Source organism: Marmoricola sp. URHA0025 HA25 (assembly GCF_054059435.1).
The window spans coordinates 3,425,120-3,481,295 of record NZ_JBSSCD010000001.1 but is presented as its reverse complement, the minus strand read 5'-3'; the positions used below and the strand labels follow the sequence as shown (position 1 = coordinate 3,481,295).

Annotated in this window: 54 protein-coding genes, 1 tRNA gene and 3 pseudogenes (2 of these 58 cut by a window edge); 34 read left to right on the top strand and 24 right to left on the bottom strand. The window is 69.6% G+C overall.

The window, feature by feature from the left end:
* The 3 genes in view from ACVW00_RS17175 to cysC are tightly spaced (at most 44 nt apart) and all read right to left on the bottom strand, a layout consistent with a single transcriptional unit that may run on beyond the window.
* Positions 1-529: the 5' portion of a histidine phosphatase family protein gene (locus ACVW00_RS17175; RefSeq protein WP_457112110.1), read on the bottom strand. 188 nt of this gene lie to the left of the window's left edge; 529 of the gene's 717 nt are visible here — the first part of the coding sequence; it begins with the start codon at positions 527-529; its stop codon lies off the left edge, out of view.
* 44 nt (positions 530-573) lie between these two features.
* Complete coding sequence (locus ACVW00_RS17170; RefSeq protein WP_457112109.1) at positions 574-1,566, bottom strand: sulfite exporter TauE/SafE family protein; 993 nt, start codon at positions 1,564-1,566, stop codon at positions 574-576.
* On the bottom strand, positions 1,566-2,735 hold the full coding sequence (gene cysC, locus ACVW00_RS17165; RefSeq protein WP_457112108.1) for an adenylyl-sulfate kinase: 1,170 nt from the start codon (positions 2,733-2,735) through the stop codon (positions 1,566-1,568). The genes ACVW00_RS17170 and cysC overlap by 1 nt, the downstream gene beginning before the upstream one ends.
* A 186-nt stretch (positions 2,736-2,921) precedes the next feature.
* Here cysC and ACVW00_RS17160 point away from each other — a divergent pair, with 186 nt between their 5' ends.
* The gene (locus ACVW00_RS17160) at positions 2,922-3,176 is read left to right on the top strand and encodes a PspC domain-containing protein (protein WP_457112107.1); all 255 of its coding nucleotides are present in this window, start codon (positions 2,922-2,924) and stop codon (positions 3,174-3,176) included.
* A 13-nt stretch (positions 3,177-3,189) separates the two neighbouring features.
* On the opposite strand, the gene ACVW00_RS17155 is transcribed toward ACVW00_RS17160, so the two are convergent.
* The gene (locus tag ACVW00_RS17155; protein ID WP_457112106.1) at positions 3,190-4,143 is read right to left on the bottom strand and encodes an asparaginase; all 954 of its coding nucleotides are present in this window, start codon (positions 4,141-4,143) and stop codon (positions 3,190-3,192) included.
* A 154-nt stretch (positions 4,144-4,297) separates the two neighbouring features.
* On the opposite strand from ACVW00_RS17155, the gene ACVW00_RS17150 reads away from it, so the two are divergent.
* The 5 genes from ACVW00_RS17150 (at position 4,298) to ACVW00_RS17130 (ending at position 8,322) form a co-directional block, all read left to right on the top strand.
* Entirely contained in the window at positions 4,298-4,768 is a 471-nt protein-coding gene (locus ACVW00_RS17150; RefSeq protein WP_457112105.1) for a helix-turn-helix domain-containing protein, read from the top strand.
* 1 nt (position 4,769) lies between these two features.
* A complete protein-coding gene (locus ACVW00_RS17145; RefSeq protein ID WP_457112104.1) occupies positions 4,770-5,348 on the top strand; it encodes a hypothetical protein in 579 nt (192 codons plus the stop codon).
* Positions 5,349-5,473: 125 nt separating this feature from the next.
* Positions 5,474-5,761, top strand: a complete 288-nt coding sequence (locus ACVW00_RS17140) for a DUF2516 family protein (protein WP_457112103.1) — start codon at positions 5,474-5,476, stop codon at positions 5,759-5,761.
* Positions 5,758-7,248, top strand: a complete 1,491-nt coding sequence (locus ACVW00_RS17135) for a sugar transferase (protein WP_457112102.1) — start codon at positions 5,758-5,760, stop codon at positions 7,246-7,248. Before ACVW00_RS17140 ends, ACVW00_RS17135 begins: the two co-directional genes overlap by 4 nt.
* 72 nt (positions 7,249-7,320) lie before the next feature.
* Positions 7,321-8,322: a hypothetical protein gene (locus ACVW00_RS17130; protein WP_457112101.1), complete on the top strand. Its 1,002-nt coding sequence runs from the start codon at positions 7,321-7,323 to the stop codon at positions 8,320-8,322.
* On the opposite strand, the pseudogene typA reads toward ACVW00_RS17130, so the two are convergent.
* A pseudogene (typA, locus tag ACVW00_RS17125) lies at positions 8,319-10,212 on the bottom strand (translational GTPase TypA). The gene ACVW00_RS17130 and the pseudogene typA overlap by 4 nt on opposite strands.
* Before the next feature lie 92 nt (positions 10,213-10,304).
* Between typA and ACVW00_RS17120 the strand changes: the two are divergent.
* Both ACVW00_RS17120 and ACVW00_RS17115 read left to right on the top strand, forming a co-directional pair.
* A complete protein-coding gene (locus ACVW00_RS17120) occupies positions 10,305-10,865 on the top strand; it encodes an arsenate reductase/protein-tyrosine-phosphatase family protein (RefSeq protein ID WP_457112100.1) in 561 nt (186 codons plus the stop codon).
* Positions 10,862-11,674 carry an N-acetylmuramoyl-L-alanine amidase gene (locus ACVW00_RS17115; protein WP_457112099.1) on the top strand — a complete coding sequence of 271 codons (813 nt, stop codon included), beginning with the start codon at positions 10,862-10,864 and terminating at the stop codon, positions 11,672-11,674. Before ACVW00_RS17120 ends, ACVW00_RS17115 begins: the two co-directional genes overlap by 4 nt.
* A 72-nt stretch (positions 11,675-11,746) precedes the next feature.
* Here the strand turns inward: ACVW00_RS17115 and ACVW00_RS17110 are convergent, their stop codons facing one another.
* Positions 11,747-12,553, bottom strand: a complete 807-nt coding sequence (locus ACVW00_RS17110) for an SDR family oxidoreductase (protein WP_457112098.1) — start codon at positions 12,551-12,553, stop codon at positions 11,747-11,749.
* 50 nt (positions 12,554-12,603) lie between these two features.
* On the opposite strand from ACVW00_RS17110, the gene ACVW00_RS17105 reads away from it, so the two are divergent.
* From ACVW00_RS17105 to ACVW00_RS17085, 5 genes are all read left to right on the top strand, one after another.
* On the top strand, positions 12,604-13,005 hold the full coding sequence (locus ACVW00_RS17105; protein ID WP_457112097.1) for a hypothetical protein: 402 nt from the start codon (positions 12,604-12,606) through the stop codon (positions 13,003-13,005).
* A gap of 71 nt (positions 13,006-13,076) precedes the next feature.
* Complete coding sequence (gene mshA / locus ACVW00_RS17100) at positions 13,077-14,432, top strand: D-inositol-3-phosphate glycosyltransferase (protein WP_457112096.1); 1,356 nt, start codon at positions 13,077-13,079, stop codon at positions 14,430-14,432.
* Between the two features lie 43 nt (positions 14,433-14,475).
* Positions 14,476-14,976, top strand: a complete 501-nt coding sequence (locus ACVW00_RS17095) for a YbjN domain-containing protein (RefSeq protein ID WP_457112095.1) — start codon at positions 14,476-14,478, stop codon at positions 14,974-14,976.
* Positions 14,977-15,060: 84 nt separating this feature from the next.
* Complete coding sequence (locus tag ACVW00_RS17090) at positions 15,061-16,008, top strand: DMT family transporter (protein WP_457112094.1); 948 nt, start codon at positions 15,061-15,063, stop codon at positions 16,006-16,008.
* A gap of 128 nt (positions 16,009-16,136) precedes the next feature.
* Positions 16,137-16,472 carry a hypothetical protein gene (locus ACVW00_RS17085; protein WP_457112093.1) on the top strand — a complete coding sequence of 112 codons (336 nt, stop codon included), beginning with the start codon at positions 16,137-16,139 and terminating at the stop codon, positions 16,470-16,472.
* A gap of 19 nt (positions 16,473-16,491) precedes the next feature.
* Here ACVW00_RS17085 and ACVW00_RS17080 read toward each other — a convergent pair whose 3' ends face one another.
* Positions 16,492-17,301, bottom strand: a complete 810-nt coding sequence (locus ACVW00_RS17080) for an NAD-dependent protein deacetylase (RefSeq protein ID WP_457112092.1) — start codon at positions 17,299-17,301, stop codon at positions 16,492-16,494.
* A 157-nt stretch (positions 17,302-17,458) separates the two neighbouring features.
* On the opposite strand from ACVW00_RS17080, the gene ACVW00_RS17075 reads away from it, so the two are divergent.
* Positions 17,459-20,197 (top strand): hypothetical protein, encoded by a 2,739-nt coding sequence (locus tag ACVW00_RS17075; protein WP_457112091.1) that lies wholly within the window; start codon positions 17,459-17,461, stop codon positions 20,195-20,197.
* A 53-nt stretch (positions 20,198-20,250) separates the two neighbouring features.
* Here the strand turns inward: ACVW00_RS17075 and ACVW00_RS17070 are convergent, their stop codons facing one another.
* From ACVW00_RS17070 to ACVW00_RS17060, 3 genes and pseudogenes are all read right to left on the bottom strand, one after another.
* Entirely contained in the window at positions 20,251-20,928 is a 678-nt protein-coding gene (locus ACVW00_RS17070; protein ID WP_457113133.1) for a response regulator, read from the bottom strand.
* Positions 20,925-21,251, bottom strand: a complete 327-nt coding sequence (locus ACVW00_RS17065; RefSeq protein WP_457113132.1) for a sensor histidine kinase — start codon at positions 21,249-21,251, stop codon at positions 20,925-20,927. The genes ACVW00_RS17070 and ACVW00_RS17065 overlap by 4 nt, the downstream gene beginning before the upstream one ends.
* Before the next feature lie 235 nt (positions 21,252-21,486).
* Positions 21,487-21,738, bottom strand: a pseudogene (locus tag ACVW00_RS17060) (histidine kinase dimerization/phospho-acceptor domain-containing protein); the annotation flags it as partial.
* A 450-nt stretch (positions 21,739-22,188) separates the two neighbouring features.
* Between ACVW00_RS17060 and phoU the strand changes: the two are divergent.
* The gene (gene phoU, locus ACVW00_RS17055; RefSeq protein ID WP_457112090.1) at positions 22,189-22,845 is read left to right on the top strand and encodes a phosphate signaling complex protein PhoU; all 657 of its coding nucleotides are present in this window, start codon (positions 22,189-22,191) and stop codon (positions 22,843-22,845) included.
* 110 nt (positions 22,846-22,955) lie between these two features.
* On the opposite strand, the gene ACVW00_RS17050 is transcribed toward phoU, so the two are convergent.
* The 3 genes from ACVW00_RS17050 to ACVW00_RS17040 all read right to left on the bottom strand — a co-directional run bounded on the left by ACVW00_RS17050 (position 22,956) and on the right by ACVW00_RS17040 (position 25,080).
* Positions 22,956-23,699, bottom strand: coding sequence for a phosphoglyceromutase (locus ACVW00_RS17050; protein ID WP_457113131.1), 744 nt, complete (start codon positions 23,697-23,699; stop codon positions 22,956-22,958).
* The gene (locus ACVW00_RS17045) at positions 23,696-24,262 is read right to left on the bottom strand and encodes a hypothetical protein (RefSeq protein WP_457112089.1); all 567 of its coding nucleotides are present in this window, start codon (positions 24,260-24,262) and stop codon (positions 23,696-23,698) included. Before ACVW00_RS17045 ends, ACVW00_RS17050 begins: the two co-directional genes overlap by 4 nt.
* A gap of 92 nt (positions 24,263-24,354) precedes the next feature.
* Complete coding sequence (locus tag ACVW00_RS17040) at positions 24,355-25,080, bottom strand: UbiA family prenyltransferase (protein ID WP_457112088.1); 726 nt, start codon at positions 25,078-25,080, stop codon at positions 24,355-24,357.
* A 203-nt stretch (positions 25,081-25,283) separates the two neighbouring features.
* On the opposite strand from ACVW00_RS17040, the gene ACVW00_RS17035 reads away from it, so the two are divergent.
* Both ACVW00_RS17035 and ACVW00_RS17030 read left to right on the top strand, forming a co-directional pair.
* Entirely contained in the window at positions 25,284-25,769 is a 486-nt protein-coding gene (locus ACVW00_RS17035; protein ID WP_457112087.1) for a CarD family transcriptional regulator, read from the top strand.
* A gap of 105 nt (positions 25,770-25,874) precedes the next feature.
* A complete protein-coding gene (locus tag ACVW00_RS17030) occupies positions 25,875-26,429 on the top strand; it encodes a 2-C-methyl-D-erythritol 4-phosphate cytidylyltransferase (protein ID WP_457112086.1) in 555 nt (184 codons plus the stop codon).
* On the opposite strand, the gene ACVW00_RS17025 is transcribed toward ACVW00_RS17030, so the two are convergent.
* From ACVW00_RS17025 to ispF, 3 genes are all read right to left on the bottom strand, one after another.
* Positions 26,418-27,119: an IspD/TarI family cytidylyltransferase gene (locus ACVW00_RS17025; protein ID WP_457112085.1), complete on the bottom strand. Its 702-nt coding sequence runs from the start codon at positions 27,117-27,119 to the stop codon at positions 26,418-26,420. The two genes, ACVW00_RS17030 and ACVW00_RS17025, sit on opposite strands and share 12 nt — an antisense overlap.
* Positions 27,120-27,133: 14 nt before the next feature.
* Positions 27,134-28,003 (bottom strand): alpha/beta fold hydrolase, encoded by an 870-nt coding sequence (locus ACVW00_RS17020; protein ID WP_457112084.1) that lies wholly within the window; start codon positions 28,001-28,003, stop codon positions 27,134-27,136.
* A 61-nt stretch (positions 28,004-28,064) separates the two neighbouring features.
* Positions 28,065-28,550 (bottom strand): 2-C-methyl-D-erythritol 2,4-cyclodiphosphate synthase, encoded by a 486-nt coding sequence (ispF, locus tag ACVW00_RS17015; protein ID WP_457112083.1) that lies wholly within the window; start codon positions 28,548-28,550, stop codon positions 28,065-28,067.
* A gap of 84 nt (positions 28,551-28,634) precedes the next feature.
* Here ispF and ACVW00_RS17010 point away from each other — a divergent pair, with 84 nt between their 5' ends.
* Positions 28,635-30,170, top strand: coding sequence for a molybdopterin-dependent oxidoreductase (locus ACVW00_RS17010; protein ID WP_457112082.1), 1,536 nt, complete (start codon positions 28,635-28,637; stop codon positions 30,168-30,170).
* 25 nt (positions 30,171-30,195) lie between these two features.
* Positions 30,196-30,969, top strand: a complete 774-nt coding sequence (locus ACVW00_RS17005) for an SDR family NAD(P)-dependent oxidoreductase (protein ID WP_457112081.1) — start codon at positions 30,196-30,198, stop codon at positions 30,967-30,969.
* A gap of 145 nt (positions 30,970-31,114) precedes the next feature.
* Here ACVW00_RS17005 and ACVW00_RS17000 read toward each other — a convergent pair whose 3' ends face one another.
* A complete protein-coding gene (locus tag ACVW00_RS17000; RefSeq protein ID WP_457112080.1) occupies positions 31,115-32,416 on the bottom strand; it encodes a peptidase C39 family protein in 1,302 nt (433 codons plus the stop codon).
* Positions 32,417-32,489: 73 nt separating this feature from the next.
* On the opposite strand from ACVW00_RS17000, the gene cysS reads away from it, so the two are divergent.
* The 3 genes from cysS to ACVW00_RS16985 all read left to right on the top strand — a co-directional run bounded on the left by cysS (position 32,490) and on the right by ACVW00_RS16985 (position 35,417).
* On the top strand, positions 32,490-33,911 hold the full coding sequence (gene cysS, locus ACVW00_RS16995; protein ID WP_457112079.1) for a cysteine--tRNA ligase: 1,422 nt from the start codon (positions 32,490-32,492) through the stop codon (positions 33,909-33,911).
* Positions 33,911-34,861: a 23S rRNA (guanosine(2251)-2'-O)-methyltransferase RlmB gene (gene rlmB, locus ACVW00_RS16990; RefSeq protein ID WP_457112078.1), complete on the top strand. Its 951-nt coding sequence runs from the start codon at positions 33,911-33,913 to the stop codon at positions 34,859-34,861. The genes cysS and rlmB overlap by 1 nt, the downstream gene beginning before the upstream one ends.
* Before the next feature lie 97 nt (positions 34,862-34,958).
* Positions 34,959-35,417 carry an RrF2 family transcriptional regulator gene (locus ACVW00_RS16985; protein ID WP_457112077.1) on the top strand — a complete coding sequence of 153 codons (459 nt, stop codon included), beginning with the start codon at positions 34,959-34,961 and terminating at the stop codon, positions 35,415-35,417.
* A 3-nt stretch (positions 35,418-35,420) separates the two neighbouring features.
* On the opposite strand, the gene ACVW00_RS16980 is transcribed toward ACVW00_RS16985, so the two are convergent.
* Positions 35,421-37,184, bottom strand: a complete 1,764-nt coding sequence (locus ACVW00_RS16980; protein WP_457112076.1) for a glycoside hydrolase family 13 protein — start codon at positions 37,182-37,184, stop codon at positions 35,421-35,423.
* A gap of 93 nt (positions 37,185-37,277) precedes the next feature.
* Between ACVW00_RS16980 and ACVW00_RS16975 the strand changes: the two genes are divergently transcribed.
* Positions 37,278-37,350: transfer RNA gene (locus ACVW00_RS16975), tRNA-Thr, on the top strand.
* A 157-nt stretch (positions 37,351-37,507) separates the two neighbouring features.
* On the opposite strand, the pseudogene ACVW00_RS16970 reads toward ACVW00_RS16975, so the two are convergent.
* The 3 genes and pseudogenes from ACVW00_RS16970 to ACVW00_RS16960 form a co-directional block, all read right to left on the bottom strand.
* Positions 37,508-38,530, bottom strand: a pseudogene (locus ACVW00_RS16970) (tyrosine-type recombinase/integrase); the annotation flags it as partial.
* Entirely contained in the window at positions 38,530-38,697 is a 168-nt protein-coding gene (locus ACVW00_RS16965) for a helix-turn-helix domain-containing protein (protein WP_457112075.1), read from the bottom strand. The pseudogene ACVW00_RS16970 and the gene ACVW00_RS16965, both read right to left, overlap by 1 nt.
* A 504-nt stretch (positions 38,698-39,201) precedes the next feature.
* On the bottom strand, positions 39,202-39,630 hold the full coding sequence (locus ACVW00_RS16960) for a hypothetical protein (protein WP_457112074.1): 429 nt from the start codon (positions 39,628-39,630) through the stop codon (positions 39,202-39,204).
* 339 nt (positions 39,631-39,969) lie between these two features.
* Between ACVW00_RS16960 and ACVW00_RS16955 the strand changes: the two genes are divergently transcribed.
* Positions 39,970-40,248, top strand: coding sequence for a hypothetical protein (locus ACVW00_RS16955; RefSeq protein ID WP_457112073.1), 279 nt, complete (start codon positions 39,970-39,972; stop codon positions 40,246-40,248).
* Between the two features lie 317 nt (positions 40,249-40,565).
* Here ACVW00_RS16955 and ACVW00_RS16950 read toward each other — a convergent pair whose 3' ends face one another.
* Genes ACVW00_RS16950 through ACVW00_RS16940 form a run of 3 tightly spaced genes read right to left on the bottom strand, consistent with a single transcriptional unit; the run spans position 40,566 to position 44,243 of the window.
* Positions 40,566-41,609, bottom strand: a complete 1,044-nt coding sequence (locus ACVW00_RS16950) for an ABC transporter permease (RefSeq protein WP_457112072.1) — start codon at positions 41,607-41,609, stop codon at positions 40,566-40,568.
* Between the two features lies 1 nt (position 41,610).
* A complete protein-coding gene (locus tag ACVW00_RS16945) occupies positions 41,611-43,116 on the bottom strand; it encodes a sugar ABC transporter ATP-binding protein (protein ID WP_457112071.1) in 1,506 nt (501 codons plus the stop codon).
* 35 nt (positions 43,117-43,151) lie between these two features.
* A complete protein-coding gene (locus ACVW00_RS16940) occupies positions 43,152-44,243 on the bottom strand; it encodes a sugar ABC transporter substrate-binding protein (protein WP_457112070.1) in 1,092 nt (363 codons plus the stop codon).
* 636 nt (positions 44,244-44,879) lie between these two features.
* Between ACVW00_RS16940 and ACVW00_RS16935 the strand changes: the two genes are divergently transcribed.
* The 10 genes from ACVW00_RS16935 to ACVW00_RS16890 form a co-directional block, all read left to right on the top strand.
* Positions 44,880-45,650, top strand: a complete 771-nt coding sequence (locus ACVW00_RS16935; RefSeq protein ID WP_457112069.1) for an SDR family oxidoreductase — start codon at positions 44,880-44,882, stop codon at positions 45,648-45,650.
* Entirely contained in the window at positions 45,647-46,255 is a 609-nt protein-coding gene (locus tag ACVW00_RS16930; protein WP_457112068.1) for a flavodoxin family protein, read from the top strand. Before ACVW00_RS16935 ends, ACVW00_RS16930 begins: the two co-directional genes overlap by 4 nt.
* The gene (locus ACVW00_RS16925; protein WP_457112067.1) at positions 46,252-47,382 is read left to right on the top strand and encodes an FAD-dependent monooxygenase; all 1,131 of its coding nucleotides are present in this window, start codon (positions 46,252-46,254) and stop codon (positions 47,380-47,382) included. Before ACVW00_RS16930 ends, ACVW00_RS16925 begins: the two co-directional genes overlap by 4 nt.
* A gap of 21 nt (positions 47,383-47,403) precedes the next feature.
* Positions 47,404-49,077, top strand: a complete 1,674-nt coding sequence (locus ACVW00_RS16920; RefSeq protein WP_457112066.1) for an AMP-binding protein — start codon at positions 47,404-47,406, stop codon at positions 49,075-49,077.
* A gap of 164 nt (positions 49,078-49,241) precedes the next feature.
* A complete protein-coding gene (locus tag ACVW00_RS16915; protein WP_457112065.1) occupies positions 49,242-49,961 on the top strand; it encodes a TetR/AcrR family transcriptional regulator in 720 nt (239 codons plus the stop codon).
* A 159-nt stretch (positions 49,962-50,120) separates the two neighbouring features.
* Complete coding sequence (locus tag ACVW00_RS16910) at positions 50,121-50,717, top strand: VOC family protein (RefSeq protein ID WP_457112064.1); 597 nt, start codon at positions 50,121-50,123, stop codon at positions 50,715-50,717.
* Positions 50,714-51,043, top strand: a complete 330-nt coding sequence (locus ACVW00_RS16905) for a hypothetical protein (protein WP_457112063.1) — start codon at positions 50,714-50,716, stop codon at positions 51,041-51,043. Before ACVW00_RS16910 ends, ACVW00_RS16905 begins: the two co-directional genes overlap by 4 nt.
* On the top strand, positions 51,040-52,296 hold the full coding sequence (locus ACVW00_RS16900) for an alpha/beta hydrolase (RefSeq protein WP_457112062.1): 1,257 nt from the start codon (positions 51,040-51,042) through the stop codon (positions 52,294-52,296). Before ACVW00_RS16905 ends, ACVW00_RS16900 begins: the two co-directional genes overlap by 4 nt.
* Before the next feature lie 227 nt (positions 52,297-52,523).
* Positions 52,524-54,638 (top strand): hydantoinase/oxoprolinase family protein, encoded by a 2,115-nt coding sequence (locus ACVW00_RS16895; protein ID WP_457112061.1) that lies wholly within the window; start codon positions 52,524-52,526, stop codon positions 54,636-54,638.
* Positions 54,635-56,176, top strand: partial view of a hydantoinase B/oxoprolinase family protein gene (locus ACVW00_RS16890; RefSeq protein ID WP_457112060.1) — the 5' portion only. 780 nt of this gene lie beyond the right edge of the window; only the first 1,542 of its 2,322 coding nucleotides appear in the window; its start codon is at positions 54,635-54,637; the stop codon falls past the right edge of the window. Before ACVW00_RS16895 ends, ACVW00_RS16890 begins: the two co-directional genes overlap by 4 nt.

Here is a 56,176-nt window from a genome sequence, read left to right as displayed (position 1 = left end):
GGTCGGTGGCCTTCGCGTGCGACTCGACGCCGGCCACGCGGGCGGAGAGCCAGGTGCGCATCGCGGCGCCATGGCTCACCAGCAGGGCGCGCTCTTCCCCGGCCGCCTCGAGGGCCGTGAAGATCTCCGCCACCGACTCGTCGTACCGGGTCAGGAACTCGTGGCCCGACTCACCGCCCGGCATGCGTACGTCGTACCGGCCCTCGATCCAGTCGGCCACCGTGCCGATGTAGCCGCCGATCGCCGCCTCGTCGTCGCCCATCTCGAAGTCTCCGGCCGAGATCTCGCGCAGCCCGGCCAGCACCCGGGGCTCGATGCCGAGCAGCGCGGCGAGCGGCGCCGCGGTCTGATGGGTGCGCCGGAGGGTCGAGACGAAGATCTGCTGGATCCCGCGTTCGGCGAGCGCGTGCGCCGCCGCCTCGGCCTGGCGCTGCCCGAGGTCGGTCAGGTCGAGACCGGGCTCTGCGGTGTCCAGGGCTCCGGCGGTGTTGCCGTGCGTCTGGCCGTGGCGGAGGAGCAGGAGACGCATGGCCCCGATGCTACGGAACCTCCGTGACGCGGAGATGAACGCCCTCAGGCGTCCTGCCTGGAGCCCTTCGCGTTGCCCTCGAGCTCGGCGACGGTCGGCGCGCCGAACATCGGCAGGCCCTGGCCCTTGCGCAGCACGCCCCAGACCAGCGGCACGACCACGAGCATGGCGACGCCGATCACCCCGATCAGCACCGGATGGGTGTCGTCGTCACCGGCGCCGAGCGGTGCCCAGCCGGCCTTGTCCAGCAGCGCGATGCCCGACATCGTCAGCACGATCACGATGGAGCGTCGGATCACCGACTGGGGGACCCGCGAGGCGAACCGGGCGCCGAGCAGCGTGCCGGGCACCGAGCCGACGATCAGCGGGAGGGTGAGGTCCCACTCCAGGCCGTTGACGCTGATGTTCGAGATCGCGGCCGCGAGGACGAGGGGGACCGCCTGGACCAGGTCGGTGCCGACCAGCCGCAGCGGGCCGAGGGTCGGGTACAGGATGAGCAGGATCACCATGATCACCGAGCCGGACCCGACACTGGTGACCCCCACGAGCAGGCCGCCGAGAGCGCCGGTGAGCAGCGTCGGGATCGGCCGGATCCGCGGGTCGCCCTCGACGTGCGGGTTGCCGTGCCGCACGCGGACCAGCTGGATGTAGAGCCGGATCGCGTAGGTGGACGCCGCGAGCAGCAGCGCGAACCCGATGCACTCCTTGAGCAGCTTCTCGACGTCGTCGGGATTGACGAACCACGCGACCAGGTGCGGCCCGAGCAGGGCCATCGGCACCGAGCCGGCGATCAGCCAGCCGGCCAGCCGGAAGTTCGGCGAGCCGTGCCGCGAGTGCACCAGCGCGCCGCCGGACTTGTAGACCGCAGCGGCGGTGAGGTCGGCGGTCACGATCGAGGAGGTGTTGCCCACGCCCAGGAAGATCAGGGCGGGTGTCATCAGTGCTCCGCCGCCCATCCCGGTGATGCCGACGGCGATGCCGACGAAGAACCCGGCCGCGATGATCTGCGCCGCGTCACTGGTGAAGAGATCGGGCATCAGCGGTCTCCGCTCTCGGGTGTCGCCGGAAGGTCGAAGGGCAGCACGCCGAGCACGTCGCCGAGTGCATCCTCGATGGTGCGTCCGGTGGTGTCCACCCGGACGGTCGCGTCGTCGGGCACCTCGTAGGGGCTGGAGATGCCGGTGAAGTCGGGGATCTCACCGGCGCGCGCCCTGGCGTAGAGCCCCTTGCGGTCGCGGCGCTCGCACTCCTCGAGGGGAGTGGCCACGTGGACCAGCACGAACTCGCCTCCGGCCGCCTCGACCATGGCGCGGACCTGCTTGCGGGTCTCGTCGAAGGGCGCGATGGGCGAGCAGATCGCGATGCCGCGGTGCCGGGCGATCTCGGCGGCGACCCAGCCGATCCGGCGGATGTTGGTCTCCCGGTCCTCGCGGGAGAAGCCGAGCCCGGCGCTCAGGTGGCGGCGCACGACGTCGCCGTCGAGGCTGGTCACGGTGCGCTCCCCGGACTCGAGGGCGAGGTCGTTCAGCGCCTGCGCCAGCGTCGACTTCCCGCTGCCCGACAGGCCGGTGAAGAACACCACGACGCCGCGTTCGGCGGGCTGGTCCTGCTCGACGACCGCCGCGACCGCGTCGGGCAGGTCGCCGGTGCCGGTCGGCGCGAGCACCTCTCCGGGCGCGTAGCCGGCCACCACCTCCTGGCCGAGCCGGTGGTCCGTCTCCGCATCGCCGTGGGACGGCAACGGCGCCGCGACGACGTGCGCGTCCCCGAGCAGGCCGGCTGCCGCCGACGTCGCCCGGATCAGGCCGACCCCGGTCAGGCCCTGCGGCGTGCCGGTGCCGCACAGCGCCAGCAGCACGACCGGTCGGGTCCCTCGCGCCCGGCGGATCGACTCGAGGTCGGACTCCGACAACGGGCCCGCGACGGGAACGGTCAGCGCGCCGGCGTACCGCTCGCGCACCTCGGTGGGCGTCAGGTGCAGGCGTCTGAAGGGACCGTGCGAGGGCTTGCTGAGCGCCGTGAGCGTCCCGTCGCTCGCGCGGTGCGCGAGCGGCAGCCCTTCGGGGTCGACCAGGTCCAGCTGGCCGGCGGGCGCGTCGAGGGTGACGAGGTCGTCGAACCGGTCGCGAGGTGCGTATGCCCCGCTCAGCAGCAGCTCGAGGTCGTCGAGCTCGCGCGGCGAGGGGCAGTGCTGCGGGGCTGGCACCGGGCAATCGTGCCAGAACGCCCGTCCGGGGCGGCGTGCCACCGGGATCCGGGCGACCCCGACGTCACGGAACCCGGAATCAGGGTCGAGGCAGGGCAACACCCGATGTGCGCGACGCGGTGGCGGCACAGACTGGGAATGCCGGGGAACGGCCCCGGCGCCGATCGAGAAGGACGTGCAGCCCACATGAACGACATCCAGCAGAGTCTCGCCAACCAGGGCCTGGTCCGGCCGCAGCGGGGACGCGTCCTCGGCGGTGTCTGCGCGGGCCTCGGCCGGCGGTTCGGCATCGCCCCGTGGACCGCGCGCCTGCTCTTCGTGCTGGTGCTGATGGTCCTGCCGGGCAGCCAGATCCTGATCTACCCGGTGCTGTGGATCCTGATGCCGTCGCAGGAGACGGTCGGCGTGCCCGGGTCGGCGTACACCGCGCAGCCACGCTGACCTGCGGCATCGCTCAGAGCACGGCGCGGATCTCGCCCACCTCGACGCCGCCACCGAGCAACGGCGCCACGCCGGTACGCCGGACCGCGGCGGTGTCCACCCCCGGCTCGGTGTCGACGCCGAGCCGGTTGAGGAGGGCGGCCATCACCACGCGGCGCGCACGCGAGGCGCCGTCGTCGGTCTTGAGCGCGAAGGCTCGTCCGTCGGCGAGCGCGACGACGTAGCACGACTCGGCGCCCGCCTTGGCGATCGCGCCGGGGATCGCCTGGAGCAGTGCGCGCTCGTCCCTGGCCGTGCCGGAGACGTACTCGGGATGGCTCCGGATCGACTCGGCCATCCGGTGCTCCTCGGGCCGGTCGCTGGTCGCCAGCACGGAGAACGCGCGCGCCAGTCCGCGCAACGACGTGCCCAGCAGGGGAGCGCCACACCCGTCGACGGCGACGTACGCGACCGGACCGCCGGTGAGCTCGGCGAAGGTCGCCTCGATCGCCTGCTGCAGCGGATGCGCGGGGTCGAGGTAGGACTCGGTCGACCAGCCGTTCGCCACGCAGGTCGCCAGCATCGCCGCGTGCTTGCCCGAGCAGTTCATCTGCAGCCGGGTCCTGGTGCCGCCGGCGCGCAGGACGTCCTCCTTGGCGTGGTCGTCCAGCGGCCAGTCGGGCGGGTTCTGCAGGGCGGACTCGTCGAGTCCGGCGCCGCTCAGGATGCGACGGACGCCGTCGAGGTGGAACGGCTCGCCGGAGTGCGACGCGCCGGCCAGAGCCAGCAGCTCCCCGTCGAAGTCCAGACCCGCGCGCAGCATGCCGACGGCCTGCAACGGCTTGTTGCACGAGCGCGGCAGCACCGGCGCGCCGACCTCACCGCGCTCGTAGACGACGTCGCCGGCGCTGTTGAGCGCGACGACCGACCCGTAGTGGTGGCCCTCGACAAACCCGGAACGGACGACCTCCGCGATCTCCGGCAACATGGCGACCAGCGTAGTGAGCGCCGTCTCGGTGGCGCGTCCGCGACTGCTGCTAGCAGGTCGATGTCGTTGAATACTGCAGTACTGCAAGGGTTTTGTGACTGTCGTCACCGCGGTAGGAGTTGCATCTGCTAGCAAGAGTTAGCAGGATGGAGACGTGCCCAGGAAGTCAAAGGTCGGGATGACCGTCGAGTCGCTCGGCAGCTACCTGCGAGAGCAGCGGGTCGCCGCCGAGCTGTCGCTGCGTCAGCTCGCCGAGCAGGCAGGGGTGTCCAACCCCTACCTGAGCCAGATCGAGCGTGGGCTGCGGCGTCCCTCGGCGGAGGTGCTCCAGGCGCTGGCCAAGGCGCTGCGGATCTCCGCCGAGCAGGTCTACGTCCAGGCCGGCATCCTCAGCCCGGACGACGACCAGGTCCGCTCGGTCGAGCTGGCGATCCTCGGAGACCCGGTGCTCTCCGAGCGGCAGAAGCAGGCACTGCTCGAGGTCTACGAGGCGTTCCGTGCCCTCAACGCGCCTGAGCCCGAGCTCGCCGAAGGAACGACCGCGTCCCTCACGGACGAGGAGCGCGCCACCACAGACGTCCGGACCGGGGACCCCGGCCAGGCGACCACAACAGAAGGAAACTGAGATGGCCAAGACCCAGTTCAATGTCGAGCAGTTCAAGACCGAGGCAGCCAAGCCGCTGTTCGCGGTCGCCGGCGCCACCGAGCTCGCGGTCGAGCTCGCCCGCGGCTACGCCACCGAGGCCCAGAAGGCGGCCCAGAAGGCCACCCAGGTGCGGCTCTCCGAGGTGCAGACCCGCGTCTCCGACCTGCAGGCGCGCGTCGCCAAGGCCGAGCGGCCGTCCGCCGAGGCGCTGCAGGCGCAGGCCCGCACCCGCGTCGAGGAGCTGAAGGGCGAGGCCAAGGAGGCGCAGGCGCGCTTCGAGGCCCGCATCGCGGAGCTGCAGAAGGACGCCCGGGAGTTCCCGGCCCGCTTCGAGGCGCTGCTCAACGAGGCGCTCGAGGAGCTGAACTCCACCTACGCCGAGCTCGCTGCCCGCGGTGAGAAGTTCGTCGCCGCCATCCGCAAGGACGGCGTCAAGGCCGTCACCGCGGTGAAGCCCGCCACGAAGGCTCCGGCCAAGAAGGCCACCGCCAAGAAGGCTCCGGCCAAGAAGGCGACCGCCAGGAAGGCTCCGGCCAAGAAGGCTGCCAACGCCTCCTGACCCACGCCTCTCGTCGACCCCCGGGCTCCGGCCCGGGGGTCTTCGCGTCCCCGCCCGCCTGACGGCGGAACCGGAACGTTCCGGTACGCCGGACGCGACGGCCGTCCGGGTCCTAGGGTTGGCCTGTGCATGCGTTCGCCTTCGAGTCCGGCGTCCTGGGCCTGCTGTACCTGGCCCTTGCCCTGATCAAGGGCTGGGCGCTGATCGATGCGCTCTTCCGGCCCGCGGAGGTCTTCAGCGCCGCCGACAAGCTCACCAAGCCGGCCTGGCTGTGGATCCTCGGTCTCGGCCTGGTCGCCCACATCGTGTTCGCGAGCCCGATCGGCGTGCTCTCGATCGCCGGCACCGTCGCTGCGTTCGTGTACCTCCTCGACGTCCGCCCGGCCGTCTCGTCGTACACGCGGCGCCGATGAGCGAAGCCCTGTCGAGCGACGAGAACCTGGCCGTGTCACCTCCCGAGGTCGAGTCCGGCGGGCACCTGCGCACGCGCCTGCAGCGCCGGATCCGGCAGATGCTCGTCGGCATCTTCCTCATGGACGCAGGCGTCCTCTTCGTCACCTCGTGCGTCGCCTGGCTCTACCAGAGGAGCATCGACGACCTCTGGTTCGAGCCGCCGTACCCCTACCACTGGCTGCCGCTGCTCGGCCCCGGGATGATCCTGCTCTGGCTCGCGATGCTGGTCGTCTTCGGCGCCTACCGGGTGCGCAACTACGGCGCCGGCTTCGAGGAGTTCCGGGCGATCGCGACCGCGTCGCTGGTGACCTTCGGCGTCGCGTGCGGGTTCGGCTTCGTGGCCGCCCACCACCCGACGCGTGGCTACCCGATCCTGTTCTTCCTGCTCGGGACGCCGCTGCTGCTGCTCGCCCGGTACGTCGACCGGCGGACGCTGCACATCGCCCGCCAGCAGGGCCGGCTGGCGATCCGGATGATCGCACTGGGCTCGCCGCAGGCGGTGCGCGAGCTCCTCGACGTCCTCGGACGAGCGCCGTGGATGGGCTACCGGGTCGTCGGGATGTGCGTGCCGCGCGGGCAGCAGGCCGAGGACGTCGGCGTACCGGTGCTCGGCGACATCGACGACGTCCGGCACCTGGCCGTCGAGCTCGGCGCCGACGGCGTCATCGTGGCCGGCGGGTCGTACTCGTCCGCGGCCGACCTGCGGCGGCTGGGCTGGGCGCTCCAGGGCCTCGAGCTCGACATGCTGGTGATCCCGTCGCTGACCGACATCGCCGGTCCGCGCGTGCACATGCGCCACGTGGCCGGGCTCCCGTTCGTCCAGGTCGAGGAGCCGCAGAGCGACCGGGCCGGCGGCTGGGCGAAGCGGACCTTCGACGTGGTCGTCTCGGCTGCTCTGGTCCTGGTGACCTCGCCGCTGTTGCTCGCCGTCGCATTGCTGATCTGGCTCCAGGACCGTGGGCCGGTGCTCTACCGCCAGCGCCGCGTCGGCGCCAACGGCGTCCAGTTCGACATGGTCAAGTTCCGCTCGATGGTCGTCGACGCCGAGGCACGGCTGGCCGAGGTCGCGCACGCCAACGAGCACGACGGAGTGCTGTTCAAGATCCGCGCGGACCCCCGGGTCACCCGGGTGGGCCGGTTCATCCGGAAGTTCTCGATCGACGAGATGCCGCAGCTGTTCAACGTGCTGCGCGGCGAGATGAGCCTGGTCGGCCCGCGACCGCCGCTGGTCGACGAGTACGAGCGCTACGAGCAGGACACCCACCGTCGCCTGCTGGTCCGGCCCGGCATGACCGGGCTGTGGCAGGTGTCCGGCCGGTCCGACCTGCCCTGGTCCGAGGCGGTCCGGCTCGACCTCTACTACGTCGACAACTGGTCGATGGTGATCGACCTGGTGATCATGGTGAAGACCGTGAAGGCCGTCCTGGTCTCTCGGGGCGCCTACTGACGCCTGCCGGGCCGGGCAGTGCGCCCGCCTACGATGACCCCACTCCACGCCGCGAACAGGAAGGGCCGTCGGATGCCGTGTCTGCGCCTCCTCGCGGCGCTCGCCTGCGTGCTGGGGCTCGGCGCCGGCTGCAACCAGGCGTCGCTCCCCGGCGTGGACGACAGCAGCAGCGGCGGCGGCGGCGGCGGCGAGCCCGGGACGGTCGCGGAAGGCACCTGCTGGACGGGCTCGCGGCTCGGGTCCGACCCGCAGGACGTCCTGAAGCTGTCGAGCCGGTTCGCGGTGCCCTACCTGGTCGCCGCCCGGGCCGTCGCGGACCGGCCGTCCTTCACGCAGCAGACCGACTGCGGGCACGACCACGCGGTCGAGGTCTACAAGGTGGTCCGGCTGCCCGCCCTCGACGAGCAGCTGACCGACTACGCGACGCTGCTGCGGATCCAGTCACCCCTGTACGCCGACGTCGCGCGCAGCGTCGCCACCGGCTGCATGACCGACGCTCTCTCGAAGGCGGTCGCACTGGCAGGAGTGCCGAACGCCGTGATGTCCCCGCAGCTGCCGGACGGTGCCACGCTCGGCTGGGCGCCGGCCGCACCCGACCAGTGGGTCGAGGGACAACGCGTGTTCGCCTGCACGCTGACCTGGGCGCAGCCGGACTCGGTCCGGTACGCGTCGGTGTTCACCGCGGCGATGCCGACGGGCAGGCGCACCTGCATCGACAACAAGGCGCTCGTGTTCGTCGACTGCGCGCGTCGCCACGAGCGCGAGCGGATCGCGGTGATCGACGTGCGCGAAGCCGTGGCCGCCGGGTCGTTCCCCGGGCCGGGAGCCATCCGCAACGGTCCGACCGGCCGCTACCTGTCCGTCGCCGACGCGCGGTGGACCAGGCTCGACGCGGCGTGCACGGCGTACCTGCGCGCGGTCTCGACGAAGAAGAAGCTGACCGGCGTCGCGAACGTCGACGTCGACGAGTGGCCGGCCGAGGACGGCTCGTACCCGGTCCACTGCGACGCGGACACCCCGCCGGACCAGGATCCCCTGGTCACGGAGGGGTCGGTCTACGACCGCCAGGGCTAGCCCTTGCGGGCTCGTGCGGCGGACTTCGCCCGGTCGTTCGCGTCCAGGTGGACCTTGCGGATCCGGACGGCGTCCGGGGTGACCTCGACGCACTCGTCCTCGCGGCAGAACTCCAGGCACTGCTCGAGGCTGAGCTTCTTCGGCGGGATCAGCTTCTCGAAGTTGTCCGAGGTGGAGGAGCGGACGTTGGTCTGCTTCTTCTCCTTGGTGATGTTGACGTCCATGTCGTCGGCGCGGGAGTTCTCCCCGACGATCATGCCCTCGTAGACCTCGGTCGCCGGATCGACGAAGAGCACGCCGCGCTCCTGCAGGTTGGTCATCGCGTACGCCGTCGCGGCACCGGACCGGTCGGCGACCAGGGAGCCCTGCGACCGCGACCTGATCTCGCCGGCCCACGGCTCGTAGCCCTCGAAGATGTGGTGCGCGATGCCGGTGCCGCGGGTGTCGGTGAGGAACTCGGTGCGGAAGCCGATCAGCCCGCGAGCGGGGACGAGGAACTCCATCCGCACCCACCCGGTGCCGTGGTTGGTCATCTGCTCCATCCGGCCCTTGCGCACCGCGAGCAGCTGCGTGATCGCGCCGAGGTACTCCTCCGGGGCGTCGATGGTCAGCCGCTCGACCGGCTCGTGGACCTTGCCGTCGATCTCCTTGGTGACGACCTGCGGCTTGCCGACGGTGAGCTCGAAGCCCTCGCGACGCATCTGCTCGACGAGGATGGCCAGCGCCAGCTCGCCGCGGCCCTGGACCTCCCAGGCGTCCGGGCGCTCGGTGGGGAGGATCTTCAGCGACACGTTGCCGACCAGCTCGCTGTCGAGGCGGTCCTTGACGAGCCGGGCGGTGACCTTGGTGTTCTTGCTCGGGCCCTTGCCGGCGAGCGGCGAGGTGTTGGTGCCGATCGTCATCGAGATCGCCGGCTCGTCGACGTGGATCAGCGGCAGCGCCACCGGGTTGTCCGGGTCGGCGAGGGTCTCGCCGATGGTGATGTCGGGGATGCCGGCGACGGCGACGATGTCCCCGGGGCCGGCTGCCTCGCCGGGCTTGCGCTCGAGGCCCTCGGTGACGAGGAGCTCGGTGATCTTGACGTTCTTGGTCGAGCCGTCGCGGCGCATCCAGGCGACGTTCTGGCCCTTGCGCAGGTTGCCCTCGTGCACCCGGACCAGCGCGAGGCGGCCGAGGAACGGGCTGGCGTCGAGGTTCGTGACGTGCGCCTGGAGCGGAGCGCCCTCGGTGTACTTCGGGGCGGGGATCGTCTCCAGGATCGTCCTGAACAGCGGCTCGAGGCTGTCGCCCTCGGGCATGGTGCCGTTGGCCGGCGCCTCCAGGCTGGCGATGCCGGCGCGGCCGGACGCGTAGACGACGGGGAAGTCGAGCGCGTCCTGGCTGTGCGACTCGTCGAGCAGGTCGAGGAACAGCTCGTAGGTCTCGTCGACGACCTCCGCGATCCGCGCGTCGCCCGCGGTCGGTCTTGTTGACGACGAGGATCACCGGCATGTCGGCGTTGAGCGCCTTGCGCAGCACGAACCGGGTCTGCGGCAGCGGACCCTCGGACGCGTCGACCAGCAGCACGATCCCGTCGACCATCGAGAGGCCGCGCTCGACCTCGCCACCGAAGTCGGCGTGGCCCGGGGTGTCGATGATGTTGATCGTCATCGGCTTGCCCTCGGCCGCCGGTCCGGCGTAGTGCACGGCGGTGTTCTTCGCGAGGATCGTGATCCCCTTCTCGCGCTCCAGCTCGCCGGAGTCCATCGCCCGCTCCGCGACGCCCTCCGCCTGGTGCGCGGAGAAGGCTCCTGCCTGCAGGAGCATGGCGTCGACGAGGGTGGTCTTGCCGTGGTCGACGTGCGCGACGATCGCGACGTTGCGCAGGTCGGTACGGGTGCTGAGGGACATCGGGTGCGGTGCCTTCCGGGCAGGGGTGAGACAGGTCTCGGTTTGTCGGGTGCGTGCGTCGAATGACGCCGGTCGAGTCTATCGTGAGTGTCGTGTCCCATTTGCCCGGCGATCCCGCCGCACGCCCCGCAGCCCCGTTCCGGGTGCTGTTCGTGTGCATCGGGAACGTCTGCCGCTCGCCGGTGGGCGAGCGGCTGCTGGCGGCCCGGCTGCCCGCGGAGCGCTTCGAGGTCTCCAGTGCAGGCGTGGGCGCGATGGTCGGGTACGCGATGAGCAAGTACGCCGCCGCGGAGCTACGCGCCTTCGGGGGTGACGCGACCGGGTTCGCGGCCCGCCAGCTCACCACCGAGATGGTCGAGCGCAGCGACCTGGTCCTCACCGCGACCCGCGAGCTGCGGTCACAGGTGCTCGCGGAGGTGCCGGGGGCGTTGCGGCGTACGTTCACGGTGCTGGAGTTCGCCGCCCTGACCGAGCACGCCGAGGCCAGCACGCCCGCCGACGTGGTGAAGTGGGCCGGCGCCCACCGCTCCTCGGTCGGCCGGCTCGAGCAGGACATCCCCGATCCCTACCGTCGTGGCGCCGAGGCGCACGCAGCCGCGGCCCAGGAGATCGACAACGCGGTCCAGCAGATCGCCAAGGCGCTCGACCGGTGACTCGGGCAGGTCGCTGGGCCGGCGCCGCACTCGCTGTCGTGGCCCTGACGGCCTCGCTCGCCGCGGCGCCGCCACTGGTCGACGGTGCGCCCCGCCGTCCGGGAGCTGCCACGACCGTCTCGGCCCCGGTGACCGTGGGCCTTCCCCTCTCGGGCGTCCGGATCGCGCTCGACGCGGGGCACCAGCTCGGCAACCACAACTTCCCCGCGCAGATCCGTCGCCTGGTCCCGGCCGGCGGCTTCGAGAAGCCGTGCAACACCACCGGCACCGCCACCAATGGCGGCTACCCCGAGGCGACGCTGAACTTCCGGATCGTGCGCAAGGTGCAGGCACGACTGCAGGCGCTCGGCGCAGAGGTGCTGCTCAGCCGCACCCGCAACAGCGAGTCGCTCTGGGGTCCGTGCGTCGACGTCCGCGGCGAGTTCGGGGCCCGCGTGCATGCGCAGCTGACCGTCAGCCTGCACGCGGACGGTGCCAGATCGGATGCCCATGGCTTCCACGTGATCGCGCCCGTCGCACGCAGCCCGTGGACCACCGACATCGCGGTGTCGTCCCGGGCGCTCGCCGAGGCGTTGCGCGCAGGGTTCGACGCCACCGGCATCCCGAGGTCGACGTACGTCGGCGGCGGCACCGCGCTCTCGATCCGCTCCGACCTGGCCACGCTGAACCTCTCCGACGTCCCCGTCGCGATGCTCGAGATCGGCAACATGCGCAACGCCTCCGACGCCCACCGGATGACCACGAGGAAGGGCCGGGCGCTGTACGCACGCGCCGTCGTACGGGGGATCCAGCTGTACCTGGACCGGTGAGGCAAATTCACTACTGGCGTAGTGGATTTGCGGCTTCCCGTATGCAATCGCGGTCGGGAAGCCCGGAATTCACTACGCCAGTAGTGAATTCCGGCCGCGGTCGAAGATCGGGCCACGATGCAGCAAGTGCTGGGACGCCTGGGCGACAGGCCGGATGACCAGCTCGTCTACGTTCACGTGCCTGGGCAGCGTCGCCACCCAGCGGATCGCCTCGGCGACGTCCTCGGCCACGAGGGGCTCGTCGACGTCGGCGTAGACGGCGTCGGCCCGGTCGCGGTCGCCGCCGAGCCGGTTGAGCGTGAACTCCTCGGTGCGGACCATGCCGGGGGCGATCTCGGTGACCCGGATCGGCTCCCCGTTGAGCTCGAGGCGCAGCGTCCCGCTCAGCGCGTGCAGCCCGTGCTTGGCGACCGTGTAGCCCCCGCCTCCGACGTACACGCCCTGGCCGGCGGTCGATCCCACGTTGACGACGATCGCGTCGGGCGCCGAGCGGAGTGCCGGCAGCAGGGCGCGGGTCACCCGCAGGACGCCGAGCACGTTGACGTCGTACATCTGCTGCCACACCTCGGGGGCGGCGTCCTCGACACGATCGACCCCGGCGGCTCCGCCGGCGTTGTTGACCAGGACGTCGACCCGCGGACCGGCTGCTCCCACCAGGGCCCGCACGTCGTCGTCGGAGGTGACGTCGCAGGTGATCGCGACGCCGTCGATCTCGTCGGCCAGCGCCTCGAGCCGGTCGGTACGTCGCGCCGCGCACACCACGCGGAATCCCTCGGCGGCGAGCGCACGGGCGGTCGCGGCGCCGATGCCGCTGCTCGCCCCGGTGACCACCGCGACGCGGCCCGCGAAGCCGGCCCCTGACGTCCTGGGAGCGGGCACGGCGAGGCCTCCTTGTGGCGGATGCGGGGCTGTCGGGCCATCATCCTGTCATGAGCCCCAGAGTCGTGGCCGCCCTGCTCGGTGCCCTTGCGGGCCTGCTCCTGTGCGCTGCCGGCGGGCTCTCCTTCCTGGCCCGCGAGTACTCGGACCTGCATCACACGCTCGCCGTCACGGGGTACGCCGTCACGCTCGCGGCCCTGCTCGTCACGGGCTACGCGCTGGTGGCGCACGCCCCGTTCTGGCTGCGGATCATCGTCTCGATCGCGTTCCCGCTGCTGATGGCCTCGGTGTGGCAGGTGGTCGACCAGGCCATCGACGACCGGGTGGACGGGTGGAGGGCCGCGGCGGCCACCCACCTCCTCGGCGGTGTGATCGTCCTCGTCGCCGCCCTCCTCGCGTTCCGCCGCGGTGCCGACCGCCACGCGGACCATTACGAGCCCACCCATCGCTGAGCAGCGCCGGGGTACAGGCCCGCGGGAATGGATGACGGGCGGCCACGGTTGTCGCCCACGGAGGTGTGCGCGTGAAACCACTGGAGACCGCCCGCGACAGCGCGGGCGAGCACCACGAGCCGACGCTCCCCGGGCGAGCGCACCCGCACGAAACGTTCCCGGCCACCTCGCGACCGAGTCGTCTCGCGATGATCTCCCTGCACACCTCGCCGCTCGACCAGCCCGGCACCGGCGACGCCGGGGGCATGAACGTCTACGTCACCGAGCTGGCGCGCCGCCTCGCGGAGCGCGACGTCGAGGTGGACATCTACACCCGCGCCACCGCCTCCAGTCAGCCGGTCGAGGTGCCGATCGCACCCGGAGTGAGCGTGCGGCACATCGTGTCGGGCCCGTTCGAGGGGCTCGCGAAGCACGACCTGCCCGGCCAGCTCTGCGTGTTCGCCCGCGAGGTGCTGCGCACCGAGGCCCAGTTCGAGGTCGGCCACTACGACGCCGTGCACAGCCACTACTGGCTCTCCGGCCAGGTCGGCGCTCTCGCGCGCGACCGCTGGGGCGTGCCGCTGGTGCACTCCATGCACACCATGGCGAAGGTCAAGAACAACCTGCTCGCCGAGGGCGACCTCCCCGAACCCCGGGCCCGGGTCATCGGTGAGGAGCAGGTCGTGGCCGCGGCGGACATGCTGATCGCCAACACGGTCGACGAGGCCAAGGACCTGATCAACAGCTACGACGCCGACGCGGCGCGCGTCGAGGTGGTCCACCCCGGAGTCGACCTGGACGCCTTCCGTCCGGTGCCGATGATGGATGCGCGCGCCCGGCTCGGGCTGCCGCTCGACTCGGACGTGCTGCTCTTCGTCGGCCGGATCCAGCCGCTGAAGGCCCCCGACGTGCTGCTCCGTGCCGCGGACGCGCTGCTGCGCCGCGACCCGTCGCGCCGCTCGCGGCTCGTCGTCGCCGTCGTCGGCGGCCCGTCGGGCACCGGCCTCGAGCACCCCACCGCGCTGGCCGACCTCGCGGACGCCCTCGGGCTCTCCGACGTCGTGCGGTTCGTGCCGCCGGTCCACCGCGACGAGCTCGTCGACTGGTACGCCGCCGCGACACTGGTGTGCGTGCCGTCGTACAACGAGAGCTTCGGGCTGGTGGCCGTCGAGGCCCAGGCAGTGGGCACGCCCGTCGTCGCCGCGGCCGTCGGCGGCCTGACGACGGCCGTCGCCGACGGCCGGTCGGGGCTGCTCGTCTCCGGCCACGACCCCGAGGACTACGCGCGGGTGTTCGAGAAGGTCCTCGACGCCCCGGGCCTGCGCGCCGCGCTGTCGGTCGGCGCGATCGCGCAGGCGGCCGACTTCAGCTGGGACCGCACCGCCGACGCGACCCTGGACGTCTACGCGCGGGCCGTCGACCTGATGGCCGTCGAGGTGGTGCGGTGAGCACCGCCCCCCGCCCGCTCGCACGACACCGCAGGGACCCTGCATGACCGGGAGCCGAGAGCGGGCGGCGGAGGTCATCCGGGCGGTGCTGCGCGACGGTGAGCTCGACTGGCAGGAGGCCGAGGGGGGCGTCTTCGACGTGGTGCTCCCCGGCCAGCGCAAGCTGCAGACACCGGTCCGCCTCGAGGTCGGTCCGCACGCGCTCAGCGTGCACGCCTTCGTCTGCCGCAAGCCCGACGAGAACTTCGAGGGCGTGTACCGCTGGCTGCTCGAGCGCAACATGCGGATGTACGGACTCGCGTTCGCGCTCGACGCGGTCGGCGACATCTTCCTGGACGCGCGGCTCCCGCTCGGTGTGGTCACTCCCGATGAGGTCGACCGCCTGCTCGGCTCCGCGCTCACGTACGCCGACGAGTCGTTCAACACCATCCTCGAGCTCGGTTTCGCCACCTCGATCCGCAAGGAGTGGGAGTGGCGGCTGGCCAACGGTGAGTCGACTGCGAACCTCGATGCGTTCCGGGGATGGCTCGAGCCGGGTCGCTGACGGGCCCAGCGTTGGCTCGATCTCGAGGCACGACGGCGGAAAACCGCGTGTCATCGACGGCCCCGGCCTCGTAGATTCGGCCCGGTGACGAGCCTCGACGCGCCGCTGCCCACGCCGCCCTCGCCGGTGCCGGAACCCGTTGTTCCCCCGGTCGCAGGCCCGGCGCCGTGGCTGCCGGTTGCCGCGATCGCCGTCACGCTCGTGCTGTGGTCCTCGGCGTTCGTCGCCATCCGCCACCTCGGGCACGACGTCACTCCGGGCGCACTCTCGCTGGGACGGCTGCTCGTGGCGGCGCTCGCGCTGACGCTGCCGCTGGTGCGGAGCAGCAGATCGAGGATGACTCGCTCCGAGCTGCTCCTGATGCTGCTGTGCGGGGTCGCCTGGTTCGGCGTCTACAACATCGCGCTGAACGACAGCGAGCGCCGGATCGACGCCGCCACGGCCGCCATGCTCGTGCAGGTCGGCCCGATCGTGGTGGCCCTGCTCGCGGCGATCTTCCTCGGCGAGCGCCTCACTGGCTGGTTGCTGGCCGGGATCGCGGTGGCCTTCGCCGGAGTGGTGGTGATCGGAACCGCGATGCGCGGCGAGGGCGGCTCCAACGTCGACGGCGTGCTCCTCGCGCTGCTCGCCGCGATCACCTACGCCATCGGCGTGGTCTCCCAGAAGGTGCTGCTGCGCCGGCTCTCCGGGCTCGAGGTGGTGTGCTACGCCTGCTGGATCGGGGTGGTCGTCTGCCTGCCCTGGTCGGGTGACCTCGCCGACCTCGTCCGCCACGGCAGTGCCGCCGACCTCGGCTGGATCGGCTACCTCGGGGTGTTCCCCACCGCGATCGCGTTCAGCCTCTGGGCCTTCGCGCTGCGGCACACCGACGCGGGCAAGCAGGCGATCACCACGTTCCTCGTGCCGCTGATCACCGCGGTGATGGCCTGGGCGCTGCTCGACGAGGTGCCGCCCGCGCTCGCGTTCGCAGGCGGCGCGCTCTGCGTCGTCGGCGTGCTGGTGACCCGGCGCAAGCCGCGCGCGGTGACCTGACCCGTTCGGGCAGGCGTCAACCACCCGTTCGGGCACCCTTTCGCCGTTTCCCGCCCCTGACCGGCCTGGGCGGCGAGAATGGAGGTGGCCGCTGACCAGTGGGGACCACGGCGCGCGAGGGGGATGAGATGGCAACCGGAAGCTCGATGCAGTACACCATCGGCACGGCTCTCGATCGCGCGCACCAAGGCGGCCACGAGGTCGAGGTGCTGGTCCAGGGCCAGTGGCTCGGCGGCATGATCGCTGCCGCCGACGGCCTCGGTGTCGTGCTCGACCGGGGAGGGGTCGAGCACTTCGTCGTGCGGCTCGAGAGCATCTCCGCCGTCCGGGTCGGCGCTCAGGCGCCCATGCTGGACATCGCGCCCGATGCCCCTCAGGGACCGGACCGCACGGCCGACGGTGCCGTGCCGATGCCGGCGCCCGCGCACGAGCCGTTCGTGGTCCCGGACACCATGTCGGCCTGAGCCGGCCGGGCAGCCAGCCTCAGCCGAGCCAGCCGGCGAGCGTCGCGGCGCAGCCGGCGTCCACCTTGATCGTGGCGAGCGGATCGCCCCGGGTCACGCCTCGGTTGACGATCACCACCGGGATGCCCCTTGCGTGGGCCTGCTTGACGAACCGGCGACCGCTGAAGACGTGCAGCGACGACCCGAGGACGACCAGCGCCTCAGCCTGCTCGACCAGTCCGGCGCTGTGCTGGACGCGCGCGGCCGGCACGTTCTCGCCGAAGAACACGACGTCCGGCTTCAGGACACCGCCGCACGCCTCGCAGGCGGCGACGACGAAGCCACCGGTCGCCGCGAGGTCGACGTCCCCGTCGGGAAGGACTCGGGCGTCCGTCGCCGTGAATGCGCGGTTCAGCGCGGTCAGCCGCTCCTGGAGCGCGGCTCGACCGGTCCGGTCGCCGCAGTCGAGGCAGACCACGTGGTCGATCCGGCCGTGCAGCTCGACCACGTCGCGGTGGCCGGCCGCCCGGTGCAGGCCGTCGACGTTCTGCGTGATCAGGCCGGTCAGGCGACCCTCGACCTCCAGCCGCGCGAGCAGGTGGTGCGTCTGGTTCGGCCGGGCCGTGCCCATCGCCGACCAGCCCAGGAAGCTCCTGGCCCAGTACCGCTGGCGCGCGGTGTGGCCGGAGCGGAACTGCTGGAGCGTCATCGGCGTCCGGACCGGCGCGCCCGACCCGCGGTAGTCCGGGATCCCCGAGTCCGTCGACACGCCCGCCCCAGTCAGGACCAGCCAGCGCCGGTCGGCGAGCACGTCGTACGCCGCCGGTGTCGCAGCGTCCTGGATGCTCACCCGACCAGTATTCACACCAGATCGTGATCGCTGAACCTTCCCAGGGGCCGGGTCCGCCGTTTACGGTGGCTGCGCCGCCCACCCGAGCGGTGGATCTTCGGTGCGAGAGGCCTGCGAGATGAAGTTTTCCCGGCGGATGCGGATTTCAGTGGGATTGGTGGCGGCGGCGGCGCTCGCCGCAGTGGGCCTTGTGGTCGCCCAGGGCGGTGACGACGAGCGCGCGAAGGAGTCCGGGCCGCGCTACGTCGGCTACCTCGAGCGCACCGGCGGAGAGGCGGCGGAGGAGCGGGAGCGGGAAGGCGAGGAGCACGGCGTACCGGGTGTCGTCGGCGGACCCGACTCGGAGTCCGCGGAGATCCTCGCGTCGATGACCGCTGCCGCCGACGCCCGGATGGCGCCCTACGGCTCGGTCGCGGCCGGCCAGCTCTCCAGCAGCCTCGGCGACTTCCGGAGCCTGACCTCCAACGGCAGCAGCTGGTCGGAGGTCACCGACCTCCCCTACGACGGCGACGACGCGAACTACCGTGACCCCGACAACTCCAACTCCTCCGGCGGTGCTGGCTACGTGGCCGGCCGGATCACCGGCCTGGCGGCCGGCGGCGGCTACCTGTTCGCAGGCGGCGCCAACGGCGGCGTGTTCCGCAAGAGCCTGGGGGCGAACCTGTCCGACCCCGGTGACGACGGGTCCTGGGAGCCGATCTCGGACGGCATCCTCTCGCTGTCGACCGGCGACCTCGAGTTCCACGACGGTGCGCTCTGGTACGCCACCGGCGAGGCGAACACCGGCGCCACGTCCTACGTCGGCTCGGGTGTGTACCGCAACCCGCGTGCGACCGACGCCAGCGCGACGACCGCGCAGTTCCAGGACACCGACCGGGTCGGCGGCGTCGAGCTCGAGAGCCGCGGCATCAACAAGCTCCGCTTCGACGACGTGCACGGCTTCGCCTACGCCGCGACCACGCGTGGCCTGTGGCGCTACCCGCTCAGCGGCGCTGCGCACTGGACCAACGTGTTCATGCCGAACCCCGGCGCGGACACCGACATCAGCACGCCGTACAAGAACATCGTCAACGACGTCGCCATCGACGATGCCGGCCGCGTGCTGCTCAACGCTGCCTGGCGCAGCGGCGATGCCAGCTACAACGGCTTCTACGCCAGCGCCAACGGCGGCGCCGGGACCTTCGCCCAGGTGAACCCGCAGGGCGGTCTCGGCTACCAGCAGGTCGGCAACACCGAGTTCGCCTGGGGCACCGACTCGTCCGGTCACAAGACGGTGCTGTACGCCGTCGTGGAGTCGCCGACCAAGCTCGCGCACTCGCCGCAGACCGTGCTGAACGGCGTCTACAAGTCGCCGAGCGGCTCGCTCGCGGGCCCGTGGAACCGGATCGCCGACAGCGGCAAGCTCTCCGACTCGGGCTCGGCGCTGCACGGCAAGGGCGGGTTGGACTACCGGCCGGGCGTGCAGGCTTGGTACAACAACTTCATCCAGACCGAGCCCGGACACCCGGACCACGTCTGGCTGGGTCTCGAGGAGGTCTACGAGACGACCAACGGCGGTTCGGGCTGGACCACGCCCGGCCCGTACTGGAACTTCGACTTCTCCTGCTGGAGCATCCTGGCGTCGAAGAACACCTGCCCGGAGACAACGCACTCCGACCAGCACTCGATCGTCACCTACGGCAACCGGGTGTACGTCGGCAACGACGGCGGCGTGAAGTCGCGTCCGATCCAGGGCACGTCGAACAAGAACGGCAACGCCACCGACTGGGTGAGCCACTCCAAGGGCCTCGGCACGCTGCAGTACTACTCGGTCGGCGTCGGCGCGGACCCGGAGCGGTCCGGCTACGCGGTCGCGGGCGGCCTCCAGGACAACGGTGGCTCGCTGCTGCGAGGGGACCGCAAGGACAACCAGGGCAACACCGAGATGGTCTCCCCGTTCGGCGGCGACGGTGGCGACATCATCGTCAACCCGCTCAACGGTTGCCAGATCCTCGACGAGTACGTCTACCTGACCCTGTGGTTCACGAAGAACTGCGGGCAGACCGACGGGAGCCACAAGGCGTCGTACGACATCAGCGTGCCCGACGCCAACCCGCGGTTCACCGCCCCGTTCCGGGTCGTGCGCGGCTCGCTGAACACCGGTGACCAGAGCTCGGAGCGCTGGGTCGCGGGGGGCAACTCGGTCTGGACGCACGACCGCGGCTTCTCGACGACGCCGGAGCAGGCGGCGACGCTGCCGGGCCACGGCTGGACCAAGCGGGCGACGCTCGGCACCGCCAACCGGATGGTGGTCGGTCTCGACTCGGTCGCCGATCCGGCGGCCAAGCAGGACGCGACCAAGGACGTGACGGTGGCGGCGTGGTGCGGTGAGACCAACTGCAACAGCACCGGCTTCACCCGCGGCGTGATGACCAACTTCGGAGGCACCTGGCACGAGCTGAACATGGACGGGTTGCCGCCGCGGTACCCGAGTGGCGTCTTCATCGACAGCGTCTCGGGCAGCACGGCGACGGTGTACCTGGTCTTCAACGGCTACAACCGGACGTTCATCGAGGGTCCCGGGGCGCACCAGGACCACGTGTGGAAGGGCGTGCTGACCGCGTCGGGCGGCGTGACGTGGACCAACGAGTCGGCGGGTACGCCGGACGTGCCCGCGACCGATGTCGTGCGCGTGGGCAACAAGCTGGTCGTCGCGACCGACTACGGCGTCATGGTCGGCGTCATCGACCCGGTCACCGGCGACGTGTCGGGCTGGAAGCGGATCGGTGGCCAGTCCGGTACGCCGAGCGCACTGCCGCTCACCACGGTGTACGACATCAGCGTGGGACCCGACGGCTACCTGTACGCGGCCACGCACGGCCGTGGGATCTGGCGGACGGCGCTGGGCGGCCTGTAGCCGGGGGCGCTTCTCCTGAGCCGCGGCCCGCTCGTTCCGGGCGGCGCCGCGGCTCAGAGGTCGAGCTTGTACCCGAGCCCGCGGACCGTCGTCAGCAGCTTCGGCTCCGCGGGGTTCGACTCGATCTTGGCGCGCAGCCGCTTCACGTGGACGTCGAGGGTCTTGGTGTCGCCGACGTAGTCAGAGCCCCAGACCCGGTCGATCAGCTGTCCGCGGGTCAGCACCCGGCCGGGGTTGCGCAGGAACATCTCCAGCAGCTCGAACTCCTTCAGCGGCAGCCGGACGTCCTCGCCACCGATCGTGACGACGTGCCGCTCCACGTCCATCCGCACCGGGCCGGCCTCGAGCGTCGCCGGCACCAGCTCCGGCTCGATGCCGCGGCGCAGCACCGCCCGGATCCGGGCGACCAGCTCGCGCGGGGAGTACGGCTTGGTCACGTAGTCGTCGGCGCCGAGCTCCAGGCCGACGACCTTGTCGACCTCGTCGTCCTTCGCGCTGACCATGATCACGGGGACGTTCGAGGTCTGCCGGATCTGTCGGCAGACCTCCGTGCCGGGCATGCCGGGCAGCATCAGGTCCAGCAGCACGATGTCGGCGCCGGAGCGGTCGAACTCCGTGAGTGCGTCGGGCCCGGTCGCGGCGACCGCCACCTCGAAGCCTTCCTTGCGCAGCATGTAGGAGAGGGCGTCGCTGTAGCTCTCCTCGTCCTCGACCACGAGTACGCGGGTCACGACTGTGCCTCCATGGTGGCCACCTTCCTGGGCAGGGTGAGCGTGAACGTCGAGCCCTGCCCCTCGACGGACCAGACCCGGACGTCGCCGCCGTGCGACGCCGCCACGTGCTTGACGATCGACAGCCCCAGCCCGGTGCCGCCGGTGGACCGGTGCCGGGCCGGGTCGACGCGATAGAACCGCTCGAAGATCCGGTCGATCTCGGTCGCCGGGATGCCGATGCCCTGGTCGGTCACGCTCAGGTCGACGGTGCTCTCGCCACCCTTGGCCGAGACCACGACGGTCGAGCCCTCGGGGGAGTACGCGACGGCGTTGGCGACCAGGTTGCCGATCGCGACCGCAACCTGCTTCCCTGCTGCCGAGGAGCACCAGGCCCTCCTCGCCGTCGCGGACGAGGGTGATCCCGCTCGCGCTCGCGTCCGTCGAGTTCTCGTCCAGCGCGCGCTTGAGGATGTCGTCGACGTCCACCGGCATCGGCTCGTCGAGGGGGTCGTCCCCCTGGAGCCGCGAGAGCTCGATGATCTGCTGCACGAGCCTTGCCAGCCGCTCGCTCTCGGTGTGCATCCGGCCGGCGAACCGCTGCACCGCCTCGGGGTCCTCCGCCGCCTCGATGACCGCGTCGGAGAGCAGTCGGATCGCGCCGACCGGTGTCTTCAGCTCGTGGCTCACGTTCGCCACGAAGTCGCGGCGGATCGACTCGACGCGGTGCTCGCGGGTGCGGTCCTCGACGAGGGCGAGCACCAGCTGCGAGCTCAGCGGCGCGACCCGGGCCGAGACGTGCCGGGGCGGCGTACCCGGGGCGCGTTGCATGACGATCTCGGTCTCGCGGATCTGGCCGTCGCGGCGTACCTGCTGGACGAGCTCGGCGAGCTCGCGTACGGCGATCCGGCGGTCGCGCACCAGCCCCATGGCGATCGCCGGGGCCGATGCCTTGAGCACCTGCTCGCTGCTGTCGACGACCAGGGCGCTGCTGCGAAGCGCCGAGAGCACCGCCGCGATCCCGGGGGGCAACGACGACCCGGGAACCGGGAGGGCGGGCCTCGTCTGGGCCTCGCTGATCCGCCACGCGAGGACGACGCCGGCCCCGAGGACCGCCCCGAGCAGGGCGAACAGGAGGGCTTGCGTCGTGGAGCTCACGGCAGTGATCGTACGCAGGGTTTCACCTGCTGTTCGGCCTGCGGAGGTGGCCTTCAAGGACTGTTCGCACCCCGTTCACGATTCGTCGCTCTCCGTTCACCTGGCGGAACTACGCTCAGCGTCATGCGCGATGCCTACACCGACCAGCTCGACTCGATCCGCGACGACCTGCTGACGATGACCAGGCTCGTCGGCGAGGCGGTGTCCAAGGCCACGACGGCGCTGCTGGACGGCAACGCCCAGCTCGCCGAGCAGGTGATCTCCGAGGACGAGGCGATCGACGCGCTCCGGGTCCGGATCGAGGACCACAGCTTCGACCTGCTGGCGCTGCAGAACCCGGTTGCCGGTGACCTGCGGATGCTCGTCGCCTCGCTGCGGATGGTCGGCGAGTTCGAGCGGATGGGCGACCTTTCGGTGCACGTCGCGAAGATCGCGCGACTGCGGGTGCCGGAGGTCGCGGTGCCCGACGAGATCGTCCCGACGATCGCCCGGATGGCCGCGGTGGCCGAGGTGATGGTGGCCAAGGTCGGCCACATCATCGCCGACTCCGACATCGCCGCGGCCGAGGAGCTCGAGCAGGTCGACGAGGAGATGGACCGGTTGCGCAGGTCGTCGTTCCGCGAGCTGCTCGGCTCTGACTGGAAGCACGGCGTCGAGCCGGCCGTCGACATCGCGCTGCTCGGGCGCTACTACGAGCGGATCGCCGACCACGCGGTCTCGATCGCCCGCCGGGTGGTCTTCCTGGTCACCGGCGAGCAGCCGGCGTACCTGAACGACTGAGCGGCCGGGCGGGCAATTTCACTACTTCCGTAGTGAAACCCCGGCTCCCCGTATGCGATCGCGTACGGGAAGCAGCCGTTTCACTACGCAAGTAGTGAAACCCGGGGCCGTCAGCGACCCTGGTTCGCCACCGCAGCCGCGGCCGCCGCGGCGGCCTCCGGGTCCAGGTAGCGCCCGCCGGAGACCGTGGGTACGTGGCTCTCGTCGAGCTCGTAGACCAGCGGCATGCCGGTGGGGATGTTGAGGCCCGCGATGTCGTCGTCGGAGACCTGGTCGAGGTGCTTGACCACCGCCCGCAGGCTGTTGCCGTGGGCGGCCAGCAGCACGGTGCGGCCGGCCTCGAGGTCGGGCACGATCGACGCGTCCCAGTAGGGGAGCATCCGCGCCACGACGTCCTTGAGGCACTCGCTGCGCGGCATCTCGGGGCCGAGGTCGGCGTAGCGCGGGTCGCCGGCCTGTGACCAGGGGTCGTCGTCGGCGATCGGCGGCGGCGGCACGTCGTACGAGCGGCGCCAGAGCATGAACTGCTCTTCGCCGTACTCGTCGCGCACCTGCTTCTTGTCCTTGCCCTGCAGCGCGCCGTAGTGGCGCTCGTTGAGCCGCCAGGACCGGCGTACGGGGATCCAGTGCCGGTCGGCCGCGTCGAGCGCCAGGTGGGCCGTGGTGATCGCCCGGCGCTGCAGCGAGGTGTGCACCACGTCGGGCAGCAGGCCGGCCTCGACCAGCTGCTCGCCGCCGCGGGTCGCCTCGGCGCGGCCCTTCTCGGTGAGTGCGACGTCGACCCAGCCGGTGAAGAGGTTCTTGGCGTTCCACTCGCTCTCGCCGTGGCGGAGCAGGATCAGCGTTGCCATCAGCCGGTCACCCGGTTGCGGTGGGGGTCGACGAGGGGCTCGACGACGGGCTGGAGGACGGCTTCTTCGACGGCTTCGAGGAGCGGGCTCGAGGTCGGCGAGGCGCTCGGCAGCGGTACGTCGCCGTAGTCGCCGGCCGCCTCGACGACCGGCACCTTCAGCGTGGTCGACTGACCGCTGCCGAAGACGAAGGTGAGCTCGATGAAGGTGCCCGGTGTGATGGCGTCGCCCTCGAGCGTCAGCTGGCCCTCGTCGGCGAGCGGGACCGCTTCAGCGGCGGGGATGCTGACGGAGTCGCCGGACGCGGTCACGTCGGGCCCCGACACGCTCTCGAGGCGGTCGTCCTGGGTCTGGTCCTTGTTCACCAGGGTGCCGGCGAAGGTGCCGGACCCGTCGGTGCCGCTGACGATCAGGGCGTTGAGGATGTCGACGTTTCCCGCGCGGTCGTTGACGCCCACGGCCGGCTGGTAGACCTGATCGGTCTGCTCGTTGAACCCGCAGGCGGTCAGGGCGGGAGCCAGCAGGAGGGCGGCGATCGCGACGCGACGCTGGGTCGGGGACTTCACGGACCTCGGGTCCTCTCCGGTGCGACGGACGGACGTGCGCCGGGCCGCGGGCCTGCCGTGCGGGTAGTCCGGCGCGGCTGCAGCCTACCGTCTCACTGACGCAGCCCGATCGTCAGAGTGGCCACCGCGAGACCGGCCACGGCCGCGGCGGTCAGGAGGATGGTCAGCACCAGGAGGCGGGGCGCGCCGATCCGCAGGGCGAGCCGCAGCGGGAGGTTGCGGGCGCCCGACTTGTTGTCCTCGACCAGGTCGCCGAGCGTGGTGACGAAGTGCAGGCAGAACCCCACGGCTGCGGCCGCACCGGTGACCGCGTACGTCGGCGGATCACCGTGCACGCCCTTGCCCCAGCCGCCGTAGGCCAGGAACGCCGGCAGCAGCGCGAACGTCAGCGTCCAGCCCAGCCAGGACAGCGCCGTCCGGTGCAGCCAGCGGTTGTGGAGCCATCCGATCGGGAGGGTCGCGATGAGTGCCAGCCCGGCGGCGGTGCCGGAGTACATGGACAGCGGCACGGCGAGCAGGACGAAGACGTACATCCAGTAGCTCGCCCGGTTGGCGGGCAGTGCGCCGCTCGCGATCGGCTTGCCGGGTGTCTGCGCGCGGTAGTCGTGGTGCTGGTCGCAGAGGTCGTTCGACAGGCCGAGGGAGAGCTGGACGGCGAGCACCGCGGCGGCGGTCAGCAGGTACTCGCGCTCGGACCTCCCGTCGATCGCGGCGAGGACTCCCAGCACGGCGGTCAAGAACACGGCCTGCTTGGGGTGGGCGCTGCGGACCAGGTCGCGGACCCGGCCCGATCGCGTGGTCGAAACCGCATCGCTCATGGGCGAAAACTATCGGCACGGGCACCGCCGGCGTGGCTGCAACGGGCGCGACCTCGTCACGAAACCGAGGGGGCCGACCGCGTCGGACGCACATCGACGGCAGAGTTGTCAAGCGTCGATTGCCGCTCTGACCTGCGCAAACGCGGAGGGAGCGGCTGTCCGCGCGTGTTAGACTGGGTACCTCGAAAGGGGTTCACAAGCACATGACTTTCACCGTCGGCGAAACGGTCGTTTATCCAAATCACGGGGCTGCGGTCATCGAGGACATCGAGATGCGCGCCATCAAGGGCGAGGAGAAGCAGTACCTCGTACTCCGCATCGTGGCCCAGCAGGACCTGGTCGTCAGGGTGCCGGCGTGCAACCTCGACCTCGTCGGGGTCCGCGACGTGGTCGACAAGGAAGGTCTCGACCGGGTGTTCGACGTGCTGCGTGCCGTCGTCCCCGACGAGCCGACCAACTGGTCGCGCCGCTACAAGGCCAACCTGGAGAAGCTGCACTCCGGTGACGTGATGAAGGTGGCCGAGGTCGTCCGCGACCTGTGGCGCCGCGAGCGTGACCGGGGCCTCTCCGCGGGCGAGAAGCGGATGCTGGCGAAGGCACGCCAGATCCTCGTCTCCGAGCTGGCGCTGGCCGAGCACACCAACGAGGACAAGGCCGAGGCGATCCTCGACGAGGTCCTCGCTTCCTGAAGCGAGCACACGGGGAGCCCACGGGCTTTCCCCGGTAGATCACTGCGGCGCCCCCGGCCACCGGCCGGGGGCGTCTGCGCTTCCCCTGCGGCCTAGGGTCGAGCCATGGACGAGGAGCGGCCGCTGGGCTGGGTGCCGGTGGAGGGCCGTGGCTCGCTGCCGTTCGCGCTGGTCCACGGGGAGTCGCTGGTGGCCGCGGCGTCCTGGGCGCTGGGCGAGGCGGGGGTCGACCTCTTCGACGCCTCGGTCAGCTTCGAGCAGGTACGCCAGTCGGGCCGCGCCCTGGTGCTCCACGACCCGCTCTGCCCGCTGACACCGGTGGCCTTCCTGAGCGAGGCGGTCGAGCAGGCCATCGAGGCCGAGTCGGTCGTCGTGGGCTTCCGGCCGGTCACCGACACGATCAAGCAGACCGAGGGCGAACTGCTCGGGGCGACCGTGGATCGGGAGGGTCTGCGCGCGGTCACGTCGCCGGTCGTCATCCCGGCCGGCGTCCTCTCCGGCCTCGAGCGGCTCGACAGCGATGACTTCCCGCGACTGGTCGAGACGCTGGCGGCGACCTCTCCGGTCCTCTGGCTGGAGGCGCCGCCGCTCGGGCGGCGCGTGCACGACGAGGCCGAGATCCGCGACCTCGAAGCACTCAGCCGCGCGTCACGCCCCTGAGTCGGGGTCGCACGATCCGACCAGCTCCTCGGCGAGCCGGAGGTCGTCGGCGAAGGTGATCTTCAGGTTGCGGCGCTCACCGGCGACGGCGTGGACGGCCAGGTCGGCGTACCGCTCGAGGAAGGCGGCGGTGTCGGTGCCGGCGAACCCGTCGGCTCGGGCCGCGTCGTACGCCGCGAGCAGCGCACGTGCGTCGAAGGCCTGTGGCGTCTGCACGGCGACCAGGCCGTCGGCGGCGAGTGCGCCGTCGGCGGTGCTGAGCCGGCCGGCAACGACGGCCGGCACCGCTGCTCCGTCCCGTGCGGCGACGTCGATCACTGCCCGGAACAGTGCGGCCGACGCCAGCGGCCGGGCACCGTCGTGGATCGCGACCACGTCGATCTCGCCGCGCTCGATGTCGTCGCGCAGCGCCTGCAGGGCCAGGTACTCGGAATCGTGGCGCTCGTCGCCGCCGTCGACCAGCCACACGTCGTGGACGCCCAGGTGCGGAGCGAGGGCGTCGGCGACGTCGGGCCGGTCGTCGGGACGGATGACGACCACGACGCGATGGGCTCCGTCGACGTCGAGCGCCGTGCGCACGCTGTGCGCGAGGACCGGCCTGTCGGCGAGCGGCAGCAGCACCTTGTTGCGCTCGGCCCCCAGGCGGCGACCTGATCCGGCGCCGAGCACGACGATCGCCGATCTCGGCATGGCGGCCACGTCGTTCACACGTGCGGGCGGACGAGTCGGACGAGCGTCGTCGACACGAGCTCGTCGCGCTCGAGGGTGAGCATGTGCCCTGCATCCGGTACGACGGTCAGCACCGCGCCCTCGACGTGGTCGGCGATCCGCCGCGCGTGCGCCGGGGGAGTGAGCAGGTCGCGCGTGCCGACCAGGACGTGCGTGGGGATGCCGTCGAGCACCTTGAGTGCGTCGGCACGGTCGTGGCGCATGCAGTCCTCGTAGAACCCGACCAACGTGGCGGAGGAGCAGTTGATGATCCCCTCGACCGTCAGGGCGGCGTCCGCCAGGCGCATCGGACGTCCGAAGAGGAAGCGCCGCACCACTTGGCGCTCGATGATCGGCGCCCGCCGGCGTGCACGGCGGGTCAGGGTGCGCGAGCGGAGCGCCAGGGCGCGGGGGATCTGCGCGCGCACGAACGGACCCATCTCCGGCAGGCCGAGCGTGACGGTGTCCAGCTGTCCCGAGGAGGTCGCCACGAAGGCGGCGCCGACGACCCGGTCGTAGACCTCGGGGCGCTGCTGGGCGAGCGCCATCATCGTCATCCCGCCGATCGAATGCCCGGCGAGCACCAGCTTGCCGTGTGGTGCATGGGCGTCGAGGACGTCGGCCATGTCACGCGCGAGGTGGTCGATGGTGCAGGAGCGCTTCGGGGCCGCGTCGGAGCCCCCGTGGCCGCGATGGTCCCAGGTGACGATCCGGATCCGGTGGCCGAACTCCCGCTGCAGCGCCCGGACCTGGTAGTGCCAGTCCTCCTGGTTGAGCGTCCAGCAGTGCGCCAGGGCCACGGCCAGCCCGGCGTCCTCGGGGCCGTAGGTGCGGACGTCGAGCTCGAGTCCGTCGAAGGTCCTCATGGATTTAGTGTGCCCTCTGGTAACAGGAAACTGCGGAAATGTGGTCCACCCGACACCGCGGTCAGCCGAGGTGGCCGGGACGGGTGAGGAGCGCGGTCGCGATCGCGGCGACCCCTTCGCCCCGCCCGGTGAGGCCGAGGCCGTCGGTCGTGGTCGCCGAGATCGAGACGCTGATGCCGTGCCGCTCGTCGAGCGCGGCCTCGGCCTCCGCCCGCCGGGTGCCCAGCCGGGGACGGTTCCCGACCAGCTGCACGGCGACGTTGCCGACCGACCAGCCCGCGTCGCCGACCCGGCGCAGGGTCTCGGCGAGCAGGGCGTTGCTGTCGGCGCCGGCCCACTCCGGGTCCGCCGTACCGAAGGTGCTGCCGAGGTCGCCCAGTCCGGCGGCGGACAGCAGCGCGTCGCAGATCGCGTGCAGCACCACGTCGCCGTCGGAGTGCCCCTCGGGGCCGTCGCTCTCCTCGGGCCAGTCGAGCCCGGCGATGCGCATCGGACGCCCCGCGGCGAGTCGGTGTACGTCGGTGCCGATGCCGATGCGCAGGTCCACGCGACGATCATGCCCGAACCGGCCCGGCGGCGACGTCAGCGGTTCGTAAGACCGCCGTGTGGCGTGATGCGGGAGCATGGGCGGGTGAGGCCTGATCGCTCGACCGCGTCCCTCGCGCTCGCCGGCGTCGTCACCGGCGTCGCGGGCGTCGTCACGAGCCAGGCGACGGTCTGGGCGCTGGGGGCGAGGAACGGCCCGGTCGTCGCCGTCGCCAGCGCCGTGCGCGACTTCACGCCGGGATGGCTCGCGCACCGGCTGATCAAGAGCGTCGGGCACCTCGACAAGCCGCTGCTGGTCACCGGGACCGTCGTCGTCCTGGTGCTGATCTGCGCCGCCACCGGGCTGCTCTCGGCCCGTCATCCGCTCGTCCCGGACGCCGTCTTCTTCGCCCTCGCAGTGGTCGGCCTGGCCGCGGTGGTCCGCCTCGAGGACTCCGGGACCGCGTCGGGCCTCGCCGTCGTCGTCGGCCTGGTCACCTGGATCGTCACGCTGCGCTTCCTCACCGCTCCGTTGCTCGCGGAGCCGCGACCTGCCGCTGACGTCGACACCGATGCGAGCGGCGCCAGCCGTCGCGCGTTCCTCACCCGGGTCGGGGGCGTCGCGGTGGTGGTGGCCTTCGCAGGCGCGGCGGGTCGCTTTGCGAGCCGGAGCCGCCGCCACGTCGAGCAGGCACGCAAGCTACTGCGGCTGCCGGTCGCGAGGGGCGCGGTGCCTGGGGGCGCCGACCTGAAGGTGCCGGGCATCGCGCCCTGGCGCACGCCCAACGACAGCTTCTACCTCATCCACACGGCCCTCTCCGCGCCGTCGATCTCGCCCAAGGACTGGCAGCTGCGGATCCACGGGATGGTCGACAACGAGCTGACCCTCACCTACGACGACCTGGTCCGCAGGCAGCTCACCGAGGCGTGGGTGACGCTGTGCTGCGTGTCCAACGAGGTGGGTGGTGACCTCATCGGCAACGCCTACTGGTCCGGCGTGCTGGTGCGCGACCTGCTCTACGCGGCCGGCGTCCGCTCCGGCGCCGACGCGGTGCTGCAGACCTCGCACGACGGCTGGACGTGCGGCACCCCGCTGACCGCGTTGACCGACGACCGCAACGCCATGCTCGCCGTGGCGATGAACGGCCAGCCGCTGCCCATCGACCACGGGTTCCCGGTGCGGATGGTGGTGCCGGGTCTCTACGGCTACGTGTCGGCGACCAAGTGGCTGGTCGACCTCGAGGTCACCCGCTTCGACAAGGTCACCGCGTACTGGACCGACCGCGGCTGGTCGGAGAAGGGCCCGGTCAAGACGCAGTCGCGGATCGACGTGCCGCGCGACGGCAGCAACGTGTCGGCGGGCTCCGTCCGGATCGGCGGCAGCGCCTGGGCCCAGCACACCGGCATCGAGCGGGTCGAGTACCAGCTCGACGGAGGGTCGTGGCAGGACGCGCAGCTGGGCGGCGTACCGGATGTGGACACGTGGGTGCAGTGGACCGGCAGTGTCGACGTCGAGCGAGGCGACCACATCCTGCTGGTCCGGGCGACCGACAAGTCCGGCTACACGCAGACCTCGGTGCGCAGGGACGTCGTGCCGAACGGCGCGACCGGTTGGCACTCGGTGTCGTTCAGCGCCGGCTAGGCGCTTGCGGCCCTACGCTGCGCGCATGGACCAGGACTTCGCGGACCGCGCCGGCACGGCGCTCGTCGTGGGTGGCAGCGGCGGGATAGGCCGGGCGATCGTGCGGATGCTCGGTGAGCGCGGCAGTGCCGTGGTCGCCACCTATCGCTCGTCGCCCGAGAAGGCGCAGGCAGCGGTGGCCGAGGCGACCGTCCACGGTGTGCGGGGCGAGGCAGTCGCGATGGACCTGCACGACGACAGCGCCTGCGCGGTGGCGGTCGAGCGCGTGGTGGCGGCGTACGGCGGCCTGCACACGCTCGTCTACGCGGCCGGGCCGCACGTGCCGATGCGGCACCTCAGCAGGGTCGCGCCCGCAGACCTCGCCGCGCAGCTCGACGGCGATGCCGCGGCGTTCTTCCGGGTGGTCGCGCCGGCGCTGCCGGCGCTGCGCGAGGCGGGCGGCAACGTCGTGGCGGTGACGACCGCGGCCACCTCGCGGTTCCCCGTGCGCGACGGACTGTCCTCGGCACCCAAGGCGGCCGTCGAGGCGCTGGTCCGTGGCCTGGCCGCCGAGGAGGGACGTTTCGGCGTGCGGGTCAACTGCGTCGGCCCCGGGATGCTCACCGACGGCATGGCCGCGCGGCTGATCGGCTCGGGCGAGCTCGACGAGCGTGCCCTGGACGCCGCCCGCGGCAACATCCCGCTGCGACGGTTCGGCAACGCCGTGGACATCGCCGAGGCGGTCTGCTTCCTCGCATCGGACCGTGCCGGGTTCGTGAGTGGGCAGAAGCTGGACGTGGATGGTGGGTACGGCGTCTGAGCGCTCCGGAATTCACTACTGGCGTAGCGAACTTCGGGCTCCCCGTACCGGATTCCATTCGGCAAGCCGGCAATTCACTACCGGCGTAGTGAATTGCGTCCCCGACGCGTTCCCAAGGGCTCAGCCGTCAACGCGATCGAGGAGCTCACCACGCCCGTACGCCGACGGGCCGCACCGGCAGCGGGTGGGCCGCGTCGCGCAGCACGTAGGCCATCCCACCGGACCCGCCGAGCCAGGCCCGCTCGAACTGCGCCCGGTCGTAGGTGCGCCGGACCGTGGCGTCCGCGGATGCGGCCGGGTCCATCACGACGGGGTCACCTGAGGCGGTGAGACCGGCCAGCACGACCAGGTGGCCGGCGGTCGAGGAGATCGGTGCGCCGGCGAGCTCGCCGCGCGAGAACCGGATCGACACCGCGAGCGGGATGCCGGCGCGCAGGAACCGCTCCGCCTGCTGCAGGTCGGCGAGCCGGGTCACGAAGGCGTCAGCCACCCGGGTGGCGGCGACCGCGGTGTTGAACGGCCAGTTGCCGGTGCCGTCGTAGCGGTAGTCGTAGGTCGTCCGCGCGACCTGGTTGACCCAGCGGTCGGCGTACCGGCGGTCGACCCAGCCGTAGGACGCCGGACCGGGGAGCCGGCCGTAGTAGCCGAGCACCATCGCGAGCGACGTCGGCGAGCACCACGCCTCGCCGCCGCCGCCGTACTCCGGGTCCTGGCCGCGGTGGATCATCTGCGAGTAGCCCGGCACGGGGAGGGACACCGCCGTCGTCGAGAGCGGTGATGAGGTCGCCGGCACGGAGGTGGTCAGCAGCGAGGCGACCGCCGACAGCGATCTCACTGCCGGACCCGGGCGACCGGGCAGGTGCATCAGCTGGACGCGGAGCTGGAAGCCCGCCAGCGCCACGCCGGGTCGCGCCTTCAACGTGTCGGTCGCGACCGCCGCGACCGCATCGGCCTGCGCACCCGCGCTGCGACGCTTGAAGGTGCGGTCGTGGCTCGACCAGCGGCCGAGGTCCTTGAACGTCGAGACCCGGCCCACGCTGTCGCGGGCGCGCACGAGGACCTGGACCCACGACCCGCCGGGAGTGCGCGCCGACCACGACGGCACCAGCTCGGCGAACGCCTGGCCCGGAGCGACCCACGACGAGGTCCACCGGGACATCGCGTAGCTCCTGCCGGCGACGGTCCGGACGCCGATGCTGCCGTTCACCCGCAGCGCGCCGTCGGCGTACCGGGCCGCGCGCGCCGTGCCGCCCGCGAAGTCGGCGGCCGTGGTGAACCGGGTCAGCGTGCTGACGCCGTGGTCGGCGACCATCCGCACCCGGGCGTCTCGCGGATCGCTGCGGCCGTGGCCGGCCACACCGAGCGGGACGGCCAGGCCGACGAGCACGAGCACCGACACCACCACGCGTGGATGGGTCAGCAGGCGTCGGGAAGGTCGGAGTCGCACCGACCCACGCTAACCCCACCAGCACCTCTGGTGTGCAATTTTCACAGGCCCGCCTCGTCAGTAGACTCGCCCGGTGACTCTGAGGCTGTACGACACTGCCGCCGGCGAAGTGCGTGACTTCGTGCCCCTGCAGGAGGGCAAGGCCGGCATCTACGTGTGTGGCCTCACCGTCCAGAGCGAGCCGCACGTCGGGCACGTGCGCTCGGCGGTGAACTTCGACGTGCTCCGGCGCTGGCTGCTGGCCAGCGACCACGACGTCACCTTCATCCGCAACATCACCGACATCGACGACAAGATCCTGGTGAAGTCGGCCGAGCAGGGCCGGCCCTGGTACAACCTCGCCTACGACATGAAGCGCCAGCTCGACAAGGCGTACGCCGACCTCAACGTGCTGCCGCCGACCTACGAGCCGGCCGCGACCGGGCACGTGCCGGAGATGCTCGAGCTGATCGGCACCCTGATCGAGCGCGGCCACGCCTACCCGGCCGCCGACGGGTCCGGCGACGTGTACTTCGACGTGCGGTCGTGGCCGGACTACGGCGAGCTGACCCACCAGTCGATCGACGACATGGAGGCGACCGAGGATGCCGACCCGCGCGGCAAGCGCGATCCCCGTGACTTCGCGCTGTGGAAGGGGCACAAGGCCGGCGAGCCGGAGACCGCGTCCTGGGCGTCGCCGTGGGGGAGGGGCCGCCCCGGGTGGCACATCGAGTGCTCGGCGATGGCCGGCAAGTACCTCGGCTCGTCGTTCGACATCCACGGGGGCGGCGTCGACCTGCGCTTCCCGCACCACGAGAACGAGCAGGCCCAGTCGCGTGCGGCCGGGCTCGGGTTCGCGTCGTACTGGCTGCACAACGCCTGGATCACCACCTCCGGCGAGAAGATGAGCAAGTCGCTGGGCAACTCCCTCGTGGTGCCCGAGGTGCTCAAGCAGGTGCGCGGCATCGAGCTGCGCTACTACATGGTGGCGGCGCACTACCGGTCGCACGTGGAGTTCTCCTTCGAGGCGCTGCAGGACGCGGCGTCGGCGTTCCGCCGGATCGAGGGCTTCCTGACCCGCGCCGCGACCCTGCTGGGCGAGGTGCCGACCGGCGGGATGCTCTGCACCGAGTTCGTCGAGGCGATGGAGGACGACCTCGGTACGCCGGCCGCGGTCGCCGCGATCCACGACGTGGTGCGCGAGGGCAACAAGCTGGTCATCGACGGTCCCTCCGACGCACTGCGCGGCAACGCCGCATCGGTGCGGGCGATGCTGGACGTCCTGGGGCTGGATCCTGCGGACCCGGCATGGGGCGGCTCCTCGGGCGACGAGGAGAAGCTCACCCATGCGATCGACGTCCTGGTCGCCGGGCTGCTCCAGCAGCGCTCAGAGGCCCGCGCTGCCAAGGACTTCACCACCGCGGACACGATCCGCGACCGGATCAAGGCGGCCGGCATCGAGGTCGAGGACACGCCAGACGGCCCGCGGTGGACGCTCGGCGAGGGGAGCAGTTGATGCCAGGGAATTCGTCCCGCAAGGGCGCCATCAAGAAGACCGGCAAGGGCAACCCGACGGCTGGCTCAGGCGGACGCGTCCGTCGCGGGCTCGAGGGCAAGGGGCCGACCCCGAAGGCCAAGGATCGCCCCTACCACCGGGCACACAAGCAGAAGGCGAAGGCCGAGAAGGTCGCGGCCACGCGTCCGAAGCGGCGTCCGAAGACCGGGGACACCGAGTGGATCGCGGGCCGCAACTCCGTCGTCGAGGCGCTGCGCGTCGGCATGCCGATCACCGCGGTGTACGTCGCCGAGGGCGCCGAGCGAGACAGCCGGCTGCGCGAGATCTTCGCGGTCGCCGCCGACCGTGGTGTCTCGCTCCTGGAGGTGCCGCGGCCCGAGCTCGACCGGATGACCTCCGGTGCCGTCCACCAGGGGTTGGCGGCCCGCATCCCGGCGTACGAGTACGCCCATCCCGACGACCTGCTCGCGCTCGCCGCCGAGCGCGGTGAGAAGGCGCTGATCGTCGCGCTCGACTCGGTCACCGACCCGCGCAACCTCGGGGCGGTGGTGCGATCGGCAGCCGGGTTCGGTGCGCACGGCGTGCTGGTCCCCGAACGGCGCGCCGCGGGCATGACGGCCGCCGCCTGGAAGACCTCGGCAGGGGCGGCCGCGAGGATCCCGGTCGCGCAGACGGTGAACCTCACCCGCCAGCTGAAGGCCTACCAGCAGGCCGGCTGCATGGTGGTCGGGCTGGCCGCCGACGGAGACGTGTCGCTGCCCGACCTCGACCTGGCCGACGGGCCACTCGTCGTGGTGGTCGGCTCGGAGGGCGACGGCCTGTCCCGGCTGGTCGCCGAGACCTGTGACCAGCTGGTCTCGATCCCGATGAGCTCCACGCTGGAGTCGCTCAACGCCGGTGTCGCGGCCTCCGTCGCGCTCTACTCGATCGCCCAGAGCCGCGTTGAGTAGCCAGCTCGTCGCCGGTACACCGGCTCGACTGACCACTCGGATGTGCCCGACACTCGATGAATCCGCGCTAAACCGACTGATCTGAGACACTTCAGCCATGCGCGTCACCGCCAAGTCCGACTACGCCCTGCGAGCTCTCATCGAGATCGCCCGCCGGGGCGGCGAGGGACCGGTGAGCGCCGAGGAGATCGGCCGGCTCCAGGACATCCCGCACGGGTTCCTCCAGGCGATCCTGGCCGACATGCGGCGGGCGGGCATCCTCGTCGCGCAGCGCGGACAGTCCGGCGGCTGGCGGATGAACCGCAACCCCGAGGAGGTCAGCGTGGCTGACGTCATCCGGGCAGTCGACGGGCCGCTGGTCTCGATCTACGGCCTGCGCCCGGAAGCGGTCCAGTACAACGAGTCGGCAGCGGTGCTGCAGCACGTGTGGATCGCCAGCCGGCACTCGTTGCGCGACGTGCTCGAGAAGGTCACCGTCCGGCAGCTGGCCGACGGCAAGCTGCCGCGGTCGGTGAGCAACCGCACGTCGGACGACGACGCATGGCAGCCGCACTGACGCTCACCGAGGCACCTGCCACACCATCGCCCGAGGGCCGCCCAGGCCGGGGTCGCCGACAGCGAGCAGGCTGACGCGCTCGTCGAGCCCCGGCAGCTCAGGGGTGGGTGTGTCCGTGCGGGCGACCGTCACGAGCAGCGTCTCCTCGGGATGCTCGCGCAGGTACGCGAGGTCGTCCGGCCCGATCCGCACCCAGCGCAGGCCACCGCGGCGCAGGGAGACGTGCTCGCGTCGCAGCCGGGCCAGGTCGGCGTACAGGTCGAGGGTGGTGGTGTCCCACCGCTCGCGGTCCTGCCACGGCATCGTCCGCCGGGAGTCCTCACCGTCGACGCCTTCGAGACCGAGCTCGTCCCCGGCGAACACCATCGGTACGCCGGGAAGGGTGAACTGCAGCACCGCGGCGACGTGGTGCAGCGCCACTGATCCGGTCGTCGTGCGGATGCGGGGGGAGTCGTGGGAGCCGAGGATGTTCCAGCTCGCGGTGACCGCGCGCCAGCCGAAGCTCGCGGTGAAGTCCCGCATCGCCGAGACCGCCGCCACGCCGTCGCGGCGAGGGACACCGACGGGCAGCCCGAAGCTGGGCACCGGGTGGTCGGGGTCGCGGAGCCACTCCCAGACCGGGAACGAGAAGCCGTAGTAGTTCATCGTCCCGTGCCAGCCGTCGCCGTCCAGGTCGCCGGTGGCGTCGTGGCCGTGCTCGGCGAGCACCAGGGCGTCCGGCCGGACCGCGACGGAGGTCTCGCGGATCTCCCGCGCCACGTCGTGGGCGACATCGCTGTCCGCCCGCCGGCCGGTCATGTTGGCGACGTCGATGCGCCAGCCGTCGAGGCCGAACTCGAGCCAGCGCTGCACCACGGCATACATCCGGCGACGCACCTCCTCCTCGAGGTGGTCGAGCTTCGGCAGGGTCGAGTGCCCCTTCCAGCCCTCGTGCCCGTCGTCGGTGAAGTAGTAGAACGAGCGCTCGTGCGATCCCGGGTCGTTGACCGCGGTGACGAACCACTCGTGGGTGTCGCCAGTGTGGTTGGAGGTCAGGTCGCCGAGCACCCGCATGCCGCGGGCGTGCGCAGCGTCGACGAGCCGGCGGTAGGCCCCGTCCCCGCCGAGCAGCGGGTCGACGCGGTCGAAGGTGCTCGCGTTGTAGCGGTGGTTGCTCTCGGCCGGGAAGACGGGCGTGAGATAGACGGTGTCGACGCCCAGTCTCTCGAGGTGGTCGAGGTGCTCGGCGATGCCGTCGAGGTCGCCGCCGTACAGCTGGAGCGGGGTGTCGGGTCCATCGTGGATCGGCGGGTCCGACCAGTCCGCCGGGACGGCCCACGGCGGCAGCGGTCGCCCGTCCGCGGCCGCCGACCGGGCGAACCGGTCCGGGAAGATCTGGTAGACGACCGCGTCGCGACCCCACTCGGGCGGGCCGGCGTACGTCGTGATCCGGAAGTCGTGGGCATCGGTCACGTCGCGGTCGAACACGCCGGCCTGGTTGAGCCAGCGGAACGTGTCGCCGGTGACGACGAGGAAGCGGTAGCGCTGCACCGGGTTGCGCACGTGCACCTCACCGGTCCACCAGACCGTCTCGCCGTCGGTGCGCTCCGCGGAGCACGGGGCGAAGAACGGCTCGCCGTCCTCCACGGTGCGCACCCAGACCGTGTCGACCGGTGCGTGGACGCTGCTGCGGACCCGCACGACGACGTGGCTGCCGAGCGGAGCCGACTCCTGCTCGAGGTAGAGGGGCGAGCCGTCGTGGTGCGGCTCGTGCATCAGGTGATCCACCGCCCCATCGTCGCGGATCGTGCCGGCTGCCACGACGGCGGCCGCCGGTACGATTGCCCGCGCGCCACCGATCCGCCCGGACGGTGGCTGCACGCCGGTGTAGCTCAGTTGGTAGAGCGCCTCACTTGTAATGAGGATGTCGCAGGTTCGACTCCTGTCACCGGCTCCGAGGCAAAACCGCTGGTCAGAGGCCCTTTCGCCGTGGTCGAGCTCGTCGTCGCGGAAGCCGCATTTCCGGCCCGTGCCCCCGTCGTGCCCCCGTTCTGGCTGACCTCGTCGATCCGCTTCGCCGCGTCCCAGAGGTTCTGGTCGATGAGGTGTCCGTAGAGGTCCATGGTCATGGCGGCCGAGGCGTGCCCCAGGATCCGCTGCACCACCTTGGGGTCGGCACCGGCGCCGAGCCAGACGCTGGCGGCTGTGTGCCGGAGGTCGTGGACGCGGAGGCCCGGCATGCCGATGGCCTCGATCGCCTTGGTCCAGCCGACCGACCGCTTCCAGTTCGCCTCACTCAGCGGCCCGCCGGCCGGTGCCGCGAACAGCCAGTCGGCCGGCCGCTTGCCGGCAGCCCAGCCGGCCACGATCGGCACGAGATCGGCTACCAGTGGCACGGACCGGGCCCGGTTGGTCTTAAGCGTGTCGACGAACAGCGTGCCGTCGGCCCGGCTGGCCAGCACCGTGCGCTGCAGCCGGAGACCGGCACCCGGCAGCTCCAGCAGGTCCCCGACCTGAAGACCGGCCAGCTCACCCCACCGAAGGCCGGCCAGGCCGAGCACCGGCACCACGTCGGCATACGGCCCGGCACACGCGTCCCGCAGCGCCCACAGTTGCGCCATGCTGAGGAACTGGCCCTCGCGTCGCGAGTGCGCCCCGCTCGGCGGCCGCACGAACGAGGCCGGGTTGACCGTGATCCGGCTGTCCCGGACGGCATGGTTGAGCACGGACCGGAGGGTGGCGAGGTAGCGGTTCACGCTCGACGCCGAGTGGCCGGCGGCAACCAGCGACCCGACCCACTGCTCGACCTCGGCAGTGGTGATCGAGGCGACGGGCCGGTCGCCGAACCGCGGCTCGACGTGCAGCCGCCACGTCGACTCGTCGGTTTCGCGAGTACGACGCTTGACCGCGCTGCGCGACGACAACCACTCCTCGGCAACGGCCTCGAGCGGCACTCGGCCCCGCCGAGGGTCGAACCACTCGCCGAGGTGCAAACGGCGCTTCTGCTCGCGCTCCCACGCTTCCGCGTCGCGGCGACGCTCGAAGACCCGCGTCGCGACCTCGCGCCCGTGGAACTTGATCCTCGCGCGGTAGCGGACGCCTCCGCCCGCCGTGGTGTAGCGCTGGATGCCCATCAGGAGGCATGCTCGCGGTTCTGCTCGACCCAGCGGTTCACCGCCGACTCCTCCCAGAGCAGCCGCCGGCCGACCTTCACAGCCGGTGCGAACCGGCCCTCCTGGCGCAGCCACCGCACCGTCAGGACGGGGACCCGCAGGTACTCCGCCACTTCGTCAATCGTCATCAGTCGTTCCATCGTCACTCCCGAGTGTTCGTGCCTTGGCAGCCCGAGCCGCCATGAATCCACGGTGCCACGGAGCAAGGACGCAGGCACTAGTCCGTTTCCAGTCCTGGGGGACTAGAGGCCCTGGAACGGCAACCGCTGTTGACCGCGATGTACCGACGCTGACCATCTCGCCCCGAGAGATCGGTCGAACAAGATCGCCGGAAATCTCGCACCCCGAGACGCCGCCCGAGATGCAAGATCGCCGATCAGCTCATGACCACCATGCAGATCACTCGCGAACCCACCTTCGGACCCACGGAACACCCAGACCACGAGCCTCTTCAAGCCTTCGAGGATCCAGACCAGAGAGACGACACACCTCTTGCACCTTTGGTGAGACCGCAGTTCGGCCGGCGCCAGAACGCGCCTCACACCGCCCACTGTGAGGCAGGTGCACAGCCAGTTAGACCACGGTGGCACCCGGGTCGCTCGGATGCGGGTCGTCGCAGTGGAAGGCTCGATCTAGCTCGGTATCGCCGGGGCGGAGGACAGCACCTGGTAAGCGGTGAGCCAAGACGGCTTCGACCTCGCGCGCCGAAGGCGCAGGACGTCGTTCACTGCGGCGGGCGCTTGGCCCAGGGCGACCGCGCCGGCGAAACCGACCGGCCCCACCCAGTCGATCGTCACAGCGCCCGTGATGCCGCCGATGAATAGCCCGGCCAAGTGCGTCTTGACGAGGCCGCCCACCCTCTTCTTCCCGATGACTGCGCCGCTGACTATGTACCGCTCGAATGCGTGGTGCGCCGCGGCCTCCAGGTCCCCGCCCGCCGCCTCGTCCAGCGCCTGTTGCTCCACGTCACGAAGGACCTCGCGAAACGCGGCCATCCCCGGGTGCCTACGCAGATCAGCCACGTCCTGCCACCCCAGGTCGGCCACGGTCGGCACGATCACCGGGAGCACGAAGCCGTCTGGTCGCCATCCGGACTCCAGACGGAACCGGGACTCGTAGACCCGGCGGTGCAGTGGGTCCGAGGCAGGTGAGGGGGTCTGTCGAGGGGTCGATCACGGGAGCGGAGGTCGCGTCGAGCGTGGCTCCTGAAGGCGGACGTCGTGTGTCCGATCGGCGGGTCTGTGGGGTTGCTTCTGAGTGGTGAACCCATCGCGGTGAACCGAACGCGACTTCCGATCAGAACGAGGTGGTCACCAGTGAGTACCGCGGCACGAGCTCAGGCGGGTCGCGGCCGCGCCCGAGAAAGTCGGCTGAAGGCGGCCCAAGAGCGGCGGCGGCGCTTGGACCCGGACCAACTGGCACGGGAGCAGCGAGTCGATGAGGCAACCGTCGATGTCGAGATGGCGTGGGAGGCCCGGGCAAAGGCCGAACATGCGGTGCAGGCCGCGGAACTCGCGGCTGCGAACGCGGTGGAAAGGCTCCTGAACGAGAGGCTGAGCGTCGCGGAGGTGGTGAAGCTGACCGGGCTCGATCAGGCGGCGGTCCGGAGACTTCGGCAGGCTCGGGTGGTCCGCTCGGAGATCCGCTCGACGGCACGACTCGACGGCGCGGAGAGCTGAACCTTGGCGGAATCGGCTCGAGGCGTCGTGAGAGAACATCGAGGGCTCGTATGAATTAACGCGCTACGTCCGACCCTCTGATCGGAACTGTAATCCAGAGGTGTCGCTCCATTCGGGAGGCTCATGCGATCGCGCCCGGAGCCCGCGAGTTCGTGTCGCCCCAGGTGCAGGCCGTGAGGGAAGCGAAGACCGTGACTGCCATCGCGAACGAACTCTGCGCCTCTGAGAGGACAGACAGTCAGCTGGGAACTGAGCGGGGTCGATTCGGTGTCGGCCCCTCTTTGGTCTGAACACCGGTTGACCGAGCGTTGTAACTCTCAAAGCGAGGCCTTTTGCGTGTGGGGTCCGCGGATTTCGCCATGCTCGGATATGCCCTCCGCACGCCTAGGCCGAGCCCCATTCGACCAGCGCTTGCGTCGGGAACGGATGGTTCGGCTCGCGATGCCGACGGAGACAAGCAGAGCGACCCCGTTGAACATCTCTGAGAGCCAGAACGGCGCTCCGATGAGCTGCAATCCTTTGACCCCTACGGCGAGCGTGAACACTGCCAGCACCGTGCCCCACGCGTTGACCTGTCCGGGCTTGAACTGGGTCGACCCCAAGAAGACAGCGGCGAACGCGGGGAGGAGGTAGGCGGGCCCGGTCTGTGCGCTGCCGGCGGTGATGCTGGCTGTGGCCAATACCCCTGCCAGCGCGCAGACCGTTGAGGAGATCGTGGTCGCCACGATCCGCAGTGCGTCGACGCGCAGGCCGTTCAGCCGTGCGGCGTCGATATTCCCCCCGATGGCATAGAGCTGTCGTCCGGGGGCAGTGTGCTCGAGGAAGTACCAGATGAGGGCGACTAAGAACAGGCAGAGCCAGACGACGGCCCTGATACCGAGCCACTGCTGCTCACCCAGACGGATGAATCCGTTGGGCAGTCCGGTGATGTCCTGCTGATCACTGACGGCCTGCGCGAGAGCGACGAGGACCGATCCCATGCCGAGTGTGGCGATGAGCGACTCGATGTTGAAGCGCGTGATCAGGATCCCGGTCACCACCCCCGTGACGATGCCGATAGCGAGCGCAGCGAGCACTGAGAGGCCAGTGGACTGCCCGTGGGTTGCTGCGAGGGAGGCGCTGGCGACGCTGCTCAGGGCGATGGCTCCCGAGATCGACAGGTCGATGATTCCGGTGGCCAGGGGTGCGACGAGGCCGACGGCGATGAGAGCGGTGATCGCCTGGTCGCTCAGCAAGGCATTGAATGTCGTTCGCGTGAGGAAGGTGTCCGGCCGCAGAAGCCCGAACACGATGATCAAGGCGATGAGTACGTAGATCGCGCTCACGTTGCGTGGCGACAGCGCGGCTGGCAGGCGAAACATGTCAGGACCTTCCGGATGTAGAGAGCTCGCCGAGCGATGCCTGCGAGAGATGGTGGGCGGTGAGAGCGGCGCCGTGTGCCTCGAGGAAGACCTCGCCGTGGACGAGGACGAGCGCGCGGTCGCAGAGCTCGGCGAGCTCGTCGTCGTCCGAGGAGCCGACGAGCACCCCGATGCCTCGGGACGCGGCGTCCCGGATCAGCCGGTAGATGGCAGCTCGTGCCCCGACGTCGACGCCTTGGGTGGGCTCGTCGAGGACCAGGACCGTCGGGCCAGCGGTGAGGCATCGGGCTATGACGGTCTTCTGCTGGTTGCCGCCGCTGAAGGTCGAGATCTGGCGCTGGGGTTCCATGGGCGTGAGTTCGCAGCTTTCCAGCGCGGACGATGCGGCTTTGTGCTCTGCGCGGCGATTGACTCGGAGACGACGCGAGAAGCGCCTCAGCATGGGAAGCGTGACGTTCTCGCCGGCCGTATGGTTCGGGAACAGGGCGCGTGCCTTGCGGTCGGCCGGCGCGTACGCGACCCCAGCACGGACGCTTGCCAACCGATTTGATCGCTCGAGCACGACACCGTTGACTCGAACGACGCCGCCGTCGGGTGCGGACTGTCCCGTAACCAACGGCGCGACATCATCCCGCCCGGACCCGGTGAGACCGCCGACGCCGACGATCTCGCCAGGGCGGATATCGAGGGACAGCGGTCGAAGCCTCCCACCGGCAAGATCGACCACCTGCAGGACGGGCTGAGAGCTTTCGTAGGTCCTGCGGGAGGAAGGTGCCTGGTGCGCAGCGGCGGGGGTGCCGGTCACGGCGTCGGCAAGGGCTTTTCGGGTGAGGGACGACATGGGGGAGTGCAACTCCACTCGGCCCTCCTTGAGGACAGTCACCACGTCGGCCATCTCGACGAACTCGTCGAGATGATGAGTCACGAGCAGCACGCCTGCGCCACGGTCGGTCAGCCGCCGGATCATCGCGAACAGCGGGACTGCCTCGTGCGCCGTGAGAGTCGCGGTCGGCTCGTCGAGGATGAGGATGCCGTGGTCGGGCAGGCCTGAGACTGCTCGCGCCACCGCCAGCATCGTCCTCTCGACGGCGGTCAGGGCGCGAACTTTCTGCTGTACGTCCAGCTCGACACCGAGGGATCGCAACGCGGCAGTCGTTGCCGACTCCTGGGCGCGCCAGTCGATGCTGACGAGGGCTCGTCGGGCGAAGCCCGCAGCGAAGGCAAAGTTTTCGACGACGCTGAGGTCCTCGAAGAGTCCCAGATCCTGGTGCAGCACGCGCAGGTGCGCCGACCGGATGTCGTGGCTGGCCTCCCATGGACCGGCTGTCGAGCCGATGCGTATGTGGGCCCCCGGCTCCGGGCTGTAGTAGCCCGACAGCGCCTTGACGAGCGTCGACTTCCCCGAACCGTTGTGGCCGGCGAGGCCATGGATCTGCCCGCGTTCGATCACCAGATCGACGTCCGCCAAGACGAGCTGGTGACCAAATCTCTTGGAGACGCCGCTCACCCCCAGTAGGGGATGAGCGGCGTCGGTGTCCAGAGTCATGAATCGGTGCCCCACGACGCCTCGAATTGCGCTTGGTAGTCGGCCACGCCTGGCCAGGACGGGGTGCTTGCCGGGTCGAATGTGAGCGTGTCCTTGGTGATGAGCTGCGTCAGCTTCGTGTAGGGAGACTGCGGCTCTTGACCTGCCAGCAGGCGTGCCACGGTGTCGACCGTTCCCCACGCGTACAGTTGAACCGGGAACCCGACGTCGGCCTTCTGGGGTCCGCCGTCCTTGATGTTCTGGTAGTTGATGCTCGTCCCGGCCCGTCCGACGATCTTGACCTTGTCGGCTAGCCCGGCTGCCTTCAGCGTTGCCGGAAGGCCCACGATCTGGTCCCCGTAGCAAAGTGCGATGTAATTGATGTCGGGATGCTGCTGCAGGTAGCTCACCACACGGCTTGGGAACTCCTTGGCGATCGCGAGGCCGTAGTGCTGCACGTCGACCGAGCAGGAGGGGCATGTCTCTTTCAGCCTGTTCTTGACGGACGAACCCCACGGCTTGGTGTACGGCAGGTCTGGAAAGTCGTACGCCACTACGGTGGCTTTGCCCTTGGAATCTGTGGCGATCCAGTCGGCCTGGAGCTTGCCGTCGGTCGCCATGCGATCGGAGCCGGCGAGGTTCACGTCGACATCAACCCCGGACTTCGCGTCGCTGATGTAGACGGCGACCTTCACGCCTTCGTTCATGAGCTGTCGCATTTGCTTGCCGACCACGGATGTGGTGACACCGGCCGAGACGACAGCATCGGGCTTGTCACGCACCGCCCGGTCCCAGGCCGCAGCCTGTGAGGCGGGGTCGGCGCCCATCGGGACGCGCGTCAGCTCGCAGCCGAGCTGCTTGCATGCTGCCTCCACGGCGTCGCCGGCGCCCTTGCCGATCGGACCGGGAAACTCGAGCTCGTAGACGCGCTTGCCTGTGGGCAACTCGCGGAGCGCCTCGGTGATGCCCAGACTGGTGGGCGCCTTGAGGGACGCATCGACTGAGCGCTGGGCGGTCGCGAGGCCGGCTGAATCCACGCGCCCGCCGCCGCCACTGGACGTATCAGACGAGCATGCTCCGCAAGTGACGAGTGCAGCCACGACGGCCATGACTCCCATGGTGATTCGAGTCGTCGATTTCGTCATGAGGACCTCTCAGTAAGGGCGCCGGATGCGCCCAACGTTGAGGGAGCCTGACAGTGATCTGCATCACTGTCAATAGTTGGACACTACTGACAAACTGACAAATTTTCCAGCCCTCGTGGTCACGCGAAGCCGGAATGTCTTCCTGAGTCCGGCTTCCGTCGGGCGGCCACATACGACACCGCAATGCAGGTTCTGATGTCGTTGTCGCGGTGCTTGATCTGATGGTCTCTCCGTCTAAAGGGACTTCTGCATCCGCGGTAGGCGCGAACCGCGTCACGTCTGAGGGCGTGCACACGTTCGCAAGCTCGCGCCCCTGAGGCGCCAGGCGAACCGCGCGGTATTGCACGGCTGGAGCCTGAGGTCTCGGCGGGACTGGCGACGAAGTCCAGGAAGCCACCGACGGCTCGCGCGAGCCCGTTTGACGCGGGCGGGCAGCAAGCGTCCTTGGCTCGCCTCTCGAATTACCGCACGTCCTCGCCGGCGGCGACGTCGCGTGCGCCTGTGACCATGCACCACGTTGGGCGGGCGAGGGCCATTCGCGCTTGCCGCGTGACAAATTTTCGTCTAATGTGTCGAAACACTTTGCAAGAGGAGAAGTACATGGGTCACGCACAGGCAGCTTTGATTACCGGCGGGTCCGCCGGTATCGGGCTTGCAATGGCAGCGCGCCTCGCGGGTCGGGGCTGGCACGTCACGATTTGCGGACGCAACCAGGAAAAGCTCGACAAGGCGCATGCGGAGCTCGACAGCATCGGCAACGGACGAATTCACACGGTGGCGGCCAACCTCGCCATGGCGGGTGCGGCGGTTGCCGTCATGGCAGAGCATCGGGAGGTGGCCGGGCGACTGGACATGCTGGTCAACAATGCGGGGCGGGGAGCGGTCGCGACGGTCGAAGGTGTCACGGACAAACACCTCGACCTGGAATGGGAACTGAACGTGAAATCCGCATTTACGCTGATCCGTGAGGGTCTGGGCATGCTGCGATCGGCAGCCGATGAACATGGCCGCAGCCACGTTGTCAATGTCAGCTCGCTGGCATCGCGGGAGTCGCCGGCGAAGGCTGCGGTCTACGCCGCCACGAAAGCCGCGCTCAATTCCCTGAGCCAAACATCTCACGCCGCGCTGAGCCGTGACGGCATTCACGTCTGTGCCGTCCTGCCTGGACTCGTCGATACGCCAGGCGCTTCGTGGGCTGGCGAGTCGGTCCGCTCGGTCATGATGACCGCCGACGACGTCGCTGCGACGCTCGACTTCCTGCTCGCGCTCTCCCCTCGCTGCTTCGTGCCCGAGATCATGCTGACTGGTGCCGGCGACAATGTTTTCTCCACTGCGGTCGACTGGTCGACCACAGAAGGGGTGCTGTCATGAGCGACTTCGTTGGAGAGGTCTCCGGTCAGTCCGTCCACGTCGGCATCGTCTACGACAGTGGCTACGGCCACACGGCGGCCCAGGCGCGGGCAGTCGGAGAGGGGGCCGCGAGTGTGGAGGGTGTCACTGCCCGCTTGTACTTCGCCGACGAGATGGCGGGTGATCCACATGGGCTCGATCATTGCGACGCTTTCATCTTCGGCTCGCCGACCTACCTCGGCAGCGCGTCGGCGACATTCAAGTCCTTCATGGAAGCAACCTCGAAGATCTGGCTCGATCAGGGATGGTCGGGGCGGCTCGCGGCCGGTTTTACCAACTCCGGCGGTCATAGCGGCGACAAGCTCAACACGCTGGTTCAGCTGAACCTCTTCGCCATGCAACACGGGATGGTGTGGGTCGGCCTCGGTCTGCTCGACGGAAACGACGCAAGTCACAAGTCCGACGGGAACCTCAACCGCCTCGGCTCGTACCTCGGCGCGATGGCGCAGTCGAATTCAGACCAAGGCATCGAAGGCATGCTCGAGAGCGACTTGGCGACCGCCCGTCAACTTGGCGTTCGCGTGGCGAGGGCGGCTCGAAACTGGAACAGGAGCAACCTGACATGAGCACACGAATCCTCATCGTCGGAGGCGGACCGGCGGGTCTGTTCTTCGCCATCATGGCGCGCAGAGCGCTCCCGGACTCGACGATCCTAGTCCGGGAGCAGAACCCCAAAGGGGTGACCTACGGGTGGGGGGTCGCCTTCAGCCAGAGTGCCATTGACGCGCTGCGACCCGCGGCTCCCGATGTCATCGAGGCGCTCGAGGGCAACATGGAGCACAAGGTGATGGACATCGTGCTCAACGGTGAGACTGTGCAGGTCAAGGTCGACCCGCAGCACTGCAACGGACGCTGGAGCCTCCTGGAAGTTCTCGAGTCGGCGGCCGAAGTCGCTGGTGTGACGATCGAGCACGACGACCAAGCGACGGTGTCCGATGAGGAGCTCGCCGAATGGGACCTGGTGATCGGCGCGGATGGCGTGAACAGCCGAACCCGCGAGCACTTCGCCGAGCACTTCCAGTCCTCGCTGACGCTGACCGAGAACTGGCTGGCGTGGTACGGGACGACGAAGTTCTTCAACCCATCCATCATCCTGCAGCAGACCGAGCACGGCGCCGTGATGAGCCATGCCGCGCGCTTCTCGCCGGAGATCAGCAACTTCACCATCGAAGTGGGTCAGGAGACCTTCGACGCTTACGGGTTCGGAGACATGACGGAGGATGCGTCGCGCCAGCTCTGCCAAGAGATCTTCAGTGGATATCTCGATGGGCACGAGCTGATGAGCAACCACTCGCCGTGGTTCCAGGCCAAGTTCGTCCGCTGCGAGCGGTGGACGTACAAGAACCTCGTCCTCATCGGTGACGCACTGCACACGGTGCATCCGTCGATCGGGTCAGGGACACGCTTCGCCATGCGTGACGCGGTGTATCTCATCGAGGCCCTCGAGCAGGCCAACTGGCAGGTCGCGGACGGTCTGCGAAGTTTCGAGACCCGCCGCAAGCCCGTTGCCGACGGCTTCCAACAAGCTGCCCTGCGCAGCATCGGCTGGTACGAGGGCATACCGGGCAGGACCATCCAGGACCCGATCAAGTTCGCCATCGAGTACCTCATGCGCACTGGTCGTATCCACTACTCGGACTTCCGTCGCGAGAACGCAGAAGTCATTCACGCATACGAGACTCGGCTCGGCTGAGTCACCGTGGAAAGGTCAAGCATGCCCATCAGCACCCCACAGGATGTCGTGCCGTTTCCGGCCCACGTCGAGTCCTTCTACCTCGCGAGCGGTGCTTGGCGTGAGGGCACCGTCGCCGGACACCTGCATGACATCGCCGTCGCGAACGGTGAGCGCGTCGCCTTGGTCACCGCCGACACGGAGCTGACGTACGCCGAGCTGGATGCGGTGACAGACCTCCGGGCCGCTGGACTGTTGGCGCTCGGACTACAACCAGGCGACCGCGTCCTCCTGCAGATCCACAACACCGCCGGCACCGTCGTGGCCTGGTACTCGCTGCTGAAGGCCGGGCTGGTCCCCGTCTGCACGCTGCCGCTGCACCGTCACCACGAGATCTCCGAGATCGGCCGGCAGGTGGCTCCAGCCGCCCACCTCGTTGCTGCGTCCAACCCACGGTTCGATCTGGTGGACTTCGCCGTCAAGGAGGCCGCCGACGCTGACGAGCCTCGCCTCATCCTGACGATCGACGGACCGGCATCCCACGGCGCCACCTCCTTCGAGTCACTCGGAATCGGCATCGATCCCGCCGCTGCCCGCCAGACGGTTGAGGACGTCCAGTCCTCTATGGGTCCCCAGTCCGTCGTGGCCTACCAACTGTCGGGCGGGACGAGCGGAGTGCCGAAGGTCATCCCGTGCGTCCAAGCTGGGTACTGGGCGTACAGCTTCGAGTTCGCCCGTGCCATGGAGTGGACCAAGGATCATCGTGTCGCCTACATCGGTCCGGTCATCCACAACGCCGGCATCATCATTGGTCTGCAAGGCCCCCACAGCGTGGGCGCGACCGTCGTCCTCGGCACCCCGGACCTCGACAGCCTCTTCTGGACCCTGATCGACCAAGGCGCGACCGACGTTCTGCTGGGCCCGTTCGCCTACGACGCCGTGCTCGACGAACGGATGAAGAAGGTGTCGCATCTGAAGCGTGTGCTGTTCAGTGGCAAGAAGGTGCCTGAGTCTCACTTCGAGGCCTTGGAGGCCCAGAACATTTGGGCGGGTCAGGTGTTTGGCATGGGCGAAGGGCTGTGCGCGGTCACGCCGCTGCACTACCCGCGATCGGCGCGGCTCGCCGGCGTGGGAGTTCCGATCAGCGAGGCGGACGAGGTGCGCATCTACGTGCCCAATACCGAGGAGCCGGTGGCGCCTGGCGAAGTCGGTGAGATGTGCGCAAGGGGTCCGTACACGCTTCGGGGGTACCTCAACGCCCCTGCCCAGAACGCAACCGCATTCACCAGCGATGGCTTCTACCGGTCGGGAGATCTGATGGCCGACCGGGTCATCGACGGTGTGCGGTGCCTGACGGTCGACGGCCGGATCAAAGACATGATCAGCCGGGGCGGCGAGAAGATCAGTACCAGTGAGGTTGAGCTCTTGCTGGTCATGCACCCGGCTGTCAGCGAAGCAGCACTTGTCCCGATGCCCGACGAACGACTCGGAGAGCGAGCGTGCGCCTTCATCTCCGGCCCGGGTGACCCCATCGGCATCGACGAGCTCCGTGCGCATCTCGACGGTCTTGGCGTCGCGAAATACAAGTGGCCCGAGCGAGTGATATGGCTCGATGAGATGCCTCGAGCCAGTGAAGTGGGAAAGATCGATCGCCGCTCGCTCCGCAGGCAGGCTTCGACGCTCCGTGTCGATTCCGCGAGAGGCCCTGTGCGGTGATCGACAAAGAGCCGCGACGGGTCAGGTCCTGACTGTGCATCGCCAGTTGCGCGGTCCGTCGAGTCGGTCCCGTCGGCGCGCGACGCCGTCGGTGGACGACACGGAGCGAGGCGCTCGAACCCCTTGAGGGGGTTCGGGTCCGGCGGCGAGTCTAGAATCGCGATATGCCCCGCGCCAAGGCGACTCCTGCGAATTCGTCCGAGTCAGAACCTAACGGGCGACGTTCCAAGCGCCGGGAACTGCTCGAGATCGAAATCTACGAGAAGGCTGCGGAGTTGTTCGCCGAGCGTGGCTATGCCGGCACCACTCCGCAGGACATCGCCGAAGCCGTAGGCATCAGCCGGCAGGCTTTGTATTACTACGTCAGCAGCAAGGAAGAGATCCTTGCCAACGTCGTGTCGGAGTTCGCCGTGCAGAACGTGACCGACATGAAGACGATCGCGGTCGAAGAATCGGATCCGCGGACTGCGATCCGACGGCTGGCGTTACATCTCGTTGCCGAACGAGCCGCGAACGGCCGACGGTTTCGGCTGCTGGATCGCTCCGAATCCGCCCTGCCGCCGGCGCTTGCCAAGGACTACCTGGCAGGACGACGCGAGGCCCTCAACGTCGTGATCGACGTCATCGACCGGGGTATCAAGGCGGGCCTGTTCTCCGCTGCGGACGTCAGGGTCGCGGCCCTGGCGATCATCGGCATGTGCAACTGGGTGGCGTGGTGGTTCGAGCCCGGTCCCGATCGGTCGAGCGCGCCGGTTGCCGAGCAGATCGCTGACGCCGCGCTCGCGATCCTCACACCTCCGGCGGAACCCACGGAACCCCTCACGACCGCTCATGCTCTAGACGTCATCGAGCGCCAAGTCGAACGGCTGCGCCACCTCACCTGACGGCCGCTGAACGTCCCACGCCGGCGGGTAGCCCAGGTTGCGCCGCCGCGGTGGTGCTCTCGTCCTCTGACGCTCACCGGTTGACGAAGATTTGTCACTAGTGTCAGACTCGATGGTGGCGGCACCCACCGCCGCCTCGATTAAGGGCCAGGAGGCAACATGACGAAATTGGATCACTCCGTAAAGGGTGTGGACCACGCGGCGTTCCCAACGTATGAGGCGAAAGAGACCATCCGTTTCTACCGCGACATCCTCGGGTTCCCGGTGGTGCACGCGACATGCGCGCTTGGCTGGGGCCCAGAAGAACATCCAGACTTCATCCACTTCTTCTTCGACATCGGTCAGGGCGATCGCTTGGCCTTCTTCTACTACTTCGGCGTGGAGAAGTACGAGGACCCGAATATTCCCGAGCTGTTGAAGCGCGCGCGACACCTCGCCATCCACGTCGACAGCGAGGATGACCTGAAGGAATACCGGCGGCGCCTCGACGAGAGCTCACACCCGTGCGAGCTGCAGGTCCGTCACGAGACGGTGGAGTCCATCTACGTCACGGATCCCAACGGCTATCTGATCGAGATCACGCGGCCTCTGCGACCGATCACGGTCGAGGACGACATAGACGCCAACCTCAGCGTCGATGCCTTGGAGGCAGTCGTGGACGAGAACAATCCCTCACTGGAGCGCTTCTACCAAATCAAGGCAGAACTCATTGCGCAGCGTTACGCTGACGAACCGGCCCAGGTGTCGTTCGTATGACCGTCACGCTCTTCGTGCTGGACGTCGAGGACTTCCGGCCGCTCGCTGAGGTCGCGGCGAAGGACCGGGACGTCGATGTCGTCAAGCGCGGCCCGTACTACGAGGTCAGCAGTGACGGAGTCATCGAGATCGATCGCGACGCGACGGGTTGCCGCAACGCTGTGTGGTTCAGTTCCGTGGCCGCCGTGCGATCGGGGCACGTGAGCCAGTGGGACAAGGCAGTTCTGCGCATCACGCCGGGGCCGTCCGATGCAGCCGTCGGCCCGGTCTCCAGGTCGGCCGTCGAGAAGGACCTGTCCTCCGACCTCGAGCGGGACGTGACGTGACCGCGCAGGAAGGAGCGGTAGACCGCCTCGGCGCGGGGCGCGACGTAGCCGGCGTCGAGACCCCGGCCGACGTGGTGACGACCCTGCACGAGCTGAAGACCTTCGACGGGGCGCGCGTGATGGGCGTGCTCCACGCACGCCCTGGCTCCACCACCGTGGTCTGCCTGGCGCACCCCCGCCAGATGCTGGCGCACCACCCGATGGTGAGCTATCTCCTCCGCGCCGGCGTCTCCGTCTGGACGCAGGACACGCGCTCACCAAACAACGACCTCAACCTGGTGCACGAGCAGGCGATCCTCGACGTCGCGGCCGGCCAGCTGCGGCTGCACGAGCTCGGCTTCGAGAACGTGCTGACGTTCGGGCACTCCGGCGGTGGAGCCCTGATGGCCTACTACATCGAGCAGGCGGCGACGGAGCCGGAGTTCCGCATCGATGTCACGCCCGCGGGTCGACCGATTTCCCTCTCTGGCGCCCCGATGCCGGTGCCTGACGGCGCACTGTTCCTCGCGCCGCACCCCGGACAGGGTCAGGTCCTCCAGTCTTGTATCGATCCGTCCGTCACCGATGACGCTGACGCACTGTCTGTCGAACCGGCGTTGGACATGTATGCGCTGGGCAACGGCTTCGTACCCGGCCCGGCGAAGTCCTCGTACGACGCGGATTTCTTGGCCGAGTACCGCAAGGGCCAGGTGCGCCGCATCAAGCACATCGACGCCGTCGCCCTCGAACTCGCTGGCCAGGCCGCGGAGCATCGTGCACGCTTCGCGCGCACCGAGGATCCGGCCGATCGCCGCGCCGCCCTCGCGCCCCGCATCATCTCCACGTACCGCACCGACGCGGACCCGCGCTACGTCGACCTCAGCATTGACCCGAACGACCGACCCTACGGATCGTTGTTCGGGCGCCGTCCCGATCTGACCAACTACGGACTGGTCGGCTTCGGACGTCTCACGACGCCAGATGCCTGGCTCTCGACTTGGTCCGCAACGACTAGCAATGCCGGGTTCGAGCGATGCGCGGCCGGGGTCATGGTGCCGACGATCTTCATCGAGTTCACCGGCGATCAGGCAGCCCTACCCGCTGACTCCGCACGGATGTTCGCGGCGCTCGGTGCCACAGACAAGGTGCGCCACCGGGTGCGCGGAGCCCACTTCGGCCAACCGCTAGCCGAGGGCGAGCCCACCGGATACGCAGTTGCTGCCGGCCTCTTTGATCCATGGATCCGGGAGCGTTTCGACACGCTCGCAACCTAGGCGGTCATTCGTGCGGCCGCCGGTCAGCCACGATCCGCAGAGTCGACCGTTCGGACGTGACGCACGCCGATCGATAGGCGCAGAGATTCCGGCGGCGTCTCGACCTCGTGAGGGGTGCGGCGCGCCTCGTCTTGCGGCGGGTCTAGCAGTTGGACAAAAACGTTGACTACTCGTCACTTGTGTCAAATAATGACTCACGTCACACTCGTCTGATCAGGAGTAGGCCCATGGCATATGTCATCGGAGTAGACGTCGGCGGAACCTTCACCGACGCGGTGCTTGACGACGGGACGGGCACGATCGTCGCGGCCAAGACGCCGTCGACGCCGCCGGACTATTCGGTCGGCGTGCTGAGCAGTCTCGATCTTCTTGCTGCGCAGCTCGGCCGTTCGACCCGCGAAATGCTGGCAGACACGCACCACATCGCGCACGGCACCACTTCCTCGCTCAACGCGCTGGTGACGGGCAATGTGCCCGAGGTCGGCTTCATCAGCACGCGCGGTCATCGCGACTCCATCTTCATCATGAATGTGGAGGGTCGGTACCTAGGCCGGGGGGCCCATGAGTTGCAGAACCCGATCACTCAGACCAAGGATCACCAGTTGATCCCCAAACGTCTGGCCGTGGAGGTCACTGAGCGCATCGACCGCGATGGCAAAATCGTGGTGTCTCTGGACGAGGATGCGGCGCGCGTTGCCATCCGCGACTTGCTCGACCAAGGTGTGCGCGCGATCGCCGTTTCATTGCTGTGGTCATTCCGCAATCCCGTGCACGAGGAGCGCCTCGTCGAGCTCATCCACGAGGCCGATCCCGACGTCTTCGTCGCGACGTCCTCGACGGTTAGCCCCCGAATCCGCGAGTACGCTCGCCACGCCACCACCATCATGAGTACGCAGATCGGGCCCGGTCTGCGTGACTACCTCGAGTCGCTCCAGAACACACTGACTGAGCGTGGCCTGACCGGCCCGCTGCTCGTCATGCAGAGCAACGGTGGGGCCGTCACCGCCGACCAGGCACCCGTACGCGCCATCAGCACGGTTGGTTCGGTTCTGTCCGGAGGTGTCATCGGCTCGCTGGCCCTAGCTGGCCAGCTCGGTCACCGCAACATCATCGCTACCGATGTCGGTGGCACCACCTTCCTCGTGGGACTCATCGTCGACGGCCAGCCGGTGCGCGAGGCGACGACCATCATCAACCACCACCCCGTGAACGTGCCCGCTCTCAAAGTCGACGCGATCGGGTCGGGTGGTGGTGCCATCGCCTGGGTCGACGCAGGCAACAATCTCCGTATCGGGCCACACAGCGCCCAAGCCGTGCCCGGTCCTGCGTGCTACGACCAAGGCGGAGAGAACCCCACCAACACCGACGCGAACCTCGTCCTCGGCATCTTGCCGGAACGCGGCTTACTGGGTGGGGCCAAGCCCCTGTCGGTCAAGCGCGCCCGAGAGGCCATCCGCGTCAAGGTCGCCGAGCCACTCGGTCTCAGCATCGAGGACGCGGCCGCAGCCATCTATGTCGCACAGACGGCGCAGACCGGCGACCTGCTCCGCAAAACGGTAGTGGAGACCGGCCGGGATCCGCGCGACTTCGTGCTGTACGCCTTCGGCGGCTCCGGGCCGGCGTTCTGTGCCGCATACTCGGCCTCGCTCGGCGTCCCGGAGGTCGTGGTGCCGCTCGGCGCCGTCGCCTCGGCATTCTCGGCCTACGGCCTCGCCTCGTCCGACATTATTCTCAACGCCGAGCTCAGTGACCCCGCGCAGATCCCGCTCGACTCCTCCCGAGCTGACGCCAACTTCAAGCGGCTCGAGGACGAGGTGCGCGCCGGGCTCGAGTGCCAAGGCGTCGCCTTCGAACAGGTGCGGTTTGAGCGCGAGATCGACATGCGATACGCCATGCAGCTCGCCGAAGTGCCGGTGCCCGTGCCCCTGGGTGAGTTGAGCGACTCGGTCCTCGACGGGACCGTCGCCGACTTCGAGCGCGCATACGCTGAGCTGTACGGGAAGGACTCGGGCTTCCGCGAGGCCGGCATGCAAGCCATCACCTACCGGGTCCGCGGTACGGGAGTTATGCCCTTTTCGCCGCAACTCCCGCTCCTGGAACGTTCGTTGACGCCTTCTGTGGCGGAGGCGCAGTCAGAGGTCCGGCCGGTCTTCCTCGACATCTCCAAGGGGTTCGTCGACACTCCGGTGTACGACTACACCCGACTCCGCGCCGGTCATGTACTGCCAGGCCCAGCAATCATCGAGGTCCCCACCACCACCGCAGTCATACCGGGCGGGTTCACGGGCGTCATCGACGACCTCGGCAACCTCGTTATCAGCCGTGAAGGAGCCAAAGCATGAGCATGCCCGTGGCAGGTTCGGAGAAATTCGTAAGTCGGCTGGTCGATCTTGACGAGTTGGAGAGGGGTGCACTGAAGCATGTGCCGCTCCACTGCGTGAGCCAAGAGCAGATCGAAGCAGTCGACCCGTTGACCTATGAGGTCATCCGCCACCGGTTGTGGTCGGTGACCAACGAGATGGGCCAAGCGCTCATGCGCATGTCTGGGTCGCCGATCGTCACGGACGCGAACGACTTCGACTTTGCGCTCAGCGATGAGCTGGGCCAGGAGGTGCAGGTCGGCCTCTACAACACGATGCTCGTCGGCTCGGTCGACCTCGCGATCTACTGGACGCTTAAGCATCGCGCCGAAAACCCCGGCATCGTCGAAGGTGACATGTTCCTATGCAACGACCCGTGGGTCGGCGGCGGACTGCACCAGAACGACGCGATGGTCTACCAACCGGTCTTCTATGACGGCCAGCTCTTCGCTTGGACCAGCGCAGTTGCCCATCAGGCCGACCTCGGTGGCGTGGGCCTCGGCTCGTTCTCCCCGGCGGCCGAGGATGTCTTCTCGGAGTCGTTGCCGACACCGCCAGTCAAGGTGGTGCGTGACTTCACGCTGCAGAGCGACATCGCCGACATGTGGGTCCGACGCTCCCGGGTGCCGCTCATGGTCGGCCTCGACCTGCGCGCGAAGGTCGGATCCAATTCGGTCGGGCGCGATCAGTTGCTTCAGATCATCGAGCAGTACGGCCCTGACACGGTCAAAGCCGTCATGAAACGGATGATGAACGACGCCGAGGGCCGACTGCGATCAAAGCTCACCGCCATCCCGGATGGCTCGTGGAAGGCGACCGGCTATCAGGATCAATCGCACGAAGGCGACCGCAATCTGCACGGCATCACCGTCACCATGACGAAGGAGGCTGACCACCTCGCCTTCGACTTCACCGGCACGGATCCGCAGGCGGGAGTCATCAACTGCACCTACGCCGGCATGCGCGGAGGCATCATGCTCGCCTTGCTCCCTCATCTCGCCGGCGACATTCCTTGGTCGACGGGTGGACTGATGCGCTGCTTCAGCATCCTCAGTGAGGAAGGAACGTTGAACAACGCGACCTTCCCCGCAGCCGTGAGTCGCGCGCCGATCGGACCCGCGTGGCTGACAGGCAATCTGGTGGCGGAGTGCCTCTCGCAGATGCTCGACCGCGCTCTGGATGTCACCGAGGGCCACGTGCAAGCGACCTGCTCCGGCACGTGGGACACCGCAGTCATCGCCGGCCTCGACGAGCGCGGCGACCTTCCGGCCCCCTTCCTCTCAATCATCATGGACCCGATGGCGGGAGGCCTGGGAGCCAGACCCGAAGCCGACGGGCTCGACACCGGCGGTCTCCTCGGGATTCCGATGGGCCGGGTTCCGGACGTCGAGATGACCGAGTTCATGTACCCAGTGCTGTCCCTGTGGCGGCGGGAAGAGATCGACTCCGGTGGCCCGGGCCGGCGGCGTGGCGGAGTGAGTGCCTCTGTGGGCATCACGCCTCATGGCACGAGCCTGCCG

Excerpts from the sequence above, each read along its gene's own strand:
- ACVW00_RS17020 (WP_457112084.1), bottom strand. The coding sequence starts at position 28,003 with ATGAGGACCTTCGACGGACTCGAGCTCGACGTCCGCACCTACGGCCCC.
- rlmB (WP_457112078.1), top strand. The coding sequence starts at position 33,911 with ATGCCAGGGAATTCGTCCCGCAAGGGCGCCATCAAGAAGACCGGCAAG.
- ACVW00_RS16985 (WP_457112077.1), top strand. The coding sequence starts at position 34,959 with ATGCGCGTCACCGCCAAGTCCGACTACGCCCTGCGAGCTCTCATCGAG.
- ACVW00_RS16895 (WP_457112061.1), top strand. The coding sequence starts at position 52,524 with ATGGCATATGTCATCGGAGTAGACGTCGGCGGAACCTTCACCGACGCG.
- ACVW00_RS17130 (WP_457112101.1), top strand. The coding sequence starts at position 7,321 with ATGCCGTGTCTGCGCCTCCTCGCGGCGCTCGCCTGCGTGCTGGGGCTC.
- ACVW00_RS16915 (WP_457112065.1), top strand. The coding sequence starts at position 49,242 with ATGCCCCGCGCCAAGGCGACTCCTGCGAATTCGTCCGAGTCAGAACCT.
- ACVW00_RS17160 (WP_457112107.1), top strand. The coding sequence starts at position 2,922 with ATGAACGACATCCAGCAGAGTCTCGCCAACCAGGGCCTGGTCCGGCCG.
- ACVW00_RS17170 (WP_457112109.1), bottom strand. The coding sequence starts at position 1,566 with ATGCCCGATCTCTTCACCAGTGACGCGGCGCAGATCATCGCGGCCGGG.
- ACVW00_RS16950 (WP_457112072.1), bottom strand. The coding sequence starts at position 41,609 with ATGTTTCGCCTGCCAGCCGCGCTGTCGCCACGCAACGTGAGCGCGATC.
- ACVW00_RS16940 (WP_457112070.1), bottom strand. The coding sequence starts at position 44,243 with ATGGCCGTCGTGGCTGCACTCGTCACTTGCGGAGCATGCTCGTCTGAT.
- ACVW00_RS16935 (WP_457112069.1), top strand. The coding sequence starts at position 44,880 with ATGGGTCACGCACAGGCAGCTTTGATTACCGGCGGGTCCGCCGGTATC.
- ACVW00_RS17135 (WP_457112102.1), top strand. The coding sequence starts at position 5,758 with ATGAGCGAAGCCCTGTCGAGCGACGAGAACCTGGCCGTGTCACCTCCC.
- ACVW00_RS17025 (WP_457112085.1), bottom strand. The coding sequence starts at position 27,119 with ATGCCGAGATCGGCGATCGTCGTGCTCGGCGCCGGATCAGGTCGCCGC.
- ACVW00_RS17085 (WP_457112093.1), top strand. The coding sequence starts at position 16,137 with ATGGCAACCGGAAGCTCGATGCAGTACACCATCGGCACGGCTCTCGAT.
- ACVW00_RS17035 (WP_457112087.1), top strand. The coding sequence starts at position 25,284 with ATGACTTTCACCGTCGGCGAAACGGTCGTTTATCCAAATCACGGGGCT.
- ACVW00_RS17030 (WP_457112086.1), top strand. The coding sequence starts at position 25,875 with ATGGACGAGGAGCGGCCGCTGGGCTGGGTGCCGGTGGAGGGCCGTGGC.
- ACVW00_RS17005 (WP_457112081.1), top strand. The coding sequence starts at position 30,196 with ATGGACCAGGACTTCGCGGACCGCGCCGGCACGGCGCTCGTCGTGGGT.
- ACVW00_RS16965 (WP_457112075.1), bottom strand. The coding sequence starts at position 38,697 with ATGACGATTGACGAAGTGGCGGAGTACCTGCGGGTCCCCGTCCTGACG.
- ACVW00_RS17145 (WP_457112104.1), top strand. The coding sequence starts at position 4,770 with ATGGCCAAGACCCAGTTCAATGTCGAGCAGTTCAAGACCGAGGCAGCC.
- ACVW00_RS16930 (WP_457112068.1), top strand. The coding sequence starts at position 45,647 with ATGAGCGACTTCGTTGGAGAGGTCTCCGGTCAGTCCGTCCACGTCGGC.
- ACVW00_RS17040 (WP_457112088.1), bottom strand. The coding sequence starts at position 25,080 with ATGAGCGATGCGGTTTCGACCACGCGATCGGGCCGGGTCCGCGACCTG.
- ACVW00_RS16925 (WP_457112067.1), top strand. The coding sequence starts at position 46,252 with ATGAGCACACGAATCCTCATCGTCGGAGGCGGACCGGCGGGTCTGTTC.
- phoU (WP_457112090.1), top strand. The coding sequence starts at position 22,189 with ATGCGCGATGCCTACACCGACCAGCTCGACTCGATCCGCGACGACCTG.
- ACVW00_RS16905 (WP_457112063.1), top strand. The coding sequence starts at position 50,714 with ATGACCGTCACGCTCTTCGTGCTGGACGTCGAGGACTTCCGGCCGCTC.
- ACVW00_RS17155 (WP_457112106.1), bottom strand. The coding sequence starts at position 4,143 with ATGTTGCCGGAGATCGCGGAGGTCGTCCGTTCCGGGTTTGTCGAGGGC.
- ACVW00_RS16920 (WP_457112066.1), top strand. The coding sequence starts at position 47,404 with ATGCCCATCAGCACCCCACAGGATGTCGTGCCGTTTCCGGCCCACGTC.
- ACVW00_RS16910 (WP_457112064.1), top strand. The coding sequence starts at position 50,121 with ATGACGAAATTGGATCACTCCGTAAAGGGTGTGGACCACGCGGCGTTC.
- ACVW00_RS17105 (WP_457112097.1), top strand. The coding sequence starts at position 12,604 with ATGAGCCCCAGAGTCGTGGCCGCCCTGCTCGGTGCCCTTGCGGGCCTG.
- ACVW00_RS17095 (WP_457112095.1), top strand. The coding sequence starts at position 14,476 with ATGACCGGGAGCCGAGAGCGGGCGGCGGAGGTCATCCGGGCGGTGCTG.